Source organism: Photobacterium sanctipauli (assembly GCF_003026495.1).
GTDB classification, from domain to species: domain Bacteria; phylum Pseudomonadota; class Gammaproteobacteria; order Enterobacterales; family Vibrionaceae; genus Photobacterium; species Photobacterium sanctipauli.
Genome location: NZ_PYMA01000004.1, coordinates 1 through 57,671, shown reverse-complemented (window position 1 = coordinate 57,671; position 57,671 = coordinate 1). Strand labels below are relative to the sequence as shown.

At 44.3% G+C, this 57,671-nt stretch carries 51 protein-coding genes and 1 pseudogene (1 of these 52 running past the window's edge); 25 read left to right on the top strand and 27 right to left on the bottom strand.

Features of this window, described 5'->3' with window-relative positions; all coding sequences use genetic code 11:
* Positions 1-124 carry the final stretch of a YgiW/YdeI family stress tolerance OB fold protein gene (locus C9I98_RS08740; protein WP_036817430.1) on the top strand. Its footprint begins 245 nt before the window's first position, so only the last 124 of its 369 coding nucleotides appear in the window; the start codon falls outside the window, past its left edge; it ends in the stop codon at positions 122-124.
* Between the two features lie 270 nt (positions 125-394).
* Positions 395-1,198, top strand: coding sequence for an alpha/beta fold hydrolase (locus C9I98_RS08735; protein WP_107271868.1), 804 nt, complete (start codon positions 395-397; stop codon positions 1,196-1,198).
* Positions 1,199-1,284: 86 nt separating this feature from the next.
* Here C9I98_RS08735 and C9I98_RS08730 read toward each other — a convergent pair whose 3' ends face one another.
* The 8 genes from C9I98_RS08730 to C9I98_RS08695 form a co-directional block, all read right to left on the bottom strand.
* Positions 1,285-2,106 (bottom strand): alpha/beta fold hydrolase, encoded by an 822-nt coding sequence (locus tag C9I98_RS08730; RefSeq protein WP_107271867.1) that lies wholly within the window; start codon positions 2,104-2,106, stop codon positions 1,285-1,287.
* Positions 2,107-2,271: 165 nt separating this feature from the next.
* Positions 2,272-3,603 carry an MATE family efflux transporter gene (locus tag C9I98_RS08725; RefSeq protein ID WP_036830987.1) on the bottom strand — a complete coding sequence of 444 codons (1,332 nt, stop codon included), beginning with the start codon at positions 3,601-3,603 and terminating at the stop codon, positions 2,272-2,274.
* Between the two features lie 22 nt (positions 3,604-3,625).
* Complete coding sequence (locus tag C9I98_RS08720; protein WP_036830985.1) at positions 3,626-4,204, bottom strand: nucleoside triphosphate pyrophosphohydrolase family protein; 579 nt, start codon at positions 4,202-4,204, stop codon at positions 3,626-3,628.
* A gap of 133 nt (positions 4,205-4,337) precedes the next feature.
* Complete coding sequence (locus C9I98_RS08715) at positions 4,338-4,694, bottom strand: YibL family ribosome-associated protein (RefSeq protein ID WP_036830983.1); 357 nt, start codon at positions 4,692-4,694, stop codon at positions 4,338-4,340.
* Positions 4,695-4,922: 228 nt separating this feature from the next.
* Complete coding sequence (locus tag C9I98_RS08710) at positions 4,923-5,708, bottom strand: HAD-IIB family hydrolase (protein WP_036830981.1); 786 nt, start codon at positions 5,706-5,708, stop codon at positions 4,923-4,925.
* 93 nt (positions 5,709-5,801) lie between these two features.
* The gene (locus C9I98_RS08705; protein WP_036830979.1) at positions 5,802-7,085 is read right to left on the bottom strand and encodes a TRAP transporter large permease; all 1,284 of its coding nucleotides are present in this window, start codon (positions 7,083-7,085) and stop codon (positions 5,802-5,804) included.
* A 12-nt stretch (positions 7,086-7,097) separates the two neighbouring features.
* A complete protein-coding gene (locus C9I98_RS08700) occupies positions 7,098-7,559 on the bottom strand; it encodes a TRAP transporter small permease (protein ID WP_036830978.1) in 462 nt (153 codons plus the stop codon).
* A gap of 99 nt (positions 7,560-7,658) precedes the next feature.
* A complete protein-coding gene (locus C9I98_RS08695) occupies positions 7,659-8,675 on the bottom strand; it encodes a C4-dicarboxylate TRAP transporter substrate-binding protein (protein WP_036830977.1) in 1,017 nt (338 codons plus the stop codon).
* Between the two features lie 265 nt (positions 8,676-8,940).
* Here C9I98_RS08695 and C9I98_RS08690 point away from each other — a divergent pair, with 265 nt between their 5' ends.
* From C9I98_RS08690 to C9I98_RS08680, 3 genes are all read left to right on the top strand, one after another.
* Positions 8,941-9,648 carry a glycerophosphodiester phosphodiesterase family protein gene (locus C9I98_RS08690; RefSeq protein ID WP_036830976.1) on the top strand — a complete coding sequence of 236 codons (708 nt, stop codon included), beginning with the start codon at positions 8,941-8,943 and terminating at the stop codon, positions 9,646-9,648.
* A gap of 51 nt (positions 9,649-9,699) precedes the next feature.
* On the top strand, positions 9,700-10,443 hold the full coding sequence (locus C9I98_RS08685; protein ID WP_036830975.1) for a DeoR/GlpR family DNA-binding transcription regulator: 744 nt from the start codon (positions 9,700-9,702) through the stop codon (positions 10,441-10,443).
* Positions 10,444-10,592: 149 nt separating this feature from the next.
* The gene (locus tag C9I98_RS08680) at positions 10,593-11,885 is read left to right on the top strand and encodes a DEAD/DEAH box helicase (RefSeq protein WP_107271866.1); all 1,293 of its coding nucleotides are present in this window, start codon (positions 10,593-10,595) and stop codon (positions 11,883-11,885) included.
* A 75-nt stretch (positions 11,886-11,960) separates the two neighbouring features.
* Here the strand turns inward: C9I98_RS08680 and C9I98_RS08675 are convergent, their stop codons facing one another.
* Positions 11,961-12,785, bottom strand: coding sequence for a PfkB family carbohydrate kinase (locus C9I98_RS08675; protein ID WP_245907118.1), 825 nt, complete (start codon positions 12,783-12,785; stop codon positions 11,961-11,963).
* Between the two features lie 135 nt (positions 12,786-12,920).
* On the bottom strand, positions 12,921-14,777 hold the full coding sequence (locus C9I98_RS08670) for a beta-ketoacyl synthase (protein WP_036826432.1): 1,857 nt from the start codon (positions 14,775-14,777) through the stop codon (positions 12,921-12,923).
* Positions 14,778-14,927: 150 nt separating this feature from the next.
* Between C9I98_RS08670 and C9I98_RS08665 the strand changes: the two genes are divergently transcribed.
* Together C9I98_RS08665 and C9I98_RS08660 are read left to right on the top strand one after the other, a co-directional pair.
* On the top strand, positions 14,928-15,908 hold the full coding sequence (locus C9I98_RS08665) for a GlxA family transcriptional regulator (protein ID WP_036826433.1): 981 nt from the start codon (positions 14,928-14,930) through the stop codon (positions 15,906-15,908).
* 111 nt (positions 15,909-16,019) lie between these two features.
* Complete coding sequence (locus tag C9I98_RS08660; RefSeq protein ID WP_051902428.1) at positions 16,020-16,532, top strand: hypothetical protein; 513 nt, start codon at positions 16,020-16,022, stop codon at positions 16,530-16,532.
* Here the strand turns inward: C9I98_RS08660 and C9I98_RS08655 are convergent.
* Positions 16,529-16,840, bottom strand: a complete 312-nt coding sequence (locus tag C9I98_RS08655; RefSeq protein ID WP_107271865.1) for a hypothetical protein — start codon at positions 16,838-16,840, stop codon at positions 16,529-16,531. The genes C9I98_RS08660 and C9I98_RS08655 overlap by 4 nt on opposite strands.
* Positions 16,841-17,168: 328 nt before the next feature.
* Here C9I98_RS08655 and C9I98_RS08650 point away from each other — a divergent pair, with 328 nt between their 5' ends.
* Positions 17,169-19,046 carry a methyl-accepting chemotaxis protein gene (locus C9I98_RS08650; RefSeq protein WP_036819706.1) on the top strand — a complete coding sequence of 626 codons (1,878 nt, stop codon included), beginning with the start codon at positions 17,169-17,171 and terminating at the stop codon, positions 19,044-19,046.
* A gap of 96 nt (positions 19,047-19,142) precedes the next feature.
* Here the strand turns inward: C9I98_RS08650 and C9I98_RS08645 are convergent, their stop codons facing one another.
* The 3 genes from C9I98_RS08645 to C9I98_RS08635 all read right to left on the bottom strand — a co-directional run bounded on the left by C9I98_RS08645 (position 19,143) and on the right by C9I98_RS08635 (position 24,589).
* A complete protein-coding gene (locus C9I98_RS08645) occupies positions 19,143-19,394 on the bottom strand; it encodes a hypothetical protein (RefSeq protein WP_036819703.1) in 252 nt (83 codons plus the stop codon).
* Positions 19,395-19,549: 155 nt separating this feature from the next.
* The gene (gene pulA, locus C9I98_RS08640; RefSeq protein WP_107271864.1) at positions 19,550-23,161 is read right to left on the bottom strand and encodes a pullulanase-type alpha-1,6-glucosidase; all 3,612 of its coding nucleotides are present in this window, start codon (positions 23,159-23,161) and stop codon (positions 19,550-19,552) included.
* Positions 23,162-23,449: 288 nt separating this feature from the next.
* The gene (locus C9I98_RS08635) at positions 23,450-24,589 is read right to left on the bottom strand and encodes an autotransporter outer membrane beta-barrel domain-containing protein (RefSeq protein WP_051902380.1); all 1,140 of its coding nucleotides are present in this window, start codon (positions 24,587-24,589) and stop codon (positions 23,450-23,452) included.
* A gap of 361 nt (positions 24,590-24,950) precedes the next feature.
* On the opposite strand from C9I98_RS08635, the gene C9I98_RS08630 reads away from it, so the two are divergent.
* From C9I98_RS08630 to C9I98_RS26440, 4 genes are all read left to right on the top strand, one after another.
* Complete coding sequence (locus C9I98_RS08630; protein ID WP_107271863.1) at positions 24,951-26,294, top strand: winged helix-turn-helix domain-containing protein; 1,344 nt, start codon at positions 24,951-24,953, stop codon at positions 26,292-26,294.
* A gap of 42 nt (positions 26,295-26,336) precedes the next feature.
* Positions 26,337-27,514, top strand: a protein-coding gene (locus C9I98_RS08625) for an IS3 family transposase (protein ID WP_107271862.1) whose coding sequence is annotated in 2 segments (ribosomal slippage) — positions 26,337-26,595 and positions 26,595-27,514 — 1,179 coding nt in all. Because the reading frame shifts where the segments join, the coding sequence is not laid out codon by codon here.
* A gap of 120 nt (positions 27,515-27,634) precedes the next feature.
* A complete protein-coding gene (locus C9I98_RS08620) occupies positions 27,635-27,949 on the top strand; it encodes a hypothetical protein (RefSeq protein WP_051902628.1) in 315 nt (104 codons plus the stop codon).
* Between the two features lie 76 nt (positions 27,950-28,025).
* Positions 28,026-28,319 (top strand): hypothetical protein, encoded by a 294-nt coding sequence (locus C9I98_RS26440; RefSeq protein WP_146153867.1) that lies wholly within the window; start codon positions 28,026-28,028, stop codon positions 28,317-28,319.
* Positions 28,320-28,407: 88 nt separating this feature from the next.
* On the opposite strand, the gene ppiC is transcribed toward C9I98_RS26440, so the two are convergent.
* The gene (ppiC, locus tag C9I98_RS08615) at positions 28,408-28,689 is read right to left on the bottom strand and encodes a peptidylprolyl isomerase PpiC (protein ID WP_036830875.1); all 282 of its coding nucleotides are present in this window, start codon (positions 28,687-28,689) and stop codon (positions 28,408-28,410) included.
* A gap of 153 nt (positions 28,690-28,842) precedes the next feature.
* Positions 28,843-29,532, bottom strand: coding sequence for a VC0807 family protein (locus tag C9I98_RS08610; RefSeq protein ID WP_036830879.1), 690 nt, complete (start codon positions 29,530-29,532; stop codon positions 28,843-28,845).
* A 250-nt stretch (positions 29,533-29,782) separates the two neighbouring features.
* Between C9I98_RS08610 and C9I98_RS08605 the strand changes: the two genes are divergently transcribed.
* Both C9I98_RS08605 and C9I98_RS08600 read left to right on the top strand, forming a co-directional pair.
* The gene (locus tag C9I98_RS08605) at positions 29,783-31,327 is read left to right on the top strand and encodes a glutamate synthase-related protein (RefSeq protein ID WP_107271861.1); all 1,545 of its coding nucleotides are present in this window, start codon (positions 29,783-29,785) and stop codon (positions 31,325-31,327) included.
* A gap of 134 nt (positions 31,328-31,461) precedes the next feature.
* A complete protein-coding gene (locus C9I98_RS08600; protein ID WP_036820349.1) occupies positions 31,462-32,001 on the top strand; it encodes a hydrolase in 540 nt (179 codons plus the stop codon).
* A gap of 133 nt (positions 32,002-32,134) precedes the next feature.
* Here C9I98_RS08600 and C9I98_RS08595 read toward each other — a convergent pair whose 3' ends face one another.
* Both C9I98_RS08595 and C9I98_RS08590 read right to left on the bottom strand, forming a co-directional pair.
* On the bottom strand, positions 32,135-32,896 hold the full coding sequence (locus C9I98_RS08595) for a DmsC/YnfH family molybdoenzyme membrane anchor subunit (protein WP_036820346.1): 762 nt from the start codon (positions 32,894-32,896) through the stop codon (positions 32,135-32,137).
* 151 nt (positions 32,897-33,047) lie between these two features.
* Positions 33,048-34,463: an MDR family MFS transporter gene (locus C9I98_RS08590; protein ID WP_051902093.1), complete on the bottom strand. Its 1,416-nt coding sequence runs from the start codon at positions 34,461-34,463 to the stop codon at positions 33,048-33,050.
* A gap of 106 nt (positions 34,464-34,569) precedes the next feature.
* Between C9I98_RS08590 and C9I98_RS08585 the strand changes: the two genes are divergently transcribed.
* The 3 genes from C9I98_RS08585 to C9I98_RS08575 all read left to right on the top strand — a co-directional run bounded on the left by C9I98_RS08585 (position 34,570) and on the right by C9I98_RS08575 (position 37,765).
* On the top strand, positions 34,570-35,487 hold the full coding sequence (locus tag C9I98_RS08585; RefSeq protein WP_051902091.1) for a LysR family transcriptional regulator: 918 nt from the start codon (positions 34,570-34,572) through the stop codon (positions 35,485-35,487).
* A 113-nt stretch (positions 35,488-35,600) separates the two neighbouring features.
* Positions 35,601-36,725: an N-acetylglucosamine-6-phosphate deacetylase gene (gene nagA, locus C9I98_RS08580; protein WP_107271860.1), complete on the top strand. Its 1,125-nt coding sequence runs from the start codon at positions 35,601-35,603 to the stop codon at positions 36,723-36,725.
* Positions 36,726-36,889: 164 nt separating this feature from the next.
* Positions 36,890-37,765 (top strand): LysR family transcriptional regulator, encoded by an 876-nt coding sequence (locus C9I98_RS08575; protein WP_036825058.1) that lies wholly within the window; start codon positions 36,890-36,892, stop codon positions 37,763-37,765.
* On the opposite strand, the gene C9I98_RS08570 is transcribed toward C9I98_RS08575, so the two are convergent.
* On the bottom strand, positions 37,754-38,371 hold the full coding sequence (locus C9I98_RS08570) for a LysE family translocator (RefSeq protein ID WP_036825060.1): 618 nt from the start codon (positions 38,369-38,371) through the stop codon (positions 37,754-37,756). The two genes, C9I98_RS08575 and C9I98_RS08570, sit on opposite strands and share 12 nt — an antisense overlap.
* 589 nt (positions 38,372-38,960) lie before the next feature.
* On the opposite strand from C9I98_RS08570, the pseudogene C9I98_RS26815 reads away from it, so the two are divergent.
* Both C9I98_RS26815 and C9I98_RS26810 read left to right on the top strand, forming a co-directional pair.
* Positions 38,961-40,586: pseudogene (locus C9I98_RS26815) on the top strand (glycosyl hydrolase family 18 protein); the annotation flags it as partial.
* A gap of 24 nt (positions 40,587-40,610) precedes the next feature.
* Positions 40,611-41,576: a PKD domain-containing protein gene (locus tag C9I98_RS26810; RefSeq protein ID WP_342749925.1), complete on the top strand. Its 966-nt coding sequence runs from the start codon at positions 40,611-40,613 to the stop codon at positions 41,574-41,576.
* A gap of 158 nt (positions 41,577-41,734) precedes the next feature.
* Here C9I98_RS26810 and C9I98_RS08560 read toward each other — a convergent pair whose 3' ends face one another.
* A complete protein-coding gene (locus C9I98_RS08560; protein ID WP_036819875.1) occupies positions 41,735-42,037 on the bottom strand; it encodes a hypothetical protein in 303 nt (100 codons plus the stop codon).
* A 253-nt stretch (positions 42,038-42,290) separates the two neighbouring features.
* On the opposite strand from C9I98_RS08560, the gene ltaE reads away from it, so the two are divergent.
* Positions 42,291-43,298: a low-specificity L-threonine aldolase gene (gene ltaE / locus C9I98_RS08555; RefSeq protein WP_211318317.1), complete on the top strand. Its 1,008-nt coding sequence runs from the start codon at positions 42,291-42,293 to the stop codon at positions 43,296-43,298.
* A 78-nt stretch (positions 43,299-43,376) separates the two neighbouring features.
* Here ltaE and C9I98_RS08550 read toward each other — a convergent pair whose 3' ends face one another.
* Both C9I98_RS08550 and nhaD read right to left on the bottom strand, forming a co-directional pair.
* On the bottom strand, positions 43,377-45,305 hold the full coding sequence (locus tag C9I98_RS08550) for a diguanylate cyclase domain-containing protein (protein WP_107271859.1): 1,929 nt from the start codon (positions 45,303-45,305) through the stop codon (positions 43,377-43,379).
* Positions 45,306-45,473: 168 nt separating this feature from the next.
* Positions 45,474-46,895 carry a sodium:proton antiporter NhaD gene (gene nhaD / locus C9I98_RS08545; protein ID WP_420848116.1) on the bottom strand — a complete coding sequence of 474 codons (1,422 nt, stop codon included), beginning with the start codon at positions 46,893-46,895 and terminating at the stop codon, positions 45,474-45,476.
* Between the two features lie 475 nt (positions 46,896-47,370).
* Between nhaD and C9I98_RS08540 the strand changes: the two genes are divergently transcribed.
* The 4 genes from C9I98_RS08540 to C9I98_RS08525 all read left to right on the top strand — a co-directional run bounded on the left by C9I98_RS08540 (position 47,371) and on the right by C9I98_RS08525 (position 51,048).
* Positions 47,371-48,213 carry an ABC transporter ATP-binding protein gene (locus C9I98_RS08540; RefSeq protein ID WP_107271858.1) on the top strand — a complete coding sequence of 281 codons (843 nt, stop codon included), beginning with the start codon at positions 47,371-47,373 and terminating at the stop codon, positions 48,211-48,213.
* Positions 48,210-49,163 carry an ABC transporter ATP-binding protein gene (locus C9I98_RS08535; protein WP_036831150.1) on the top strand — a complete coding sequence of 318 codons (954 nt, stop codon included), beginning with the start codon at positions 48,210-48,212 and terminating at the stop codon, positions 49,161-49,163. Before C9I98_RS08540 ends, C9I98_RS08535 begins: the two co-directional genes overlap by 4 nt.
* Positions 49,160-49,651, top strand: coding sequence for a hypothetical protein (locus tag C9I98_RS08530; RefSeq protein WP_036831152.1), 492 nt, complete (start codon positions 49,160-49,162; stop codon positions 49,649-49,651). The genes C9I98_RS08535 and C9I98_RS08530 overlap by 4 nt, the downstream gene beginning before the upstream one ends.
* Before the next feature lie 188 nt (positions 49,652-49,839).
* A complete protein-coding gene (locus C9I98_RS08525; RefSeq protein WP_036831154.1) occupies positions 49,840-51,048 on the top strand; it encodes a serine hydrolase in 1,209 nt (402 codons plus the stop codon).
* Positions 51,049-51,103: 55 nt separating this feature from the next.
* On the opposite strand, the gene C9I98_RS27015 is transcribed toward C9I98_RS08525, so the two are convergent.
* The 4 genes from C9I98_RS27015 to C9I98_RS08510 all read right to left on the bottom strand — a co-directional run bounded on the left by C9I98_RS27015 (position 51,104) and on the right by C9I98_RS08510 (position 55,393).
* A complete protein-coding gene (locus C9I98_RS27015; RefSeq protein ID WP_275451448.1) occupies positions 51,104-51,226 on the bottom strand; it encodes a hypothetical protein in 123 nt (40 codons plus the stop codon).
* Between the two features lie 105 nt (positions 51,227-51,331).
* Positions 51,332-53,032: an HTH-type transcriptional regulator SgrR gene (sgrR, locus tag C9I98_RS08520; protein ID WP_036831156.1), complete on the bottom strand. Its 1,701-nt coding sequence runs from the start codon at positions 53,030-53,032 to the stop codon at positions 51,332-51,334.
* Between the two features lie 208 nt (positions 53,033-53,240).
* Complete coding sequence (locus tag C9I98_RS08515) at positions 53,241-53,615, bottom strand: hypothetical protein (RefSeq protein ID WP_036831158.1); 375 nt, start codon at positions 53,613-53,615, stop codon at positions 53,241-53,243.
* 395 nt (positions 53,616-54,010) lie between these two features.
* Complete coding sequence (locus C9I98_RS08510; RefSeq protein WP_036831161.1) at positions 54,011-55,393, bottom strand: histidine kinase sensor domain-containing protein; 1,383 nt, start codon at positions 55,391-55,393, stop codon at positions 54,011-54,013.
* A 291-nt stretch (positions 55,394-55,684) separates the two neighbouring features.
* On the opposite strand from C9I98_RS08510, the gene C9I98_RS08505 reads away from it, so the two are divergent.
* Positions 55,685-56,311 (top strand): hypothetical protein, encoded by a 627-nt coding sequence (locus C9I98_RS08505; protein ID WP_051902651.1) that lies wholly within the window; start codon positions 55,685-55,687, stop codon positions 56,309-56,311.
* A gap of 42 nt (positions 56,312-56,353) precedes the next feature.
* On the opposite strand, the gene C9I98_RS08500 is transcribed toward C9I98_RS08505, so the two are convergent.
* Positions 56,354-57,223 carry a L,D-transpeptidase family protein gene (locus C9I98_RS08500; protein ID WP_211318314.1) on the bottom strand — a complete coding sequence of 290 codons (870 nt, stop codon included), beginning with the start codon at positions 57,221-57,223 and terminating at the stop codon, positions 56,354-56,356.
* Positions 57,224-57,671: the final 448 nt, after the last annotated feature.

Here is a 57,671-nt window from a genome sequence, read left to right as displayed (position 1 = left end):
TGAAATCGACGACGACATCCGTATGCCGCAAACCATCAACGCCGATACAAAAGTGCGCTTGTTTGGTGAGTATGAAGGTGGAAATACACCTGAGATTGAAGTTGATCGCATCCAGCTAATCTAAAGCTCAGCCCAATCAAACTGGTGAAATTTAGACCAACAATCAAGCCCTGTACGCAGGGCTTTCTATCATTGATACAAAGTGTTGCTATACATTCGGCTACACTTATTAGTCATTAGCACCGCTATTAACAACTATATTAATGAGGCAGATCACACCTCGGAGGTGCAACATTTGCAAACATTTCACGGTCTGTTTTTATAAGTAAGCGTGTTAAACTCGTGTTCAGCTGACGAGTTTTAAGCTCGCACCAGCGCGAATATAGGGGCCACAATGTCAGATCTTTTGTTTCATAAAACTTACCTTCACCCTACCAGCAAAGAATGGGTTGTCTTTGTCCATGGTGCCGGAGGAAGTTCTTCGATTTGGTTTAAACAAATCAAAGCTTACAAACAGCACTTCAATCTACTGCTGTTGGATTTAAGAGGACATGGCCGCTCAAACAACATGTTTCAGGACATGATGAAGAACCCATACACCTTCAAATCAGTCACTACCGACATCGTCCAAGTACTGAACCACCTTAAAATTCAATCTGCCCATTTTGTTGGTATTTCGCTTGGTACCATCATTATCCGAAACCTGGCTGAACTCGCACCAGAGCGCGTTAAAACAATGGTATTAGGCGGTGCGGTCACTCGCCTGGATGCCCGTTCGCAATTTCTCGTCCAAGCCGGCAACCTTTGCAAGCACATCATCCCATACATGTGGCTTTACGGGTTATTTGCCTATGTCGTCATGCCGCAAAAGACGCAAAAGGAATCTCGCCTTCTGTTTATCAACGAAGCGAAAAAGCTCTGCCAGAAAGAGTTTAAGCGTTGGTTTAAGCTTGCGGCTGACGTAAACCCGTTGATGAAGTACTTCAAAGAAAGGGACTTGCCAATCCCTACCCTTTACTTAATGGGTGGCAATGATTACATGTTCATCAAGCCGGTAAAAGAAATGGTCAGTAAGCATAAGCACAGTTACCTGACTGAATTCGACAACTGCGGTCATGTATGTAACGTTGAAAGGCCAGACGACTTCAACCAGCACTCTATCGAGTTTATCCAACGCCACCAGCAGATGGCAGCCTAGATTAAGCGCAAGAGTTTGCAAAAAAAGAAAGCAGCCAACTGGCTGCTTTTTTATGGCTTGATTTAACTACGCTAGCTATATAAGAACTAGTTTGCAAGCAGTTGGCGAGATAGGAAATCCCTTAACTTTTCAGTCACTAACCATGGTTGTTCTAGGTTACTAATATGGCCCGCATTAGGAATAATGAAATATTCACTTCCCGTAATGCCATCATGCATCAGCTGCGACTCAAGTACAGGCCTCACCTTATCTTGAGCACCTACCATAATTAGCGTCGGTAATGCGAACATTTCAGCCATCTCGAAGGTATCACGACGACCAAATACCATGCGGCCAGCTTGGGCTATGCCTGCCGCTTTGTCTGCATCAACGTTCGCAAGTACATGCTTGAAGTTGGCCAATTGTAGTTGCTTTTCTTCTGACTCAGCTTGCGAAAACTGAAGCTCGGCAAAAAAGTCGATAAATTCAGGCGTCAGTGCCTTGGCATTATCTGCCTGCTCCATCATGTTAAAGTATTTGGTATGAACAACTTCAGGCTCTAAGCCAACAAAGCTATCCAGTAGAACCAGTGACTGAACACGGGAAGGCGCTTTGATCACCACCTCTGTGGCCCACATTCCGCCTGAAGATAAGCCGACCAATGAAAACTGCTCAATATTCAGTGCGTCGAGCAAAGAAAGCACATCGCTGGCGTAATCGGCCAAAGTACGCGTTGTTGTTGGCGCGTTATCAGACTGACCGTGCGCCCAGAAGTCAGGTACGATACAGCGAAAAGATTGGCTCAAACTCTCAAGTTGTGGTGCCCACATCTGGCTATCCCACAAATAGCTATGACCCAATACCACCACTGGTCCTTCGCCAATATCAAGGTAATGCATGGTCTGCGTGCCAACGTTATGTGTTGCCATTCGCTTTATATCCTTTTGAATACGACTCAATGCTCGCCATTGTACTGACTGCCAAAACGCAAGTCACTTGGATATAACATAAAAAAACACCTGCCAATATTGGCAGGTGTTTTTATGTACCATTCTATTAAAAGAACGTCTTAGAAGAGCGCCTAAGAAAAGCCGTTATTCGGCTAACGATTTTTCTTCAATGACTTTGACACCCTGTTGGTAAAATACCCACGCAGTCACACCGGCAAACACGTTACCGACCATGGCACCAATAAACAGCCCTTCCAAACCAGCCAAGTAAGCACCAAGCCAAATCATGGGTAAGAAGCAAACAAACAGACGCAGGGCCGAAATAAACAATGCACGCATTGGCATAGCCAATGCGTTACACACTGACACCATCAACATACATATACCTAATGGCCCAAGGCTGATTGGCACCCAAAATAAATGAAGAGCCAGCACATCTTGTACTGCTGTTTCGCTTGCAAGCAACCCGGTTAATACTGGGGTTAGAACAAACAAGATCACCGCGATAACACACTGCCACACCAACACAAATCGCACAGCAATCTGAATCAGAGCGCGAATATTCTGCACCTCACCTCGACCAAGCATTCGACCCACCATCGGCGGCATCGACATAGTCAGAGCAAGCACTATCACGATAGAGAAAAACTCCAATCGAGAACCAAGCACCCACCCAGCAACAGCTGCTGCACCAAAGCTAGCAACCAATTTCGTTGCCAGCATTGACGATAATGGCGGAAGTAGTTGGCTCAGCATAGCTGGTGCCATGGTATTCCAAAGCTCTTTGATTGACTGAGTGACATCAAGGCCGCTCCAATCAAAAGTGAGCCAATGACGCTGCACCACCTTCGGGAAGACCGCCAGCATACCAATGCCAAAAGCAATCACGGTAGCCCAAGCTGCGCCCACCAAGCCCATATCAAGGGTAAAGATGAAAAGTGGATCCAATACCATATTCAAGATGCTGGTCACCACCATCATGATACCCGGAAGCATCGTATTGCCATTGGCGCGGCACAAACTGTATGCAAAATACAGCATCGCCCCTGTCCAAGAGCTCAATAACCATGCTGGCCAGTAGTCATCAATAATCGGATACACATCAGCAGGCGCACTTAACAATGACAGAATGGCACCACGAGTGACCCAAATCAGCATACAGATCGCAAAGACGCTAACCGCCCCTGTCACGACAACCAAACCACCAAGCTGCTTAGCCCGCTGACAATCCCCTTGCCCCAAAACTCGCGAGATCAATGAGGTCGTGGCGATACCAAGGCCAACCTGTAAACCGATGATGACCATTTGCATTGGCAGCGTGAAGCCTTGCGCAGCAAGTGGGGACACCCCTAGCTGACCAATGAAGGCACTGTCTACCAACTGGAAGCTTAACAGTGACAACACACCAAACAACATAGGCCATGTCATTTGATAAAGTTGACGTCCGAGGCTCGGCGAACCGGAAGCTGCCTCCATTTAAACCACCTTAGTTTTGGGCTTAAACCGTTACTAGCTTAACTAGGTTAGCTGGACGGTAGTAAACCGACTTAAGAACTTTACCCTGACGAATTAGCTTACCGCCAAGGTCTACATCTTTTGCACACTTCGCAATGATGAACGCGCCTTTTTGGCTGCCTACAATCTCAACACCTTGCTCTGCATAGTGTGCTTTGGTTTCTTCAAACTCTTGCTCGTTGCGACATACTTTGCTCATGTTGCTTGAATGCACTTCATCCCAGCAAGTAACAAAGTCGATATTCAAGCGTTGTGCAATTTGAAGCAGAAGATCAATCAGGTAGCTGATACCGATATTTGCTTCAACGGTTTTATCACCTAGGTGCACCAAGCGCCCCATCAATACATAAACTGAATCGACGATAGCATCAGCTTGCTCAACCAAAGAATCTGCTTCTGCCAATTCCGTCATTTCTTCAACTGCTAATGACGTGTGCAATGCATCTGCCTGCTCGTTCAAGGTTGATGGCGACTCGATATCCAGGTCAAAAGTACTACGGAATTCATGGATATCACGGTATAGGTGGTCAAACAACGCTTGATCTAAAACAGCCAACTTCATGCAATGTTCCTTGTAAGAAAAGTATTACTCGCTTAGCGATAGATACGCTAAGACCGACAAAAAAAATCAGTATCAGTCAACGACAGATACTGATCCTCTATCAACCTATAGTGGCTGATATTTTAAAAAGCAATTAGAACGCCTTCGGTGCAAAGCCCGTTACTTCTTTAATGCCCATGCTGCGGCCAAGCGCCGTCATTGGGTGGACAACAACCAGACCTTTCACTGATTTCTTCAGTTTGCCCATGTCTGCTTGTTCTGCTTTTGTTAGCGCACGCTTGAAAGGAAGCGATGTAACATCAGCGCCCTTTTTGCCAAGATCACGCTTTTGCTTGGTTTTCAGGCCATGGATCTTCTTATTGATATCTTCAATTTCTTGTTTCGCCTGACCAGCAATGGCTTGATCGCCACGATCGAGTGCTCCAGCCAGTTTACGACGCAGTTTGTCCAAACGGTTATTTGCTAGCTGAAGCTCTTGGTTTAAATTCATGCTGTTACCTTAAAATCAATCTACAACACATTAGGCAAAGCACGCCTAAAATGATTGTTCAACGCGTCAGTATATATCAAGAGGATAACTTTTGTAGTAAGAATTCAAAAAAATTCAGATAACTAACCTACCTCTTGGAATAGCTTGGTGATATCCCTCGATTAGACCAAACAAAAAAGCCACAAGTATGAAAACACACTTGTGGCCCAGTCTAGCTAATGTGGGATTTTAATCTAATGCCAATAGCTTATTTGCAAACTCTGCAAAACCATAGCCCCCTGGGTTATCCATCACCACACTTGGGTGGAATGCTAGGCGTTCCCAGTAATTGCGGATATTGGCCACACCCACACTTTTTGGCAAAATTTCGAACATGTACTGGTCATTCATTGAATCACCTACATAGCAGGCATGACGAACAATTTCCTCGTCAGTCAGCCCTTTCTCTTTCAAAAAGGCCGTTGCTGTCGCTTTTTTCGAATGCTCACCATACCAAGCATTAATATGGATTGAACTTGCCGTTGCGTGTGCACCAAGGGCATGAATCTTAGCCACAATTTCTTCGATAATCGCATCATCGACTTTCGGGCGGTTCTGGCCGATATCTATCGCAACTTCACACAAGCGGTAGGCTTGATCCAAAGTCAGTGACAAATCAGGATAGTCAGCCAAAATCTCCAGCACTTGCGCTTTTAATTTTGCTTGGTTGTCACGGATGGCTTCTAGCGGTGTGTCAGAACGCAAGGTCAAAAAACCACCTTTTTTCTCCATGATAACCGCACCGTTTTCACCCAGTACCGCATCAACAGGCCAAAGTTGTGCAATATGATCACACCAACCAGCACATGCCCCGGTTACCGCCAAGACTTTCTTGCCTGCATCACGCAAGGTTTGCAATGCAACCAATGTCTCTGGAGGCAGCTGGCCGTGCCATGTCAATGTGTCATCGACATCCGTTAATACCCAATCGACTTCTTTCCAGTCGCTGTTCAATTCATTGGTGATTGAATTCATCGTAAACCTCTATATTACGTCGCACAGTTTATGCCCCCTTCTTGCTATAACTTACTTGCTATAAACAAGAGGCCTTACTCTATAAACTGCGTGTTAAAGCAAATTCGGTAAAAACATCACCAAACTTTCAGAAAATGTAAGTAGCATTAGCACTGAGAACAGGGCCAATAACAACGGCAGCACTTCTCTAACAAAGTCAACCATCCTTACCTTGAGTATCGAGCAGACCGTAAACATCATGGAACCAAACGGCGGCGTTACGCCACCAATCATGATGTTAACGATCACAATGATACCGAAATGAACCGGGTTAACCCCCAAGTTCAATACAGCAGGCAGTAGCAGCGGTGTCAGGATAATCATGGCTGCACCACCCTCAATGAACATACCGACCACGAGCAGCAGCACATTAATCAGCAATAACAGAAGTAGCTTATTATCGGTAAGCTCAATCAAGGCTGATGCAACGTTATGCGGGATCTGCTCAAGGGTCATGTAGTAACCAAAAACCATTGCACCGATAATGATGAACATAACACTACTTGTGCCTTGCACGGTTTCACGCATGATCATAGGTAGGTGGCGCAGCTCCAACTGACGGTAAACAAATACGCCAATAATGGTACACAGAAGTACCGCAATCGCACCGGCTTCGGTCGGAGTGAACAATCCAAAACGCATACCAAGAATGATCCCGAACGGAATAAGCAACGCAGGAATCGCCTTCAAGAAAGCAACCCAACGCTCGCCAGCAGATGCAGGTTCAGTACGCGATGGCTTGTAATTACGCTTACGGGCAATAAACGCAATGGTTATCATCAAAGACGCTGCCATCAAGAAGGCAGGTACATAACCGGCAATAAACATCTGATGTACAGATACGTTAGCCAGCAGAGCAAAAATAATCAGGTTAATGCCAGGAGGAATAACAGGGCTGATGCTCGACGATGCGGCGGTAACGGCTGCGGTAAACGGCAAGTCGTAACCACGCTTGGTCATTTCTGGTGCCAAGATCTTAGACTGCATAGCAGCATCCGCATTGGCCGAACCAGATATCCCGCCCATTAATGTACTCAGTGCCACGTTGACCTGAGCTAAACCACCGGTGCGATGGCCGATAATGGCATCAGCGAAAGCCAACAGGCTCCGGCTTATCCCCGCGTAGTTCATGACCGATCCAACCATGATAAAAAATGGGATGGCAAGTAACGGAAACGACTCAGCTGAACTGATGAAGCGTTGCATCACCAAGCTCACAGGGATCGAGTTATTCAAAAATAAGAAATACACCATTGAAGATGCAATCAAAGAAAAAGCGATAGGTATGTTCAGCAGGAACAGAACAAAAAGAATAATGATTGGTAGATAGCTTTCCATGAACACACCTAATTAATGTGGGCGCTTAAGCGCTGCGACGTCATCTGCAATGAACTTGACGGTGTGAATGGCCATCAGCACGAAGCATAAGAACAGCACACCATTAATGGTGAAATAAGACATCCCCATAACCGGAGTGACTTTGTTTGACAGCATCATGTATTGGTAGCTCAATACCGCCATCAGAATATTTAGCCCAAGAAGGAATACCGATACGGCCAATTTAAAAGGACGTTTGGCTTTCTTTGGCAACATGGCAACAACCACGTCGACGCCCATATGCAGCTTATGCTTATAGCAAGAACTGATGCCCAGGTACACTGCCCAAATAAAGCAGATCACCGACAGTTCTTCACTCCACGGCACAACAAAACCAAACCCGTAGCGCAGCACAACATTGACAATCACAACCAGCACAGTGATCGAGATAGCAATAGAGGCTAAGATTTCTTCAATATTCTTCAGAAAAAACACGTTATTTCTCCAATGAAATGCCTCCAGCACAGAGGTACTAGAGGCAATTCATGAAACTCTGGCCCAAACCGTGCAGTTAAAACCAGAAGTTAAAAGGTATTACTGAGCAGCACGAATGGTTTCTAGTTCATTCATGATAGTCGCGTGGATACCTTCGCTCCACGTTGGGAACTGGTTGTACACATCAGCAGTTAGCTTGTTGAATTCTTCAGCGTTCACTTCATTAAACGTCACACCTAGCTCTTCAAGCTTCTGGGTGTATTCCGCATCTAGCTTAACAAGCTCAGAAGTATTTGATTCAACGCCCGCCTCAAGCTCTTCGTTGATGATCTGCTGTTGCTCAGGAGTGAACTTATCCCACACACTTGGTGAAATGTAGATACCTACCGAGCCTAGGAAGTGCTTGGTTAGCGACATGTTCTTCGCCACTTCGTAGATCTTGGTTGAGTACATAGTCAGGATAGAACCCTCAAGACCATCTACGACACCCTGCTGAACACCGGCATAAGTTTCTGGGAATGGTAGCGATGCAGGTGCCGCACCCATGGCTGATAGTGTACTGATAAATAGCTGGCTTTGAGGAACGCGGATGCGCATGCCTTTCATGTCTTCAGAGTTCACGATCTCTTTGTTTGTGATCATGTGGCGGAAACCAAACATGTAGTCAGCATTCAGTACTTTGATGCCCTTCTCTTCAGCTTGGTCTTTCAAGCCCGCAACGAACTCAGTGTCCATCATTGCTAGGTATTCGTCATAGGTGTTGTAAAGCATCGGGCCAGCAAGTGCAGCGAAGTCTGGCACGTAATCGCCTAGGTAAGTCAAATCTTCGACTGCAATCCAGTTGGCACCGTTAACAACCTGCTCTAGATTGTCTTTGTAAACAGGTAGCTGGCCACCAGGGAAAACTTTAATGTTCACACCACCGTCGGTACGCTCACGGATCTTGTCCGTGACCTTTATCAGCTCTTGAGTTAGCAACTCATTCTGAGTGAAGACTAAACTCATATTAATATCGATGGGCTCAACCGCCGCAGCCTCTGAGGTGCCCTTATCAGCTTCACCACAACCCACAAGCAGCGCAGTCGCTGTAAGTACCGTACCTAGTAGCTTTTTCATATCAAATCACCTTAAATTCATTTTCATTGGTGGTATTAAGATGGCGAGCAGTATGTCGCCGAAATATGACACTCATATGAACATTACAAACAACAAAGTGAAAATACCTATATTTTTTGCTCGCTTTTGTGATGATCCACCTAATTTTAGCAAGCAGTTGTTATTTTCGCTTATACAATATAAAGATGACTTTGGTGTAATACTTCTGTAATACACTGGTATTAACGTTACTCACACTTTCAAATGAACATAGACGAGAATATTTATGCTTACTGGTCACCGCGGTGCCGCGCTATTAGCCCCTGAAAATACCCTTGCAGGCATTGAAGCTGCTGCGAAAGCGGGAGTGAACTGGGTTGAAATTGATACTCAGCTGAGCGCGGATAAAGTGCCAGTTGTTATTCACGACAAGACCGTCAACCGCACATCAAACGGCAAAGGTAAGGTTGGTGAGATGTCAGTTGAAGAGTTGAAGGCTGTCGACGTGGGCAGCTGGTTCAGCGAAGACTTCGCCGGTGAGACAATCCCAACCTTGGCCGAAGCGCTAGAAACCTGCCTTCGCCTGGACCTCACTCTAAACCTAGAGCTCAAAATCCATAACGATGTGGAAGCGATTCCCTTGGTGGAACATGTTGTTAAGCTTATCAAAACGACCCAGTTTCCAATCGATAAGCTATTACTTTCAAGCTTCAATAAAAACGCCCTACTGCACTGCCAAACGCTAATACCAGAAGTACGACGCGGTTTTATTTGTGAAGTTTGGAATGATTTCAGCCTTGATTCTCTAGTCGCGCTGGAGCTTTTCAGTGTTCATATGGACCACAACATCCTAACGCCAGAGATTGCACAGAGCATTAAGCAAGAAGAGCTAACGTTGATGATTTGGACGTTGAACCAGCCTGAAAAAGCACAACACTTCAAAGAAATGGGTGTCGACAATATCATCACCGATAACCCAGATTCGTTTGACTAAATCTACTGAGTGTTTTATTTACAGCGCCACTAGAATGAAAACGGATACCCCATGGAACTGAACCACCGTCAAAAGCAGATCCTCGCCACGCTAAAAGCCAATGAGGATGTACAAATTGATCATCTTGCTGAATTGTTTTCTGTTACAACCCAAACCATTCGACGAGATGTTAATCAGCTTTGCGAGCAAGGATTAGCTCGCCGTGTTCATGGTGGCGTCAGCTTACCTGCAACATTAACCAATACCAGCTACCTATTCCGCTCTGAAGTCGAATCGACAGCAAAAACAACCATTGCCGAGGCTGTCGCGCACAGTATCCCAGATGGATCCACCATAATGATGGGAATTGGTACCACAGTGACCAAAATTGCCCAGCACCTACTGGGGAAAACGTCACTTCGTGTTATCACCAACAACCTGCAAGTTGCTAAGATCTTAGAGGCTAACAAGCATATCGAAGTGTATCTGGCAGGTGGCCTTATGCGCCGTGAACACCAGGATATCATGGGCAGTAGCGCCATTGATTACCTTGGCGGGTTTGAAGCCGATATCGGCATTTGTGGCTGCGGCTCTGTTACCGAAAGCCATCACGCGATGGAGCATGAGTCGCTTGAAGCGGATCTGTCGCAAGCCATTATCGCAAATTCACGCCAAACTTGGTTGGTTGCCGATGCCAGCAAGTGGTCCAGGTTTGCAGCAGTGAAAGTCGCCCCTCTCGCAAGCTTTGATCGGATCTACACCAACAAATGCAGTCTACCGGGCGATTTGAACATCCATTTGCTGCAAGATGAATAACTTACCAAGGAGTTACTTGGAAAATACGTGCTAATTCGTACGAAAATTATACGATTATTCTAAAATAGTCCACACATCTTAAGCTTATTGCACTATAATCACCGACCGTAATTTTGGTCAGGCTAAGCCGTCTGCTTTAGGAAATAAGAATGTCATTTGCATCACAAAACTTTTCTCAAGAAATTGTGCGCGCACTCGATGAGTGTGGCTACGAGAAATTAACGCCAATTCAGCAACAAGCGATCCCACACGCGCGTCGCGGAAACGATATTCTTGCCAATGCCCAGACAGGTACGGGTAAAACCGCGGCTTTCTCTTTGCCGATTATCCAGCAGATACTTGATAAGCCAAAAGCCGCGAGCCGTTTTAATATTCGCGCGCTTATCCTTGCACCAACACGCGAACTGGCCGCGCAGATTGCCAAGAACATCGAAGACTACACCAAGTACACTGATATCAAAGTGGCTGCGATTTATGGCGGCACCAAGATGGGTACCCAAGAGAAGAAGCTAGAACAGGGTCTTGATATTCTTGTTGCGACACCTGGACGTCTGCTTGAGCACATGGAACTAAGCAACGTATCACTCGCTAACCTTGAGTTTCTCGTTTTCGATGAAGCTGACCGTATGCTTGATATGGGCTTCATTTCTGATATCCGCCTGATCATGGGTGATGTGCGTAGCCAGCCGCAAACCATGCTGTTCTCGGCCACGACATCAAGCCAAATGAATAAGCTAGCAAGCGAAATCCTACGCAAGCCTAAGCGCATTTCTGCAAGCACTGAAAACGCAACGGCAGATACGGTTGCTCACGTGGTGTACCCTGTTGATGAAGATCGCAAACGCGAGTTACTCTCTGAACTGATCGGTAAGAAAAACTGGCAACAAGTGCTGGTGTTTGTGAATTACAAAGAAACTGCTAACGAGCTGGTAAAAGAGCTAAAACTTGACGGTATCAAGGCTGTGCTTTGCCACGGTGACAAAGCGCAAAGTGCCCGCCGTCGTGCCCTTGATGAGTTCAAAGAAGGCAAGGCGCGTGTAATGGTCGCTACCGAAGTTGCCGCACGTGGCCTAGACATTCAAGGACTGCCGCACGTTGTTAACTACGATATGCCGTTCCTAGCAGAAGACTATGTACACCGTATTGGTCGTACCGGCCGTGCAGGTATGCAAGGCCACGCGGTGTCTTTCGTTAGCCGCGAAGAAGAGCTAACACTTGTGCAGATTGAAAAGCTTATCAAGCAGCGTATTCGCCGAATTCAGCTTGCAGGCTATGAGCCAAAGAGCCGCGATGCCCTACTTGAGAAAATGCACTCGAAACCTGCATTCAAAGACCGCCGTGGTCGCACTAACAACCCAACGGCTCAATCAGATGCGGAACGCCGTGCACGACTACGCCGCGCGGTACTGAACAAGTCTCGTATCACTAAGCTGAAGAAATAATTTTCAGCTAACTTGTTAATAACAAAAAGGGAAGCAGCCGCTTCCCTTTTTTATATCTCATATAATTCATAACCGTTAAGACAAATAGTGTTTCAGTGCCTTGCCCGGTATTGAGCTTTCAGTCTCAACGGCAAACGATGCCCACTTTGCGCCATCTGCCATTGCTTGCTCAATCGTTTTGTTATTGAGTAGGCCATTGATTAGGCCAGATGCAAATGCATCCCCGGCGCCGGTTGTATCAACAACATTGGCCGCACAGGCAGGTACAAAAGATTCACCATCGGCGCAATAAGCCGTCGCCCCCTTCTCGCCATCCGTCACAATGAAATACTGTAGGTTTGAGCCAGCGATGCTTTGTGCATACTGCCAAGGTAATTGGCTTGTTCTGCCCGCTAAGTCCGACGATGAGGTTATCAATACATGGCAAGGTCTAGCGCAATCTGTTTTTGGTAGTTGAGCCACGACCAGCGAATGCCGGATAGCGACTTCCGACCATGTTGAAATACCGTCAGCAGAAGAATTAACGTAGAGTGCATCCCATTTAGAAAAGTCTGGGCATTCACCCAGCACGAAATCCGGACGTGCCGGACGAATAATGGTTCGTTCGCCATCAGGCGTCATCAACAACATCAGCTCCGGTGTCGCAATATCGTTACGTTGTAACAAACTACAATTTAGCCCCTGAAGACTCGCTTCGGCCAGTAACCAATCTGCAGTTTCATCACGCCCTATTTGGCTGACTAATGCAACATTATGCCCAGCCCATACCAGCCCGAGCCCTGTGTTTGCTCCACCACCGCCAAGGCGACGCCCTTTGTCTTGATAATGGTGTCGACCACCAGCTTCGAGTAACTCTTCTAGTTGCAATACGCGATCACAATTGAGATTCGCAAGTAGCATGATGTTGGCCAATGGCTTTCTCCCTTCTATGCCTTTTAGAAACAAAAAGGCTATAACTCATTCAAGTTATAGCCTTTCTATTTGTAAAATACTACCAAGATAAAGACCGGCTTTATACTCGGTAGTATTTCATCATTATTGATAGTCTTTAAATGGGTTCTCTTGAACCAGCGGGATCTGCTTAGCAAACTCCGAAAGGGATACCGCATCTTGTGAAATCGCTACAGATGTCTCATCCATCATGCTCTCACCAAAGTGGTAGCGAATATGCTCCTCGCCAGAACACGCTGCTTTATCATTCGCATCAGCCACTTTCTGCACCTGATCGTTACGCGCCTGATAAGCAGAAATGGCTTCTGTACCATATTTATTGGTAAGCATCGCCATGGTTTGCTGAGGCGAAAGTACTAAGCCCGAGGCATTGTTACCACCGAAGCCTTTCGCGTTTAGAATAACCGCTTTGTAAGCTTCACCCTTTTCACCAGCAAAAGCATGCTCAGTCAAAATGTTCAAATTAGATTGGTGTACGTCATCGGCAATATGGTCAATCGTTTGTATACCCGGGATCCAACCGTACTTCCACACGCCTAGCGATGCAATCAGCTGATCACCTGGGGCAGTACTCATTGAGTGACCGAGGTAAGATTTCACCGCTGTAACCGGCCAGTTCTCGATATCGAATGTTTTCGCAACTTCATTCAGAATATGGCTCTCAGTCACTCGGTTTTGTGGTGTACCCGTACCGTGCGCTTGAACATAAGTCTGCTTGACGCCATCTTTACCAAGAATCGCTTGTGCCAGTGCTGTTGCTTTAGCCACCGTGACATAGTTACCAACACCAGGTGCAGAAATCGACTTTTTGTTGGCATCGGCATTAATGAATACATCAGCAACCGAACCATAAACCGTTGCACCCAATTCTAGTGCCAACTCATCATCCATTAGCACCACAAATTGTGCCGATTCCGCCATGGTAAAGCCGGCATTTGACGAGAAAGGACGACATGCACGGCGGTTGTCGACAACATCACTGCCATCAAGCGCTTTTAGTTGCTCATCTTCCGCCAAGGCACCCATCACCCGGAAACCTTCCATAATTTCAGAAACAACCGGGGCTTCAGCATTACCAATAATGGCAACTTTGGAGTGACCTTGCTGGATATCGTTCATACCCTGACGCAGGTTGTAAAGGAACGTAGCACACGCGCCCATATTGGTGCCCGTGGTACCAATGCTATTAATAACATAACCATTGATGAAGTCAGCTGGCATTTCAGCCAATGACAGTGCCATCATCTTTGTGCTTACTCGCCCACCGGTTAACGGTGCAGCCAGCATACCCGAAAGCGATTGGTCATCAACTTGAGCCAGTGCACTGCCCGCGTAAACAGAAACTTGATCCGGCTCGATATGGTTTAAGACTTCGTCCCAATCAAGACCCATTGAGTTAAGTGCATCAGATGCACCGTACACGGTCATTTTCAATCCACGTGGGTGGAAACGTGAATTATAAAGTTTACCTGGATCGAAGCCACGAGGGATATTACCGCCACTGGTTACAGGAAATGCAACACGATCTTCGAGCAACGCATTGAGTTCGCCAGTCACCGTAATCTTGACCTTGCTACCCTGCTCTTCAACCTGCCAGTTTTCAGGGATACGCGTAGGTAGCTTGGATTTACGTAGCGAGAATGAGATCTGCTCTTGTTCACTCTCGCTCTTTAGTGTTGCTTTGTATTGATATAGCAATTGATCAGGATTGAATGATTCAATACGACGAACCAGCGTACCCGCTTTAATCGCTTCGATAACTTCGGCATCCACGGCTAAGCCATCTGACAGCCCCATACGCTGAGCGAGATCCTGCCATGTTGACTGCATGTCTGCTTCAGGCAGTACATCGGACACCATACGCTTATAGCTGTGAAAGCCAGAACTACGACCAGCAGCATTAATTCCACCAAAGCCGACAATTAAAGGTAACTTTGTCATCCTAAACCTACATCAATACTTTTGAGACGGTTAGGTTAACAATTTACACTGTTCAATCACTATGTATTTGTGCCATTATCACTGCCATATATGCCAATTCATCGTAATCATTATCATTTTGGTGATAATTCGTACAACAGGAACTAACGAATGAACGTCGGATTTCTTCTTTATGATCGGGCACTTATCACAGGCGTCTCATTAGCAGCAGAAATGTTGAGTAGCGCCGCTAGCCTTCGTCCTCGCCAGGAGCAAAGGGAATCCCCATTCGACATTAAGTTGATCGCCCCAACGCTGGCACCTACAAAAGTGACGGCGGGGATCAAGATCCAACCTGATATGACTTACGATGATGACGAACCGGCCTTTGACATCCTCATCTTACCGCCAATGTGGGGAAACCCGTTGCAATCAGTCCGCCGTTCAACGTTTATCGTGCCATGGCTAAAAGCACAATATCAGAAAGGGGCTAAATTGATGGCAACAGGGACTGGGGTAATATGGCTGGCAGAAACAGGCTTACTCGATCACCAAGTTGCAACCACACATTGGTATTACTTCGATAACTTCAGTAGCCGCTACCCTAATGTGCAGCTAAATCGTCAAGCTTCTATCACTGCCGCGAACGATATTTACTGTACCACCAGTATTAACTCGCAATCTGAAATGGTGCTTTACCTGATCGCGGAGTACTTTGGCCAGAAGACAGCCAACACGATTGAGACCCATTTTGGTCATGAGATCTCGAAGTCTAACCAACAGCCCTTCTATCAAATTGGTGGGCAACTGCAATTCGACGAATCTATTGCACTTGCTCAAGATTGGATGAAACGAAACTTATCGCAGCCAATTACAGCACAAGCTGTCGCGGATCACTGTGAATTACCACTTCGTACCTTCAACCGTAAATTCAAAGATCAAGTTGGTGAAACCCCGCATCAGTTCTTGCAGCGATTACGGATGGACACCGCACAACAGCTACTCCGCGATTTTGGTATGTCGATACAAGATGTGGCAGAGCAAGTGGGTTATAAAGATGCCCATCACTTTTCCACCCGTTTTCAGAAACAGTTGAATGTTAGCCCTACTGAGTACCGACGGATGGTAAAAACAAAAATCTACAATCCTTAACAGTGCCGCTCGCAATGATGGACACTAAAATCTTTTTGTTGCTGTAATGATACAGTTCTCACTTATGCTGTCGCACTATGCTTACTGTATCTAAGTTAACGGAACAGCAGTATGTGTCGTTTGGGCTTATTCGGCATTTTTTTCATTCTTGGCGCTTTACCTCAATTCACACAAGCAGAAATACTGCCGACCAGCAGTACATCTTTAACTGCTGATACCTGTCGGTTAGATATCTATCACCTTGTTAAGAACGAACATCAAAAGTTTGTAGCAAACCTGCAAGTAGCCCTTATTACGAACAATACCCTTCGCCAACGCTATGTTGCGGTAAAAGCGGATATCAGCCACCCAATTGGCTTTGAAAATATCGGCTACTATCGTTCGGGCTATCCAGTGGAAGTATTCACCGCTAATTGGCGGAATAATGGCACCAAACATACAGTGACACGATTAGTGATCTTAGGAGGAACAAGCCAGAAACAGGCTTTTGATGTGTTTACCCGCCTAGTTAGCCAAGACTATGGCCATTTTGAACTGCGGGGGTATGACGAGAATTATCGCTTCAATGCTGACAGTAATGACATCAGCCAATTTACCAACTGCGTCAGTGAGCATCACCGCTAAATTGCGAGATCCAGCTCGCTTTCCTGTGCTTTATACCCATCACTACGAATCTTATCAGCAATGATATTGGCAGACGCTTTCAAAGTGACCGATGAAGAAGGCAGTGCGCCAAAATTATGTCGCAAAATCAGCAAGATGTCTTTCTCATACTGGCTTGATTCAGTATCTCCTTCGCTCAATTGCAAAATTTCATTCAGCAAATATGACAGCTGTTGTTGAACATCTTCAGCTGCTTTTTGTGTTTTTTGGGCATCTTGTAAATATAACAAGACATCTTTAATTTCAGCTATAGTTTGCGGACGAACCATATTAATAAACAATGAGATACAGTCGGTTAAAATTGAAAATAATCATCAATATATACACTGAACAACAGCTGAATAGCATCAAATAAAGATAAAATAAAAGTTAAATCAGGTATAGAAAACGTGAATACATATTCAAAGAATTAATCGTTTACGACCAAAAAACGAAAACACTAAATAAGAAGTGTCAAAAAAGTCAAAAATGTGACGAAAGTCAAAATAATTACATTCATTAGTACCAAAACCACAAGTAAACTTCACGCTTCAAATTTTTATGCAAAGCCCTGATCATTGATCAAAAGAAACACAACGCTTGTAAAGGAAGTGCAGTTTGAACCTTTCGATAAAGAATAAACTTTGTCTGACATTCGCAGTCATTATACTGCTTATATCAGCCATCCAAACTTGGTTAACCAGTGAACGCCTGAACGCTGATGCCAACCGCTCTACACAGCAACTCGCTTCTTCATTAAGTCAGTCGACTGTTAGTTCGATCAATCAATGGCTATCGAATAAAGCATTAATAACCAAATCGGCAGTCAACGGATTTAATCAGTCACCCACTCCCATTGCTGAACTTCAGCAAGCGATGAATGCTGGTGGCTTTGATCTTGTCTATGCTGGCAAGCAAAACGGTGACATCGTGTTTAGTCGTGATATCACCATTCCTGATGGTTTCGACTTACGCCATCGTCCTTGGTATAAAGCAGCGATGGCAAGTAACAGCACCATCGTTACTATGCCTTACGTAGATGCATCGAGCGGTGAGCTAGTCGTGACACTTGCAGAGCAATTTCAAGCTGAGCATGGTCAAGGCGTCATTGCTGCAGATACATCCATTACCGGTCTGATCAATGAAATCTTATCCATAAACCAAAATGGCATGTACGCAATGCTATTGAGTGGTGATGGTAAGGTTATTGCCCATCCTGACTCGTCATTAACCCTTCAAGATGCCACACGCGTTAGCCCTGAGTTAAACCAAACTTTCATCAAGCAGTTGAGCAACAAGCCAGAGCTAACCGAAATGATGATGGGCGGCCAGTCTGGCCTTGTTAACATTCAGCAAATTCCGAATACGGATTGGTACTTTACGTTAGTACTTGATGCTGATGTGGCATTTGCTCACATTGACGATGCATTATTCAACTCTCTAATCACTACTTTGGTACAGCTCATTGTCGTCATCGGCGCTGCCCTAGTACTTATTGGTCGTGCGTTAAAGCCACTTGATCACCTTGCTGATGCGATGAAAGATTTGTCACAGGGCAATGGCGATCTTACTCACCGACTTGATTTTGATAACAATGATGAGATTGGTCGCCTAGGCACCTACGTCAACGCATTCATAGAAAAACTACATAAGTCTGTTACTGGCATTTCTGGTTCGACCGAACACCTGTCTGAACAAGCGAAAACTAGCCACGATGTATCAGTTAAGACCAGTGCGGCTCTAGAGCAGCAAGTCGGTGAAATTGCCCAAATCGCTACGGCAATTCATGAAATGTCTGCCACCGCACAAGAAGTTGCCAGTCATGCTGAACAGACAGCTGGCGCAGCGGTTGCTTCACATAAGAGCTGCAACGACGGTAAAGAAGTGATCAGCCGCAACCAACAGTCAATCACTTACCTTGCAAACCATGTTCAAGATGCCGCAAGCATCATCAAGGAACTAGAAAATAACGCACAAGGTATCAACGCGATTCTTTCTACTATTCAAGGTATTGCTGAGCAGACTAACCTCTTGGCGCTGAATGCTGCTATTGAGGCTGCACGAGCTGGCGAGCAAGGCAGAGGTTTTGCCGTGGTTGCAGACGAAGTGCGTGTTCTGTCACAGCGCACACACAGTTCGACAGAAGAAATCCGCGGCATGATTGAAACGCTACAGCGTAACACTCACAATGCCGTTGAAACTATGCAGCAGAGTCAAGACTTAGCCACAGGCAGTGTCGAGGAAGCTAACAATGCGACCCTAGCCCTTGAAGCGATCACGGCATCTATTCAGCATATTTCTGATATGGCGACCCAAATTTCAAGTGCCGCTGAAGAGCAACGTGCTGTTGCTGAAGAGATTAGCCGAAACACCCAAGCGGTTAATGATGTTTCTGATCAGCTTTCTTTCGAAGCCAAAGAGTCTCAGCAATTATCACAAGAGCTTAACGATATTGCTGAACACTTGGGCAATGAAGTGAATAAGTTCAAAATCTAAAAACGTTCACCACCGCCATCGTCGTTGGTAACTGGCAATGAAAAAGCGGCAGTCACAAGACTGCCGCTTTTCTTTTGAATTTCATTTCCACCGACTTTACGCCATTGTTTGGCTCGAACGTGATGACGTTTGTGGCGTCACTTCTTCAAACTCACCTTCGATAGTCGTACCATTTTGCTGATAAGCCTGCTGTTTTGCTGCCTCTTCGTACGCGGTTTTGATTTTTTTCTTCACGAATGGCTTAGCAATCAGTGCTGCAATTCCAATAAATAGCCCCACCACGGCTGCAAACATCACTGTAAAGAAGCCAATCACAAGAGCGACAACACTAGTAATGACGTTTTTCATCGTATTCTTTTCTCTCTCTTAATTACTTGGCTTCAATGTACACCAGTGAAAATGAACAAGTCATGAACGCTATATTAATAATGGCATTTCCCTTAGAGCAGCTGAACGAAAAAAGCCCTCTTGCGAGGGCTTAATCAGGTAAGGGTCAATGACCGTTATTTCTTGATATTCACAGGAATACCGTTACCACGATCACCATCGCGATTGATAACAAATACAGCCGGTGTCCATGCCGGCACTTCCATCTTGCCGTCAACAACCTCGGCACCAGTTGCTAAATCTGACGTATGTACAGAGCTCAACACAAGCGCCGCATTATTCGGTGCAGGAATAGTCATCTCACTTGGTGTCGCGTTAATCACAACCACAACAGCGTCAACACTTGGGTCAATGTCAGCTGCTACCGTGCTACCGTTATCAACCGACATCACTATCAAGCCCGGAATCTGATTTATACCCGTGTTATGAAAATCAACACGGTCTTTCACATCTTCCCCGGTTGGTAGTGCCAGTAATGGGTAGGTTTTACGCAATTGTGCTAGCTCTTTATAGAAGCCAACCATCTGAGTCATTTCAGTATTGCCAACTTCAGCCTCTGAACCTGCACCTGCGATCACGTCTTCGATAATCGGGTAGTTATCGCCATCCTTATCTTTACGCGGCAGGCCTTTATCCCAGTTATTGTCATTCAGCGTAAAATCAACAAGGTTGTACCAATCACCAGAGTCGTATGAGTCACGCTGCATTGATTTTGAACGTAGCAACTCAGATCCCATATGAGTAAATGGCATACCCTGCCCTAGCATTGCAGTAGCAAGTGACACCGCTTGGATGCGTACGCGATCTTCTACTGTCACATCATAAGCAGTCTTATATTGGCTATTATCCCACAACGTCTGATTATCATGCTTCGACACGTAGTTTTGCACTTCGAAAGGATCCACCGCGTATCCAGCAGGCACCCCGTTGTAGTCCACTTCATCACCACGAACAGCTTTGCCCTTCGAGTCAATCATCATGAAGTCTTTCAAGTTACCCGCCATACCAAGGCGAGTTAGGTCAGCGTAGTGAAGCGCAAGCTGTTTCGTCTCGTCATTCGCTGTAGCAAGGTCATTGGTCTTAACATAAATACCATTACCAAAGCCTTGTGTTCTTCGGATACCCTCGCCGCTGTCAAACGGACTACCACCACGTACGGCATCGCGTAAACGGTCAGAGAAACTACCGATACCAGTGCCCCCTAGGTTTGGCTGAGTCGCCTGAGTAAACAGCGCATTGCCCGCAACTTCACCAAAGTCCCAACCTTCGCCATAGAAGTACGTGTTCGGATCCACTTTCTTCACGGCCTGTAATGAACGCTCCATTTGATCCAATGGGTGGTGACCCATCAAGTCAAATCGGAATGAGTCGATTTTATAATCTTGTGACCATACCACCAGCGAATCGGTGATCATCTTCTCGAACATCGCACGTTCTGGTGCCGTGTTAGAACAACAAGTCGAAGTTTCAACACCACCGGTTACCGGATTTAAGCGCTGGTAGTACCAAGGTACAACTTTATCCAATACCGAGGTACGAGCATGCGGGCCCGCCGAATTGGTATGGTTATACACCACATCCATTACCACATTCATGCCAATATATTGCTTGATTGACATTACCGCTTCGCGAAGTTCTTTAATACGAACGGTGCCCTCGGCATCAGTCGCGTAGGATCCTTCTGGCACTGTGTAATGGAATGGGTCATACCCCCAGTTGAAGCTGTCGGTACTTGCTACATAGCTATTAAGCTCTTGTACTACCGGATTTTCTGCAGAATCTTCCGCTTTGATTTCTGTAAACACTTCAGAAATCAATGAGTCACTCTCACAATGAGCTTTAAATTTCGACTCTTTAACGCTTGGGTTAACGTCACAAAGCTTACTGAAAGGCTCATCTATGTTGGCTACTTCATCTGGGTTTTCATTAATGGTGGCAATATCAAAGATCGGCAGTAAATGCAGATGCGTGACACCGCTTGCGCTCAGTGATTTAAGGTGATCAACCGGTACAGTGTCAGGCTGCGTAAATGCGGTAAACTTACCGCGGTGAGCTTCGTTTGTAGACTCATCCAGTGCCGAGAAATCACGCACATGCGCCTCGTAAATGACGAACTGACCAGGGTTGGTTTGATCAATTGGACGCTGTAGAGCATCCCATTCATCCGGCTTCAAACGAGGATCGTTTAAATCAACAACCTGGCTGAACTCAGAGTTCATTGACAGACTCAACGAATATGGGTCAGTGACTTCGTACTCCATCACTTCTTGGCTCACAGGGTGGTAAACTTTAATCAGGTAGCGGAAGTAATCACCAAATTCAAACTCATCACTGCTTATGCGCCAAGCACCGCTTAGCTCATTAAAAGTCATTGGCAGCGAAGCTTGCTTCACTTTTTCACTGTTGTACTTCACTACAGAAACAGACTGTGCTGTTGGTGCCCAAAGCGTGAAGTCCACTTTATTATCATCAGTGATGATTGCACCGTAAGACTGGGCTTCAGCACTACCACCATCTCCGGTGTAGATAGCATCTAGCACGCCAGCTGGCTGCACTTGTGTAATCAGTTCAGGTGCACCTTGGCTATCATAAGCAACAGCTATTAACTGCCCTTTCAGCAAATTCTTGACGTCAAGCCCTTCTAAATCTAGCTCCCAGCTTTCCAGGTTTGCCAAGTGAGGGAACGAACCTACCCAAGACTGGTTATCGGTTTTCTCACCAGAAATCACAGTATCAACATTTTTAAATGCTTTAGATCCGCTGTCATATTCAATGCCAGCCTCTTTCGCATACAGCAGTTCAACAGTACTTGCACCAGCCGGTAATGCCATAACATCAGGTGTCAGCCAATGAGCTGATGCCCCGCTCATAACGGCACTAGGCAATGATGTCATAGGGGTATAATAAACCGTTGAGCTCCCCTCAAAAGTAAAAGCAACATTGCCAATACTGGCTGCTGCTTCTAAATCAAGCTGAGTATTTTCTACCAACGGCTTCTCTTCACCACGATGAGGGATAAAGTTAATACACTTCTTGCTTCCCTCTTTTGTCGCAATGTCCCAATACCCACCATATGTTTCACTAGTACCTGTTATCGGTAAACCTGCATCCCAAGAGGTATCATTGCCAGCAAAGCTATCACAAGTAGCATCATTCCAAACATGCAATGTCATGCCCGAAATATCATCATCTTCCATATTCAGGTACACACGTGCCGTATTGGCTGGTAGCGGCGGGATGTATTCAGGGAAAACAGCAGCGATACCTTCACGAGTAAACACGTAGTTACCTTCGTCGTGCACCTGCTCCAAGTCAAGCTTGGCGTCGTAATCACCTAGTGGTTTATTATTATCCGCATCACGGGGAATAAAGTTAACGCACTGTGAGTCGCTTTTGTTCAGGTCTATCACCCAATAAGCGCCAAGTTCTTCATCGACACCATCGGCTGGTAAGCCTGTATCCCAACTCACATCGTCGCCATTGTAACTAGCGCATTGGTCATCATTCCAGACGTAGAGTGAATAGCCATCGTAGTTAGCACCCGTACTTTTGGCTTGGGTTGGATCTTTCTTAAAGTAGATAGCAGCTTGCGTATCACTAATTGGTACGAATTTACCGCCATTGTCAGTCGAATCATCACTGGATGAAGAACTATTACAACCGACAAGAATTACAGCTGAACACAGAGGAATAACGGCTTTGGCAACCGCAGATAAATTAAAGTTCACGATGTTTCCTTTAGACTCATAATTTTATTAGGGGAAGTAATAAATTTGAGTTTATTTTTATGGCTGGAAACATACTGAACCTAATGCACTACATACTGTGACCTAATGCACTTAATTTGTAATCATACGGCCATTAAGCTATTGTTTTGGCTGTATATCACTATTTGTATACCTGAGTATTTGACCCTACCTTCTTTACAATTTAATGCTTTGATCACACTTGGTGGTTAATTATGCGGTGATTTCTATACATAATATAAGTGCTCAAAAGTCATAGCCGTTGTGTTATTAATCTAAGGCCATACTTAAGCCAACCGACAAGGTATATGCTGATAAATCATCATGCTCAACCAATTGGCTAGCTTCGGCGTACCCATACCAGTCTTGATTGAATGCACCCGATATGCCTAAATGAATACGGCCATACAGGTTGTCATCGGATTCAACCACAATCGGTAAAATACTCCCGGAATGATTTGATTTTAACTGGGAGATTATCCGCTCATTACCACTAGCAATATCGTAATGGATATAGCCTCTTGCATATGGCTGGAACACCCCAAATGGTGTGCGCAATGGGTGAGAGATGCTTAAGCCAGTGATCAGCATGGTTGATTCAAGCGCATCAACATTATCAACTTTGGAAATCACATAGTTTGAATTTGATACCGAGGAACGTTCAGAATAGCGGTCGGTGTCTGAAAGTGTGTATTGCAGGCTACTTTCCAATGCAATATTTAAATAGTTATAGTTAAACACGTAACCGCTACCGACAGAAAACACCCATATATCAGAATCTGCTTCATTGGCATTGTTAATGACAGTATCACTGTATAGCGTTACCTGTCTTTCAATATCCGTATCCATCACCGCATAGCTCGCAGTAAAGTCAACATACCAAGCATCATGAAAGTAACTGAAATAGCCTGACGCAATCATGCCGTCAATTTCATTTTCAGAGCCTTCCGTTAGCGGCTTATAAAAAGGTAAACCGAGCGTTAAGCCAAAAAGGTAATGCTCATCATAAAGGTAATCGCCGCCGAGTGTGAGTGAGTAGCCATACTGCTCTTGCTCACTTCCCTTATGAAACGAAGCATTGTCATTGATAGCGTTGCTATCCATTCGGATAAACGTATCTAGCCTTGCTGGTTCGCTATCGTAATAGAATGCAGTATCGCTAAGCTTGGCAGGCTGACTGGTTAAAAACGAGCTTGTTTTGTTCGACGCCCGATAACTTGCACTTCGCTCATTGATAGCAATGGAGCGCAGTGAGTTTGGTTGTTTGCCTTTTAATTTCTCGTAGTGCTTCCTGTCGATTTTATCCCCTCGAACCATATTGGCCATGACCATTAAGTCAGACACTGCTGCATAAACTTCATTTGAAATTTTACTAGAAATCGAGCCTTTCGAGTCTGGATTATTAGCCATTACACCTTGGCTGAATAACAAAAGCACACAAGCAGAACCATGACACACATAATTAAATGGCTGTCGCATAACGCCCCCAAATTTCAACACTTTCTTCTAATAATCAAAATATGAAAGTGGTATTGCTTAATCTGGGTTTAAGTATAGAAAGGCAGGCAAGCCCCTCTTGTCGCAAAATTAATCATCAGCACTTATTTTTGTTAACAAACCAATCATTAACTGAAACAAGTGTGAGCTTTATTTCGCCAGTAGTCGCTACTGATATAGTACAATCCCTTAATATATGGCAAAATTAGCAGCTAAAATTAATGTAATTAAATAGCTGAACTGGCTAAATAAGTAGTGATTTTCGAGCACGTATATGACGGAAAATACCCCCGAAGGAAACATCGTTAAAATTGGTGAGAGTCACTTCTTTGACTTGGAGAACAAGTCCCTTTTCACGCTAAAACAGCATATCGAACTCAACCGTGCTGAACGAGAGGTACTGAACGCCCTCGTTGTCGCATCACCCAGCATGGTACCCAAAGAAGAGCTACTTAAAGCAGGTTGGGCTCGCAAGGAAGTTGCGACGACGTCTCTGTTTCAAACTATTCGCACTCTAAGAATCAAACTCCAAGAACAGGAGACAGGCGAGTTTATCGAACTAATCCCTAAGCTGGGTTATAAAGTTAACACCTGCGGATACATTACCAGTCAAGATGTCAAAGATCTTACTGCTGAAACCGAAGAAGCCATTTCCGATAGCAAACGACGCCCCTTTGATTTGGCGGCCCTGCTCTTAATCCTTATTGGTGTAATAACAGTAAGCTATTTCTATTTTAATCAAGATACATCATACAATTATCATATTGAGCATGATGATGAAAACAATACCATCGTATTATTATCCCAGTTTGAAGATGACATAAAATATTTAGTCAATTATACCGATACGTATATTAAGCCAACCAAGATAAGCGACAAGTTGCTCTTTGTGGCAAAATCAAATGAGTATTATTCCGTTGCTATTTGTAATAAAGGAGAGAATGGTTGTATACCTAACACCTCCCACGCGATCAGCTTTAAACACCATGACATCAATAGCTTTTGGCCTTTACTGGATAAAGAGCTGCAAAACTTAGGTTCGATGCAAGTTTTACATGCCGATACTCAGACTAAACCCGGTGCAAAGTCGTACAATCACTTTTTGGATGACGGGGTCTTCTCTAAAAATCTCACCCAGCATTTTGTCCATCAAAAAAAGGACGGTAGTTGGACTTTCACTAGTATCGCTTACCGCCTAAACAATACCGGTACCAAATTTATCACCTCCTCTTTCAGAGGCGGTCAGATAGAGCTAAATGACAATAAGCAAGATCCGTTCATCACCTCTTTAACCACGACGCCTGAATATTTTTATTGGGTCATTAGTGAAGAAGAGCAATCTCGCCTAGGCGTCAACCCGCCGGGGGAGATTGAGCTTTATACGGTTGATTTATATAGAGAAGAAACACCGTATGATAACTATTTACTTTATGCTGAACCGGAACTAATGCTTTGGTTCTCAGAAGATTATGGGTTCATCTGGTACCAAAAATACACCAGTAAAGGCGCTAGCTTTCAAAAGCTATTTGGCCAGTCTTTCCTATGCCCTAAACTGTTAATCGGTATCAATCCAGACTGCGAGGAAGGCTGTAGTGGCATAGTTAATTTGGCCACCTGATTAGAGGTGATATTATCAACTCAGAAGCAAACAGGTGACAATATGACAAAACGTAGCAGAAAAACATTTAGTCCCGAGTTTAAGCTAGAAGCTGCACAGCTAGTTCTAGACCAAGGGTACTCCGTTGTGGAAGCCGCCAAAGCAATGAATGTTGGTAACTCCACTATGGATAGGTGGGTACGACAGCGAAAAGAAGAGCGACAAGGCTCCTCACCAAAGGCTTCTCCGATGACACTAGAACAAATTGAAATTCGTGAGTTAAAAAAGAAGCTAGCTCGCCTCGAAGAGCACAACGAAATATTAAAAAAAGCTACAGCTCTGTTGATGTCGGACTCTCTGAACAATTCTCGATAATTGAGAAACTCAGACAGAGCTACAGTGTAAAAACACTGTGTGAAGTGTTCAGCGTCCATCGAAGTAGTTATAAATATTGGCGTAAAAGACCGAAGGTCATTGCACCAGAAGGTGTTCAATTACACTGTTTAATCAAAGAGGCACACGCTGCCAGCAATAATTCTGCGGGAGCCAGAAGTATTGCTGATATGGTCACAACTCAGGGTATTAAGTTGTCTCGCTATCGAGCAAGTAAACTGATGAAGGCTATGGGGTTAGTAAGCTGTCAATCACCAAAGCATAAGTACCAGAAAGCGACAAAGGAACACATTGAAATCCCCAATCACCTTTCTCGGCAATTTGCTGTTGCGTCGCCTAATGAGGTTTGGGTTGGTGATGTGACTTACGTGTGGACGGGAAAAAGCTGGATGTATTTAGCTGTTGTTATAGACCTATTTGCCCGCAAGCCAATCGGCTGGGCGATGTCTTTATCACCAGATAGCAAGCTCACAGCAAAGGCTCTTTCGATGGCTTATGAGTCACGAGGGAAACCTAAAGGTGTTCTGTTCCACAGCGATCAAGGCAGTCATTATACGAGTCGCTATTATCGCCGGATTTTATGGCGTTATCAGATAAAACAAAGTTTATCGAGACGCGGGAATTGTTGGGACAATAGCCCAATGGAGCGTTTTTTCAGAAGCTTGAAAACAGAATGGATTCCAGAAACGGGCTACAAGAGTTTTGCTGAAGCTCGGCAAGAAGTCATTCGATATATTATCGGCTATTACAGCCAGCTTAGGCCGCATCACTATAATGGTGGGCTGACACCCAATGAATCAGAGCGACGGTTCTGGTTAAACTCTAAAACTGTGGCCAGTTTTACTTGACCACTACAGGCGCGACAACAGCCCCTTAAGCAGATAGCAAGCAACGGTATATACTAAGTGTACATACCGTCAATCATGGTACACAAAATGAGGCTACTAATTTCCTTATTAGGTACAACGATGTTTAGTCTATCTGTCGTAGCTGCAGATGATACTGTTCAAGCAGCGGCCGATGTATGCCACTGCCTGGCTGAACCCTACCAGCATGCTGATACTGTCATAGCTGCGCTTTCTGAAGCACAAAGCTCCGGTGATTTAAGTACGGTAACCGAGGCACAAGACAAACTCATGAGTGTGATTAACAGTGCTCAGCTTTGCATGGAGAAGCTTCAAGAAAAGTACCCACACATTAACCGAGATCAGCAACTTCAAGCAGAGGTTATGAAGCTTGCTGAAGAGCAGTGCCCAAACCCTTTAGGTAATTACGCACAGTAAATTGCCAACCCCCCTTTAATCTTCTCTGATGCGATGTTACGTTATTGTTAATAACCGATGAGATTAAGGAGTGTCTATGAGCTCGAAGGTATACAAAGCTCTCAAAAGCGTCATATTCCAAATGTTCTTTCACTTTCGAAGCTTCTTTTCTATTACCTACCCATACCTCGTCGCCCTATGCTTTGGCGCGATAGCACTTGCCATCCTCTTACTTACAACTTCAACTACACCATTAGGTGGAATGTGGATGCTTGTTATCGCCACCGCATGCTGTGCATGGTTGTATCTTATTCAACGACAATACTCAGCAATCCTGGCTTGGTCTGATCCCCGCCAATCCCGTTCGAATGTTTACCCGTTGTCTCGTTAAAGTTTTACGCGTTATATATACACAAAGCAGATAAACAAAGAGCACCAGCAGGCGCTCTTTGTCGATTGGAACTAACTTCATCACGTTGCTATGTACGATACAGTACCTTGATGATGTGGTAGCCGAACTTGGTCTTTACCGGACCTAAAGGCTCAAGTACCTTTCCTGAAAAAACAGCCTTGTCGAAAGCAGGAACCATTGCACCTTTACGGAACTCACCCAAGTCACCGCCACACTTGCCAGACGGACAAGTCGAATACTTCTTCGCAAGTGTTTGGAATTTAGCACCCTTCTTAAGTTGCTTGAGGATGTCATCTGCTTGTTCTTTATGCTTCACTAGAATGTGAAGCGCTGCTGCTGTAGAAGCCATAGTGTTACCTTGATACTAACTTTGGGCACATTATAACGGAGCTTTGGTCAGATTCGTATCCGTTAGTGACAGGTTATTGAAACAAAAAAACCAGCACTTAGGCTGGTTTTTGGCATATTTAGTAGTTATACCCAATTTACTTGGGTGTAACGCTTAACCTTCAGTTTTTAAGATCTGAGCGGTTTCCAAATCGGTCATCTGGCGGATTTGACGCCACATGTAATAGAAGATACCCATCATCATGATCATCGATGGAATCGCAATCATCGGATAACTGACCAAAGTCAGGCGACCGAGTTCTTCATTGAATGCTTGAGTACCAGATGGACTGGTCACGATCACTTTCGCCAACACGTAGTTCATGATTGAGGAGAACAAGAACGTACTCGCAAACAGGTAATTAGCAACCACCAAGCTACGCTCGAATTGAGGTCGCTTCTGGCGTTCACTTAACTTCTCATGAATCAGTGACATATTCAGCACTGTGTCGTTAATCAGAAGCTTGCTCACTACCGGAAACTTAGTGAAGGTTGAAATAAACACACCAACACCGATCAAACCTGGGATTAAGGCTTCCTTCACTGCTAACCATTTCGGGTCAAGCTCAAGAAGACCAATGCCCCCTGTCAGCAGTACACTGACAAAACCTAACAAAGAGATAAAGTTAAATTTCTTGTATTTGATTAGCTCATAGCCACCAAATACAACAGGAAAGGCCAAAGCGACAACTAACGCACCAACTGAACCCAAGTACTCATCGCCGCTAAGCTTCATCAGTACGATAGAGGGAACAATGACGTTAAAAATCAGGTCATTAAACGGGCTCGCTTTTTTTTCTGTCATAATCTCTTCAACGTTTTCTAACTGTGACACAGCCGCATTGTTCATGGAAAAACGCTCGCTGTAAAGTGGTTGACCGTTACAAAGCATTAAAATAACGTGCCAGTCACTGTCTACCAATGAATACTATCAGTGTAATTGACACCTCTATCCTCTTTCAAATTTATCTTGATACCAATCTGTTAGCGGAAAAACTGACCGATATCTTCCATACTCTAGCAATACCTTTTCGGTAGCAGACTAGGAGTGAGTCATGGCTAAACCCGTTGTTGCTAATAACAGACCAATGAAAGTGGCGTTAGAAAAAGGAAATGAATACTACTTTTGCACATGCGGTCGCTCTAACAAACAACCCTTTTGCGATGGCTCACACCAAGGTACCGGATTATCCCCTCTCCCATTTAAGGCAGATAACGATGAAGAAGCCTACCTCTGTGCCTGCAAACATACAGCAAACGCACCTTTTTGCGATGGTACCCACAAGAAGTTTGACGAAAAAGCCATAGGGAAAGAAGGTCCCGGCATTATTCAAACTGCGGAAGCAATGCCAATCGCTGAACCTACCCATGAAGAACCAACGGTTGCCTTTATCCACCAGCTGGCCAGAGAAGGGTTAAGCAAATTAGGCCATCATGGCCCTATGACCGCGATGGGGGTACCCCGTTACCAGCTACCTGATTGGGACGACATTCAAATTATGGTCGCACAGATGGCAACAAAGCCCCTATTGGAATCGGAACACGTTGGCACTGAGCTGGTGATTGGTCCTAAAGCAAAAAAACCGCTGGTGCTTGATATTCCCTTGTTTGTTTCTGACATGAGTTTTGGTGCTTTATCTGAAGAAGCAAAAACAGCGTTGGCCATGGGTGCAGAGCTAGCGGGTACGGGGATTTGTTCCGGTGAAGGCGGTATGCTGGCCGAAGAGCAACAAGCCAATAGCCGATACTTCTATGAGCTTGCCAGCGCGAAGTTTGGATACCATGAAGGGCTACTACAGAAAGTACAAGCCTTTCATTTTAAAGGGGGCCAAGGCGCGAAAACGGGAACAGGCGGCCATCTGCCAGCAGCCAAGAATGTCGGTAAGATAGCCAAAACCCGGTGTTTAACTGAGGGTGTCGATGCAATATCCCCTCCAACATTCGACGATCTCAAGACCACACGCGACTTTGCTGCTTTTGCCGATAATGTAAGAGCCATTACTGGCGGCATCCCTATCGGCTTTAAATTAAGTGCCAACCACATAGAGCGGGATATTGGCTTTGCACTTGAAGCCGGTGCCGACTATGTCATTTTAGATGGTCGCGGTGGTGGTACGGGGGCAGCTCCTCAACTATTTCGTGATCATATCAGTGTGCCAACTATCCCCGCTCTGGCGAGAGCTCGATATTTTTTGGATAAACAAGGCGTTTCTAACGATGTCACATTAATCATTACTGGCGGCCTCAGAACACCCAGTGATTTTGTGAAGGCACTCGCACTTGGTGCCGATGGGATTGCAGTAGCAAACAGTGCAATGCAATCCATTGGCTGTGTTGCCGCAAGGATTTGCAATACCAATAACTGCCCGGCGGGTATTGCTACGCAAAAGAAAGATTTACGACAAAAACTCACCCCTGAAAAAGCTGCCAAGCAGTTACATAACTTCTTTATGGCCTCAACAGAACTCATGCAAGTCATGGCACGAGCCTGTGGACACCATCACCTGAACCAATTCAATAAAGAAGACTTAGCCACTTGGCACCACGATATGGCAAGGCTAGCAGGTATTGAGTACTCTGGATTTAAGCAACGAGATTAAGCTTTGTTGCCCTTTTGCGGATAAATTTTTGTCTTCGGAATGTTGAGTTCGATAACACTATGCAACTGAATACCTTGTGTAGTAGTGAATAAATCTTTTACAGTTGAAAGACTTATTATAAGAAGGGCTCAACAATGCTAAATGCCAATAACACAGCACTCGTGATTGTCGATGTACAAGGTAAACTTGCGCAAATCATGGATAATCGCGATGAACTATTTCACAGCCTAGAGACCATGGTGAAAGGGGCAAAGATCCTTGATTTGCCTATTGTCTGGGTGGAACAAATTCCTGAGAAGCTCGGCGCGACCATTCCTCAAATAGCAGATCACCTCCATGATCACCAACCAATCGCAAAAAACAGCTTTAGCTGTTACCGAGAGCCAAAATTCTTAGAAGCATTAGAGCAAACCAACTGCCAAAACGTGCTTATCGTCGGTATTGAAGCGCACATTTGTGTCTATCAGACGGTACGCCAGCTGCTTGACGCAAACTACCACGTCGAAGTCGTTACCGATGCGGTGTCTTCTAGAAAAGCGCAAAACAAACAAGTGGCTTTAAATAAACTAGAACAAGTCGGTGCTTCGTTAACCTGTACCGAAATGGCGTTATTTGAATTACAAGAAGTGGCTGAAGGCGAACGATTCAAGCAAATCCTCTCCATTGTTAAATAACCCTATAAGCTGCCAAATAACACCCTATAAGCTAATAAATATGCCGCGATAAACGCGAGAGAAAAAAAAGCCGTGATGACCTATCACGGCTTTTTTGTGCAGTCTAAGACTAGACAGTCACTTCATTGGTACGTTAATAACCCACACCAGCAAAGTATGAAGAAAAGAACATCATCACCATCGCAAATGACATCACATTAAAAACAGGCTTGCTCTTGGTCAATGTCGGCATAAACCATACCCCTACCGCAGCAATCAATAACCCTAAACTGATCACTTGGGCAACAAATGGCGCCGCTTCATTATGCTGCTCTGCCATATAGATCAAATCAACCATCTGAGGCAGGCCTGTCACCAAACAGATCACAGCGATCACTGCCCCAACTTTAGGCAACCAACCATTTAGCTCTTCCACCTTGTGCTGCGCTCGAATTAGCATCGAATGCGCCAACAGTGCACCTCCGCAAAGTGTTGTCGCAAGAAAGTGAGATGCAACCAACCATTGCTCACTTCTAACCAACAGACCATTGGCAAGATATAGCACGCCAAGGGCAATAACAGCCATCAACAAGCCCTTGCGAACTGTGTCGCTCGCAAACAGTGCTTTTTCAGCAAACCAATACAGCAGCGCTGATACAAAAAAGCCTGCCGTCATAAAGGCTTCATGGCTAAATTGATAGGCAGCCTCTGAGCTTGACAGCATCATGCTGCCTTCGCGCAACAGCAACGCCACTGCGAATAAAAGCCAAAGCGCCTGCATGGTTTTATGAAGCCGATCGAGTTGGCCGAAACACAGCTTACCGCTGAGAATAACGAAGCCTAAAACAATAAATGCACCAACCGCTAACTGTGAGAAAACGTTTGAAAGAATAAATGGCCACTCATACCAAGCCATAACTCACCTCTTTCATCTGAACTAAACGCTACTGTTTGACCAGATAAGACAATGTAATAGAAAGCCGCGTATTTTGCCTGAACAAGGAAAATAGTGCTACAAAAAGCCCAGCATAAGCTGGGCTAAAGACAAAATAACGAGCTCAATACGCTTACTTTGCAATCTTGGGCGCTGTCACTCTTGTTTCTGGCTTCTTAACGCTGCTAGAAAGTTCTCGTGCTTTCAGCGCAGTAACACCCACCACCAATGCAAACACTGCAATGACCGCCATCCCTGCATAGGTTAGCGCAAACCCCTCTCCAAGCTGAACCGGGTCGAAGCTTGCCAAGCCATCAACACTGCCTTCGCCGACAGCAACAGGTACTTTGGTATGGAATATAGCCGCACAGATCGCCACCCCCATAGCACCGCCAAGCTCACGGCCATAGCCAAACATCGAAAGCCCAATGCCTCGGTCTGACGCCGGGAGTACATCTTGGGCAACAACAGTCAGCGGCGGCAGGGTAAGACCAATTCCCACCCCTGCGAGCGCGAGGGCTAATGAGGTCATTTCACCGAAGTACAGCATCCCTAGCGAAAAAGAGGACAAGGTAAAACCAATCACCACCAGTGACTTGTAATAGCCTGATTTGGCAATTCGCTTACCGCCGAAATAAGCCCCTGCGGTGATGCTCATCATAAATACCATCATAAACAGACCACTCATCGATGCTGTCATTCCCTTTTGCCATTGCATTTGAAGTGGAAGGTATACCAACACCGCAAACATGAGCAATTGAGAGCACATGATTAACACAACACTGACTAAGTAGCCCGGTAGCTTGACCAAGCGGGCTGGTAAAATCGGATCTTCTGCCTTTCTTTCAACAACAACGAGTAAACCAAGTACGAATACGAGCGCTGCAATCAACATCGCTTCACTAATAAAGGCTTCAGGCGAGAGCAATAGCAACAGTAGCGTGGTTACCACCATTAATAGCCCAGCTCCCAACCAGTCAAACTTACTTGCTCGACCTTGGTTTAAGTGTTTCAAGTTGGTATTGATTAAATACAATGCCAAACCACCTAGCGGGATATTAATCCAAAACACCCAGCGCCAACTTAGCTGCTCAGCAAAAAAACCGCCCAATAGTGGGCCCGCAATACTCGAGGCAGCATAAACGGCGGAAATATAGCCTTGGTACTTACCAACCTCGCGGGCTGGTATGGTGTCTGCAATGACAGTAAAAGCCAATGCAATCAGCCCACCGCCACCTATCCCCTGTAGAACGCGTGAAGCAACCAAAGTGGTCAAGTCTTGTGATAGCGCACAGGCAACCGATCCGATCACGAACAAAATGACACTGGTGTTCAGCATTTTCACGCGACCAAAAATATCACTGAGTTTACCGTAAACAGGAAGGACCGCAGTCGCGGCTAAAAGATAGGCGGTAATCACCCAAGTTAGCGCCTGCCCAGCACCAAGGTCGTCACCTATCATAGGCAAGGGAGTGGTAACAATACTTTTTTCTAACGAGCCAAGGGCAATAACCAGCGCCACACTGGCAAAAATCGTTTTTGGTGACATATTTTCTCCTTCGTTAACCCTTTAATGATAATGGATGCGCCACCTTTCGAAAACAGGATATAATGAAGGCCAAGATTCCAAATATGGGACAAAGGAGGTCTAAACCATGAAGCTTGATGATCTTGAGCTATTTCTCAACGTAGTAAAGTCAGGCAGTTTTGCAGCGGCAGCAAGAAAGAAGAATATCCCAACCAGTACCCTCAGCAGACGTATTCAACAACTTGAGTCTGACACAGGGCGTAAGTTGCTGGTTCGCCACGCCAAAGAAATGCAGCTCACCAAAGATGGTCGTTTATTCGTCAATCAGTTCGCAGCCATTTTTGATGAGCTTGAAACACGGGTGGTAAGTCTGGACGGTGAAAAAGAGCAACTCTCTGGCTTAATTGTGATTAATGCGCCTATCAACCCTATCCAACACCAAATTGGTCAATTGGCACTGGAGTTCGCTGAAAAGCATAAGAATATTCAATTGCAGTTTCAGTTGGGTAACCAATCCGACTACTACTTGCGGGGCGATATCGATATTGCGCTTCGTTTCGGCTCACAGCCATCCTCTGATTGGGTAGCTCGGAGAATGGCCCATAATACAGCGCTGCTATGTGCTAGCCCTAAATACCTAAAGCAATACCCCCCTATTACCCATCCATCGCACTTGCAACACCATAGCCTCTTAACATCTAACCCAGAGCAGAAATGGCAACTGCATCATCAAAGTGGTGAGTATTACACCCTACAACATAATGGTCGGATCCGATCAGATGAGCTGGAATGTATCCACTATACCGCTATCGCCGGTTACGGGGTGGCTCGCTTGCCTGAATGGTATGCAAAAGAGTGGATAAAGCGCGGAGAGTTGCAGCAAGTACTGCCAGATTGGCAATTAGAAGGATCCGATGTGGTTATGCTTCACCCACAGCGCAAGCAGTTGCCCGAGCGCACCCAAGCGCTTATCGATTTCATCCACGAACGTTGGACAGGCAACGGTACCACACAATTCCTACATCGCATTTATAATAATAACTAACTGAAACTATCTCTTTATCGCATAAAGTGCTGCAGTGATGTTGACAAATTTTCCGTAACGAATTAACTTATTTAAAGACTAAAAATAAGTTAATTTCTAAAAGTAGGTTGCCTATGTTCGCCATCACCAACGTTAATGTCTTCACAGGAAAAGAAACCCTTTATAATCAAGCCATTATTATCGAAGGCGACAGCATTCAAGATATCCTGCCAATGGACGAAGCTCAACTGCCTGAAATCACACACGATGGTAAGGGCCTGACGGCCACTGCAGGGTTTATAGACCTACAACTGAACGGTTGTGGCGGTGTGTTACTCAATACGGATATCCAAAAACGCACTTTGGACATTATGAACAGCACCAACCTTGCTAATGGTACAACGCAGTACTTACCTACTTTTATAACCAGTGATAACAACAGTATGCGTGATGTTATCAGCTTAGTCGCCAGCATTGAAAACAAGCAAGATGAAGGTATTCTTGGTCTGCATTTAGAAGGACCATTCATTAGCAAAGAAAAAAAAGGGGCTCATAACATCAACCATATCCGCGAGCTTGATGAGTTAACCGCCTACTACCTTGCTGATAACAAAGACAACATCGCTGTTGTCACGCTAGCACCAGAGAACACGCCGCAGAGTGTCATTGATATTCTAAAACAGGCAGGGATTACGGTATCGCTTGGCCATACCAATGCCACTTATCAAGACCTAGCAGAAAAGAACCACCTTGAAATGGCGACCCATCTTTATAATGCCATGACACCGCTTGGCTCACGCGATCCTGGTACTGTGGGCTACATTTTTGATAAGAAACCGCACGCGGGAATCATTGTCGACGGTATTCACTCCGACTTTGCATCAGTGCGTATTGCTCACCAGTTGTTGGGCGAGAAGCTGTTTATGGTTACCGATGCCGTTACACCAGCGGGAACCGACATGACGGAATACGATATGGCAGGTACGCCCGCTTTTGTCACTAATGGCAAGTGCCATTACGCTGATGGCACGATTGCAGGGGCTGCAATTACGATGATTGAGGGTGTGCGCAACCTCGTGAACCATGTTGGTATTAGTCTTGAAGAGGCATTCAGAATGGCTAGCTTATACCCAGCCAAAGCGATTGGCATCGATAAAGAATATGGCCAGCTTATGAAGGGCTATAAAGCCAACATTAGCCTAATTGATGATCAACTTAACGTGTCGAGTGTTTACCAGATGGGACACAAGCGCTTCTAACATATCGCATTGCAACTTAGCCTTAAACTATCGACATAGGTCGGTGGTTTAGGGTTTCCCTGCCTGTAAGCTTACCAATTCTCGCTAAACCTGCACCTAGAAGTAACTTGGGTATATAATCTCTTATCGAAATTAAAGAAATTAATAACGTTAGGTTATCGTATATGCTTAATACCCAATGGCTAAACACGTTTCTTGTCCTTGTCGAAACGGGGCACTTTACCCATACCGCTGAAAAACTGTTCATGACCCAGCCAGGGGTAAGCCAGCATATTAAGAAACTCGAAGCTCAAACGGGGACACTGCTGCTAAAGCGGATAGGAAAGCGCTTTGAACTGACGCCTGCCGGAGAAAGCCTTTACCGTTATGGCGTACAACGCCAAAGTGATGATATGCAATTGCTTAAAAGTCTGGTAGAGGATGAACCCTATCGGGGCGAGTGCTATATTGCCTGCTCAGGCTCACTCGCTATGTTTCTTTACCCGCTTTTTTTAGCACACCAAAAAGAACACAATGAGTTGAGCATTCATTTAGAGGCCGCCCCCAACCGGGTTGTAATCGAAAACCTTAAATCCAACCAAACCGAGCTTGGTATCGTGACCCAGCCAGTATCGGATCCTAATATTGACCAAGAAGAAATTGGTGTCGAGTCTCTTTGTTTAGTGGTGCCATCCACCTACCCCTCGGATACTTTCTCGATGGAGGCGCTATATCAGTTTGGCTTTATTAGCCATCCTGATGGAAAACACTACTTGCAGCAGATCCATCAGGCCAATACTGATGACGCCTTTGATTTCAATAAAGTCACCATTAATGGCTATATTAACCAGCTCAGCCAGATATTGCTCCCTGTCTCACAAGGACTAGGGTTTACTGTTTTACCGGAAAAAGCCGTTACTAGCTTCCCCTCGCCTTCAGAGATAAAAACCATTCCGCTACCGACACCGGTCACTCAAAAACTGTTCTTGATTAAGAAAAAGCATCGAAAACTGGGCAAACGCTATCAGTTCTTCATCAGTAAAATTAGATCAACGTTGTAAGCCAGCTGCGGTCACCCCGGCTCCCACAATCAAGGAGCCGCCAACACGGTTTATCCATTTCTGGACGCTTGGGCTTCTTATCTTATGCCTTGCCAAGGATGCGCTAATGCCATAAGCACTCAGTGCTAACAATGCCAAACAAAGGAATGTGACCACCTGCACGATCATCTGAGGTACAAGTGGCTGGGTTGTATCTAAAAACTGTGGGAAGAACGCAACAAAAAACACAATACTTTTTGGGTTTAGCAGCGTCACTATGTATGCATGGCGAAAGATATGCAGACGATTTGCCACTTTTTCTTGCTGCCCTTCTTCCTGCTCAATAGGCGAGCAGTATAACTTCACACCAAGATAAACAAGGTATATCGCTCCCATCCATTTCACGATAGAGAACAGTTCAGCAGATGAAGATAATATCGCCCCTAAACCTAAAAGAGAGGCAAGCATTGCGGTTAAGTCACCAAGGACTACCCCCGAAACTAGAGCAATAGCTGCACTTCTCCCATGCGTTAACGCATATGAAATCGTCAATAGTATCGTTGGACCAGGAATCGCAACAAATACGGCTGATGCCGCTATAAAAGCTAACCAATTTTCAAACGGCAAATCTAACCTCCAAACCTTAACCTATCAATATATTCACAACAGATATACATAATGCATTTTTAAACAACAAGTACTAGTTATTGCACTAACTACATTTCTATACCGCTTTCCACTAGCAAACATCAAAGCCTAGAAAACAAGACAGAAAACCATCGAAAATGCCGTGTAATTATAGAAACCTAGAATCAAAGCCCAACTAATCATACACAAGAGCAATGAGCGATAGATTGCATATTTATTGCATCAGTATTGCACATGTAAATAAAAACCTGAACTAATCTCACAGCACCAAAACTTTATTCCTGTACAGAATTAATTTCAACGACTTTTTTTTGACGACAAATAATTGGTTTGTTATTTGTTTTAATGATAAGCGCTGGCAACCATATATTGTTCTTTGCTTTATATGACTTCGATATATAACAAGTAATATATGCCACTTAATAAAAAATAACGCGCTTATCTATTTCATACAAAAAGACCTTTAACTATTTACCAACCAAATACCAAATCCACAAAAACTGTCCCTGGGCTAGGTGACACTCAGGTAGGTTAAGTTAATTAAGGTCTCCATATCTAATAATGACTAATGGAGCTAACCGTGAAAAAGTACCCATTAAGCCTTTTGGCTACCAGTATAATGCTCTCGACGACGGCCTATGCAGCTGCACCGGGGGCACCAACGATTGACTGGGGTGAACATACTTATGCCCTCGTCGAGCTAGATAGAGATAAGCCCGCTTATAACCAAATTGTTGTCGGTATTCATGACGAAGTATCAGTTGAATTAGGATGGACTGTTTGGAGCGGCGATCCAGCAGAAACATCTAATGTGCTCATTGATGGAGAAACCGTTTGGACAGGCAGTGGTTCAGCCACCAACGCCGCTTTCGGCATGAGCAAAGGCGGCGTTTATGATATGGCTGTTCAACTCTGTAATAGTGATGGCTGTAGCACCAGTAATAGCGTTGAGCTAACCATTGCTGATACCGATGGTAGCCACCTTGAGCCACTCGTACCGCCGCTACTTGAGAACAACAAACCCTATACCAATACCACAGGCAGTGTTGTTGGAACATATTTTGTCGAATGGGGAGTCTATGACCGTAATTTTCCAGTCAATAAGATCCCAGCACAAAACATCACCCACATCATATATGGCTTTACGCCAATTTGTGGCGGCGACGGCCTTAACGATAGCTTGAAGCAGATTCCGGGCAGTTTTGAGTCTTTGCAAAAATCCTGTGCCGGCCGTGCTGATTTCAAAGTGGGTATTCATGACCCATGGGCCGCAATTCAGAAAGGCCAGCAAGGTGTTAATGATTGGAAAGACCCATACCGTGGTAACTTTGGCCAGTTAATGGCACTGAAACAAGCCTACCCTGATCTGAAAATCCTTCCTTCTATTGGCGGTTGGACGTTATCAGACCCATTCTATTTCATGCATGATGAGCAAAACCGTCGCACCTTCGTTAACTCAGTGAAAGAATTTCTGCAAACCTGGAAATTCTTCGACGGCGTAGATATTGATTGGGAATATCCTGGCGGCGGTGGTGCCAACCCTGATCTTGGTGACAAGGAACGTGATGGCGAGCTTTATGTCACTATCATGAAAGAACTGCGTGAAATGCTTGATGATCTCTCAGCTGAAACTGGTCGTACATATGAACTTACTTCAGCCATTGGCGTTGCAGAGCAAAAGATCGAAGTTGTTGACTATAGCCAAGCTCAGCAGTACATGGATTACATCTTCTTGATGAACTATGACATGTTTGGGGCTTTTGACTTGAATACTCTGGGCCACCAATCTGGCCTATACGATGCAAGTCATAACCCAGCGGTTAAATTCACTACAGACCGTGGCGTAAAAGCGCTACTAGCTTAAGGGCTAGATCCTGAAAAGTTAGTGATTGGTGTCCCTAAATATGGCCGAGGCTGGTCGGGTGTTCATAGCTACACTGGCGATAACCCAATGACAGGTAAAGCTACTGGCCCAATTGCCGGCACTTGGGAGCCAGGTGTAGTCGACTACCGTGAAATTGTTAACAAGCATTCTGGCAATGGCTGGGAGAATCGTTACGATGAGCAAGCTGAAGCATCATACCAATGGAACCCTCAAACTAAAGAGTTGATCACGTTCGATAATGAACGTGCCATTAAAGCCAAAGGGAAGTATGTTCGTGAGCATGGCTTTGCCGGCTTATTCTCCTGGGAAGTGGATGCCGATAATAGCGATGTCATGAATGCAATGCACGAAGCACTTGGTCACGGCGATGACGATGGTGGTAACCCACCTGAAAACAAGCCACCTGTAGCAAACGCTGGCGTTGATAAAACAGTTAGTGGCCCTGCAGAGATCATTCTAGATGGCTCCAATTCTTATGACCCGGGACAAGACACTCTCGATTATCAGTGGAAGCAAACTTCGGGTGACGTTGTTTATATCGAAAACCCGACCAATGCTAAAGCTTCAATCAGTGTGCCAAGTGTAGAAAAAGAAACCTCTTACACATTCACCCTAACCGTCACTGAAAGTGAAGGACTGACAGACAGTGACAATGTCACTATCACAAACCAACCAGAGCAAGAAAACCAGCCCCCTACAGTTAGTCTGCCTGAGAGCCTAATTGTTGATTCAGAGGCTGTTTTCAAAGTAACCGCCAAGGCTGAGGATCCAGACAATGATCCTCTCACCTACGCATGGACGACGCCGGATAACTTTGAAGTAATTGCTGGTGAAGGTACTAGTGCAATAACCCTGAAAGCCCCTAGCGTTGAAGAACAAGAGCAAGCAGATGTTTCAATTCTTGTTTCTGATGGCTCATTGGATGCTACCGCAACAACAATGATAACGGTAAACCCTGTTGATGACGGTGGTGAATGTGATATGACCGATCCCGATGCCGACAACTACCCTGCATGGCAAATGAATACGGTCTATAACACTGGCGACAAGGTTAGCCACGATCAATTGGTATGGTCTGCCAAATACTGGACTCAAAATGTTGCCCCATCTTTGGGTGCAGAAGAATGGTCATTAATCAGTGATGTAGAGGCCGGGTGGAATGCAAGTGTTGCATACAACGGTGGTGATGAAGTCAACCATGATGGTTCACGCTGGCGTGCGAAATGGTGGACACAAGGTGATGAGCCAAGCATGTCATCAAGTGTCTGGGAACATATTGGTGACGCAACCTGCCCATAATGGTTAATTTGCTCACCTTTCAAACCCGCTAAAATATAGAACCACCTAAATAACGAAAAGCCACCTAATTGTATTAGGTGGCTTGAGTAGCGGCATTAAGCCCTGAAAAGGCGCTGAATAAAACTTGTTCTACTTGTTGTTACACCTTCCACTGGCCGTTATAAATCCCGCATTAGAATTTCATATTCTTCTTCTGCCATTTCTATCAATTTCGCGAGTTCCCTAGCATCATCATTGGCTAAATGAACATGCCATTGAATGTTTTCTGGGACCAGTTGATCTTTGCACACCAACTCTGTTCGCTTACCGTCTGAATAGAAGTACAGTTGATTAAAGTCGCCTTGCATACTGCTATTTTTTTCAAGAATCGTTACTTTTAGTTCCCCCGTCGGTACCACAGTGATATCTGCATGTAACCCCGACTCATCTGGCAGAGTGAAAAGTCTATTTTCAGCTAACATTTTCCAGCCTCCTATTGGAATTCATCCATATCAGTGCTTTGCCATGATTTAGCTAAGTGCCAAGCCAATGTTAAGTTTAGTCAACCCAGCCACAACCCAATAAAAATTCACTAAAACGACACAATAATTCGCCATACAGTTTGCATAACCCCTATATCTTTGACCTACTCACAATACAAGGAGAGATATTCTCGTTTCCCGCGATGAAATCAAAATGATATATTGGAAAAAAACACCAAGGATGCCCCAGATGATAGATTTCCGTTCAGATACCGTCACTCGCCCAACCTCAGCCATGCGCCATGCTATGTCGGTAGCAGATGTCGGTGATGATGTTTACGGTGATGACCCTACCGTTAACGAACTAGAGCAATGGGCGGCAAAAAGACACGGATTCGAAAGTGCATTGTTTTGCAGTTCAGGCACGCAAGCAAACCTACTTTCGTTAATGGCCCACTGCGAACGTGGTGACGAATACCTTTGTGGCCAACAAGCCCACAACTATAAATTCGAAGGTGGCGGTGCTGCCGTGCTAGGCTCGATTCAACCTCAACCAATTGAGAACGAAAAAGATGGCACCATTTGCTTCAACAAACTTGCAGCCGCGATCAAACCTGATGATTTTCACTTTGCACGTACTCGCCTGTTAAGCCTTGAAAACACCATCAATGGCAAAGTACTGCCATTGGCATACCTAGCAAAGGCTAGAGAGTTTGCTGATAAACATGATCTAAAATTACACCTTGATGGTGCGCGTGTTTATAACGCAGCAGCAGCGCTTGATGTTGATATTACGGAAATTAGCCAACACTTTGATTCTATGACAATTTGCTTGTCTAAAGGTCTTGGTGCGCCAATTGGTTCTTTGGTCTTAGGCGATAAGGCCTTTATCGAAAAAACACGCCGCTGGCGTAAAGTCTTAGGTGGTGGCATGCGCCAGGCAGGCATTCTTGCCGCGGCAGCAAAAATTGCGCTTACCGAACATACGAAACGCCTTAGCGACGATCATGATAATGCTAAATACCTTGCCGAGCAGCTCAATCAAATCGACGGGTTTAGCGTCAACATCCAGCATGTTGAAACAAATATGCTCTTCGCTAAAGTTGAGGAGAAAATTAACCAAGACCAATTAGTCAAGTCATTAAAAGAACAAGGTATCCTGCTAACAGGTGGCCAGCCTATGCGCCTTGTTACTCACCTTGATATCACACGTCAAGATATCGATACCTTTATCAAAGCGCTTAAGCTTGCTATTGCTTGATGCCATAACAAATAACCAATTAAAAACGCCCCAACTAATTACTGGGGCGTCTTTCTTCACTACTCAGCCAGCAACAAATTAATCGGTATAATAAATACCTTTATTGTTTGTTTTCTTAGCTTTGTACATAGCACTATCCGCCTTCGCTAACACCGATTCTATAGTCGTGTTCTTGTCACTTTTCACCATGCTAAAGCCTATACTGGCCCCCAAACGCAGTTCATAGCCCTCAAAGTAAATAGATTCAGAAATCACTTCTTTTATACGGCTTGCAATCGTATAGCCTACTTCGTAACTTGTGATGGGATTTAGAACGATGACAAATTCATCACCAGCTAATCGCGATACAAAATCACTATCACGCACTACTCTTTGAAACCGTAGCGCAATTTGCTGTAAAACATAATCACCAACATGGTGGCCATAAGTATCATTGACTGGCTTAAACCCATCTAAATCAATATAAAGTAAAGCAAAGTTATATTCTGAGTTTTGAGGAGTACTCAACATACCCTCTAAAACTGTGTACAGCTTTGTACGATTTGCTAACCCGGTTAACTCATCATGGTGGGCTAAATAATCTAAGCGTTCAATTTCCTTATCGCCCGATAAATCCGAGATATTAATCACTACTCTCGAGTCGGATCCAGTTCCAATCAAGTTGGCATGTACAGCCATAGGTAACGGTATACCGTCGGCAGTAACCTCTATAATCTCACCGTTCCAATAGCGTCTCTGTTCAAACAGAATTGAGTTTATTGATGTAATTTGAATAGATGAAAATAGTTTTGTGACAGGTTCATTTATCACACTATCAGCTTGTCTGTTTAACAAGCGACATAATGTCGGGTTTATCATTACTATCTGGTTATTATTATCAATAACTGCAATACCATCAGTGCTTTGCTCAAAAATACGAGAAGCAAGCTGTTGCTGCTGAGTGGCCAAGTGCTTATCTGTAATATCTTCTAATACTAATAATAGTTCTTCGCCATTGTTTAACCTGCAACCAGTAATAAAATAAAATCGTTCACTATTATGATACTTAACACTTTCAATAATGGCTTCGAATTTGGTCTCATTGTGCATCTTTGATAGCCAAGACTCACAAGTATTCCAAATTTCATCACAGGTACTCTTATTGAAACTTTGGCCGATCATTTGATCTTTCGAATTTGGGAATAAACTATAGTAAGTGCTATTTGCCATCTTAACTTTTCCATCACGGCTAAGTACAACCAAGCCATGATTAATCGTTGAGATGACATCATCAGCAAATGTGACTTCATTGGCTAATTGCTCTAGGGTTTTCTGTATATAGCTATCTCTGGCCTCTAAGCTTCCCATCATTTCATTAAAACACTTCACTAGGCTGCCAATTTCATCACTTGACTGAACATCCAGGCGTTTAGTGGTATTATGGTTATTGACAGTTATACGCATAGCTCTATTTAACTGGAGTATCGGCCCGACGACCCAAGATTCCAACTGCTGAACAAGTACTAAGCAACACATAATCATTGGTAACAACAGCACAATAAAAAAGTTAAAGACTTCTTCCTTTACTTTCTCTATTGAATCTAATGAAGCTTTTATCAGCATGTTCCCGTATAAATCAGAATTAATATATATAGGAAAGCTTACTCTCAAGAAATTATCACTAAAAGAGTAATCATGAACATTCGCATTAAAAGAGCTATAATTTTCTATTACAATATTAGAGCTAGAACTTATTGAATTATCATACTCAGCAAAAACGTTTCCTTTCTCATTTATTACAATAACATCAATAACCCAAGGTTCTACTTTAAACACATCGAGTATTTCTCTAGCACTTAGCTCATCATCATGAATCACCGCCTTCTTCAAATTTATGGCTACGCCTTCAGACAAAACATTTGTTCTTGTTAACAAATTCTCTTTTCTTGTTTCTACAACTGTTATATAGCTATATGCAATATTTATTACAAAAAGAAGGAAGAAAGTAATTATCACCGGAATAACCATTTTCCTTCGTAAAGATCGCTATTTTAGCATTATGACATTATCCAGGCGGTACTAATACATATTAAAAACAAAAATACATCACTTATCAAAGAGGACTATAAATAGTCCTCTTTGATATCATTAATAAATACAGTAATGTCTAAACTTAACGTCCTTTGGCCTAGCTCATTAAAATAGATTATTGTTCAATAACAGGTGGCATATAATGCTGGCGATATACCCCAAGGCAATTACAGGCATCCATTTCAAATGACCAAAGAAAGTATATTTACCATGTGCTGCTCCCATTAGCGCAACACCGGCTGCGGATCCTATCGACAACATGCTACCACCTACCCCTGCAGTAAGTGTTACCAATAACCAATTTCCAAGTGTAAGGTCAGGTTGCATAGTCAGTACTGCAAACATCACTGGAATATTATCGACAATAGCAGAGAGTATCCCTACCATTACATTGGCCCAGACAGGGTTCCACTGGCTATACATAACTTCAGACACCATGCCAAGATAGCCTAACAAGCTAAGGCCGCCGACACACATCACGACACCGTAGAAAAATAGCAGAGTATCCCATTCCGCATGAGAGACACGCTTGAAGACATCGAAAGGCACAACTGAGCCAATTCGTTTTAATGCTTCTTCGTCACGATTAGCCAAAGCAATGGCTTTTTTTCGTTCCAGCGAGCGTGGTAATGTTTTGCGTAAATAGAATCCAAAAAACTGCAAGTAAGCTAAACCCATCATCATCCCAATAACAGGCGGGAAATGCACCACCGCATGGAAGGCTACCGCCGTTGCAATAGTTAGGATGAAGAGTGCCACAATGCGTTTTGCCCCACGCTTCAGCTCAACATATTCGCTTGTTGTATTCGGCTGTGTTTTCGGAACAAAGAATGACATGATGACGGCAGGAATAATATAGTTCACAACAGAAGGTATAAACAAATCACTGAATTGCATAAAACTAACTAGACCCGCTTGCCACACCATCAAAGTGGTAATATCGCCAAAAGGACTGAATGCTCCCCCGGCATTGGCGGCCACGACAATATTGATACAAGCAATATTAATAAAGCGTAAGTTGCTTCCTCCTACCTTGAGTACCACCGCACACATCAACAACGCAGTCGTTAAGTTATCAGCGATAGGTGAAATGATGAATGATAGTATCCCTGTTAGCCAAAATAGGCTTCTGAAGTTAAATCCTTTACTCACCATCCAAGCTTGTAAGGCATCAAACAAACGCCGCTCTTCCATTGCGCTAATATACGTCATCGCAACGAGGAGGAATAACAATAGCTCTGCATACTCCAGTAAATTATGCTCTAACGCCTGTTTCGCTAACTCAATTTGTCCATGCTGTTGATAAACATAGCCAATCATCAGCCAGATAATACCTGCAGCTAACAATACTGGCTTGGATTTGCGTAACTGTAAATACTCCTCGCCCATCACCAAGCAATAAGCGATACCAAAGACAATAAGTGAAGCATAACCAATGGTTGAACTGGTTAAATCAAGTCCGTTTGTCGCTGATAAAGCGGGTGATGCGGCAGATAAGCCTATTAAAGTAGCAAGCAAATAACGCATTTTCATTATCTTCTCAACTCCATGAGATTCAATCAATGGTGCTTAGTCTACACTTTCCTGAACAACAATTACGTGAAGCAAACCAATAAGATAACAATTATTGCAACACCTTTTTAACAGAGGCATCTTTGCTTATTACCAATTCATAGCAGGATTTAACCAAGTTGGCTTTATCAATCATCAATTTCATACGCAACTGACAAAATAGTCTATATCGGTACGTAACGTTAAATTAAGCAACTTGAAATAAAGTTTTTAGCGAAATGCACATAGCGCTCTACCTTCAATAATTTGAGGGCTGAATTATTCGAATTAATCCCCTCCTGTCACATTAAGGATTCGCGATTCATGGCTGCAACAATGAAACAAAAACAATCAAATTGTTAACCTAGTCAACATTCAATGTTTTCACCTTTACATTAAACACAAATGATAATAATTTTCATTACAGAAGTTAATTTTTTGCGAGAAAAAAATGTCAAATGCATATCATTCTAACCCCTTGGTTAAAGTCAGGGATCTTGAGGTCACCTATATTACTGATCACGGTGATTTTAAAGCCGTAAAACGAGTGAGTTTTGATATTGGTAAGGGCGAAATTTTTGGCCTAGCCGGAGAGTCCGGCTGCGGTAAAAGTACGATCGCCTTTGCTATCAATAGACTGCATAAGCCACCAGCCCTTATCACCCATGGACAAGTTCATTTTGAAGATAATGATTTACTCAAGTTAACAGAACAAGCCATGGGAGCAATTCGCTGGAGCGAAATAGCCATGGTTTTCCAAAGTGCGATGAATGCCCTTAACCCCGTCCTACCTCTTAAAGAACAGTTTGCTGATGTCATGCGCCACCACTTAGGATATTCAAATGCGCAAGCTGAAGAGCGAGCGCTTAAACTACTTGATTTAGTTAATATTCCACGTGAGCGCCTTAATGATTATCCTCACCAATTCAGTGGCGGTATGCGTCAGCGTTTGGTCATCGCCATTGCACTTAGCCTAAACCCTAAACTGATCATTATGGATGAACCAACGACGGCACTTGATGTTGTAGTACAGCGTGAAATTCTCCAACAGATCTTCCAGCTACAGAAAGAATTTAATTTCTCAGTGTTATTCATCACTCATGACTTAGCGCTCATGACCCAACTTTGTAACCGCATAGCGATTATGCGGCATGGTGAAATAGTTGAAGTGAACAGCTCAATAGAAATTCGTAACAATCCGCAGCATCCATATACCCAACAGTTATGGGCTTCGTTCCCTAATATTCATGAAAATAGCCAGCATATCGCGATCACAGAGGAAGACACTGTATGAATACATCAACCACTCCTGAGCCAATCATAGAACTGAAAGATGTAGTCAAGGAGTTTTCAACCGGTGGCGGCTTCGGCAAACAAGATACCTTCAAAGCCCTAAATAGCATTAGTTTTAGCCTGCATAAAGGGCGCACTCTCGCGCTTGTCGGTGAATCTGGCTGTGGCAAAAGTACCTGTGCAAGATTGATCACGAAAGTTCATGCCCCGACTTCAGGTGAGATTCACTATCGTGGCAAAAACCTTAATGAAATTAAAAACCGCAAAGAAACACTAGACTACCGCAGTAAGGTTCAAATGGTATTTCAAGATCCTTTTGGTTCTTTAAATCCTACTCATACCATTGAACATCACCTAACACGCCCATTATTGATTCATAAACAAGTGTCGAACAAACAACAGCTAAGAGAAAAGCTTGAAGAGTTAATGGGGTTGGTTGAGCTTCCTGTTCAAGATTTAGAAAAGTACCCTCATCAACTCAGCGGTGGTCAACGGCAACGTATAAATCTGGCCCGTGCGATAGCCGTTGGTGCAGAAGTCATCCTTGCAGATGAGCCAACATCAATGCTTGATGTCTCCATCCGCCTAGGCGTGCTGAATCTAATGAAAGAAATGAAAGAGAAAATGGGTATCGGATTTTTGTATATCACCCATGATCTTGCCACAGCCCACTACATAGCTGAAGAAACTGCCGTGATGTACAAAGGCAGAATTGTGGAATGGGGCGACACTCAGGCCATACTAAAAAACCCTACCCACCCATATACTCGATTATTGATATCAGCTGTACCAGATCCCGATTTACCATTTCGCGATTTAGTTGAATCTGAACCAAACTACTCTTTAAGTGCAGACAAAATTCGTTCCGAAAGCATGAAACCCAGTACGGGAATGAAACAAGTCGGCTTTAATCACTTTGTGTTGAACTGGGAGGAGGGAGTGGCTGCGTGAATGAAATACAGGTTTGGTTAGATCAAGTCAAAGTATGGTATTTTGCTACGAGCACCAATGGTGTTAGTGGCATTCGAGATGACACTATTTTAGTAGAAGCCATCAACAACACACCTACTGGTATGTTTGTTTCAGTTGATTCGCATTTACACAGCGAAGCTATCGCCTATTGGCTTGATGCATGTCTTCAGCTCAGCAACACTTACCAACACCAAGGGAAGATTGATCTAGCCTTTAGCTACTTGCAATTTGCTTACAGCAAGGTTCAAGAAATGGCCACCACACAAGATCAGGATCCTGACATGAAACGATGGTGTCTAAAAAAACTAGACACCATGATTGTTGGGTTAATGGAATTTTGTCAGCGCCAACATGAGGATAAATGGCATCAGCAAAGTATTGAACTTGTAAATTTCCATGTGTTATTCATGGAGGGCCAGTATCATCAAAACCTTGCTTACCCATCAAATAACGGCATTGGTTTCTAATCTCTATACCCAAGCTGCTTGGGTATAGACAATACAAATTTTCGTTTTCAAGACAAAACCAACGTCAAATAAATCATACCAACTCAATTTTTTACTAAGCTAATAACAACATTGATACGTTTTCCAGTAGCGCGAAGACCGCCCACTGTTATCAATATAAGCCCTTAGCGATTGAGGATGATTTAGCAATGATGTTAAGACACACCTTAAAGCAACTATTCTCCATCACCGCGTTATCCATCTCTCTAGCCGCACCAAGCTTCGCTGAACAACAGCTTCCCTCCCCCCCAGAGGTAGCAGCAAAAGGCTGGGTGTTAATGAGTTATGAGTCAGGTCATGTCATCGCTAGCAGCAACCAGCACAAACAATTAGCCCCTGCAAGTTTAGCCAAAATTATGACCAGTTATGTCGTCGGCCTAGAACTTAAAGCGGGTCATATAGCCGAAGACGATCTCGTCATCATCAGTGAAAATGCCTGGGGTAAAAAGTTTCCTGGTTCATCAAAAATGTTCCTGAATGTCGGAGACCAAGTCACGGTTGATGACCTCAATCGCGGTGTCATCGTATCTTCGGGCAATGATGCGACCGTTGCCCTAGCAGAGCATGTAGCAGGCCATGAATCAGCTTTCATCGAAATGATGAACAGACATGCAGAAAGACTGGGAATGTTAGATAGCTATTTTGCCAATCCTCACGGCTTAGATGCCGACCAACAACATACAACACCGTATGATATGGCGCTACTCACCCGTGCTTTCATTAAGGATGTACCTGACATCTACCCAATGTTTAAGGAAAAGTCTTTTACTTTCGGCAAAATAAAGCAAGGCAATCGTAATGCATTGCTATGGGATACCACCTTAAATGTCGATGGGGTAAAAACTGGCTACACCAAGCAAGCTGGCTATAGCCTAGTATCATCAGCAGAGCAAAATGGGCAGCGACTCATTGCCGTCGTGATGGGGACCAAAAGCGCGACGACACGGCGAACCGAAAGTAAAAAGCTCTTAACCTGGGGCTTTCGCTTCTATCAAGACATCACCCCAGATTTTGGTGATAAGGAGCTCACACCATTAAAAGTTTGGTATGGTTCACCATCTTCTATCAACCTTGAAGTTGCAGACGGTGGCACCGTCACCATACCCAGGCGCCAACGCAAGCAGATCGATTATAAAGTCCACTATAATCACAACTTGGAAGCCCCCGTTGAAGTTGGGCAAGAAGTAGGTAAGGTCGCTTGGTACTTAAATGATCAAGTCATTGCAGAGCAAGCTTTGTTAGCGAAAGAAGCCTCGGTAGAAGCACCCTGGTATAAGTCGATGATAGATGTGGTATGGCGACCTATTAATCAATGGTTTGCGACTCAAGATTGGGAGCCGGAAACAACGACGAAATAGCATTAATCAATTTTCCATACGAGAAGGCAGGCCTGATGGCCTGCTTTCCTTGTTATTATTGATAGTCATCATCATGGCCTTCGGACTCAAACCAATCATCATACTCAATCTCTGACTGGCTCTCATCCCAAAGCACATCTTCAATGTAATCCATATCTTCGGGTTCAAAATCGTACATGATCACTCTCCATTTGCTGCCATCGGTCTCTATATGCTGCTCTATCTTTTTAAAAGCAAAACATGTCAACTTCATGAACAAACAATGTCAGAGGTATGATCTCATTTATTGAGTATGATCTGGCCTCATCCACACTGATTTAAAATCAAACCACCCCATCGAGTTCGACTGCATTCCCTGCACAGCTCCAGTATCATCCACACCTAACCAGTTATGGAATAAAGGTAGGATCTGCCCATACTCAACGAGCTTCGCGCCAATTTGCTGGCATGGCGACTCTTGGCCTGGGTGACTACGCCACATGTCGACTTCATGCTCAAGTAACTGAAATTCATCGTCAGGCATCGCGCGAGCGATATGGTCGAAATTAAAGAACCAAGATAACAATGCATCATCTCGGTAATTCATCAAGCTCATGCCCCCTAACCACATGTCAATACGGCTAGCGTGTTTGCCAAGGGCTATCTCGGTTGTCGTCAGCTCAAGCATCTTTAATTTAATGCCATCTTTCTCAAGCAACGACGCTATCGCTTCAGCGATATGTGGATAAACAGGATGCTGGCAAGCAAAAGCAATGGTAACCGTTCGTTTAGACGGTGGTGGCGTCACTTGGCTGTGCAAGGGCACATGCGCCCAACCCGGTAAGATGCCGTAAGCATTGGTGAGACGAAAATCGCCTATTTGATTCTTATCCAACTGCTGAAGAATATTGAGCGCGGTTAAACGCCCTTGAAAGTACACCAGCCAATCTTTATCTGAAGTAAGGCCAGAAACTCGGTTAAACAAAAGGAAGTTGCAGCCTTCATCAAGTTTCAGCCTTGTAGAAACACTCACTCCCCCCAGTTGGGTAACATCTGTGGCAGGTTGTAAATAACAGGATGCCACTTGAGAGAGCATCCAAATATCAACAATGTCGATCAACGCACGAAAGCCAAAGTATTGGTCAAAGGCTTCCAGCTTAAACCTAGAACTGTCGTTTTGAATCACTTTATAAGGGCCGGTACCAATGGGAAAAAGCTCATTTTGTTTTGAGTGGTCAGCTTCAGCTGGCTGGATAACAGCAACTAAATTAGCCAACAAATCAGGAAGTCGGTGGTCGCTGCTGCTTAGGATGAAATCAATGGTGTTATTGTGAGGGGCTTCTACGCGTTCGATATGCCTGAACAAACGATGGGTTTTAACGGTATCAAATGTCGCAATAATATCTTGGCTATTGAGCAATCGCCCATCATGAAATCTCACCGACGGACGCAAGTAAAAGCGCCAATGTCGAGAGGTGATAGCCTCCCAGTGATGGGCCAAATCACCCTCCACTTCCTCTTTTTCCTCATTTATTCTTGTCAGGCCATTAAAGATTTGCCTTACTAAATGCTGCTCAGAACGCCTTAGTGGCTGAAGGGGGTTGAGGTTGGTAAATGCGCGGTAATAAGGTAATCGAACGATTTGCTTACCATGTGCCGTTGTATGTCCTAACTGCTCTTGAATAATCTGCGCAAGCATATCAGCGTTATTGCCCAAGGCTTCTAAAGCGGGCTCCAACTTACCGTCGGCAACAAGCTTCCGGGCATGATTTAGCTGTAACTCATTATCTGTACTATGAAAAGTTAAGCGAGACTGTTTTCCTCGACCAACAGCAGGCTCCCATTCAATCCACCCCTGGTCAACCATCTTGTTTATAACCATGCGAACATTACGACGGGTACAGAACAGTACCTCAGCAATATCCTGGAGGTTGGTATCACTATCCTGACCGGAAAAGTGCTGATATAAACGCTTAAACTGGGTCTTGAGCCTTTGACCACTCATAAAAGAGGAACCTATATTTCTTATTTCTTCTGTTTTAGGGTTCCTATTTTAGCGTAAAAATAGCGCTGTACCCAAGCGGTATAGGTGGCATCGTCAGAAGTTAAGGTTTTACCCCCACCTTGTGCTCCGAGTGAGGCTATGCCACCTTCTTTCTGCACAAAAAAACGAGCCAGTTGGCTCGTTTTCTTAAAGTCTTTATTAGGTTTTTTTAAGCAGTTTCTGCTACTAGCTCCACTTGCTGCGCCGATTGTGCCAACTGGTACTCGCGCAGTTTAAAGTAGCCGTATGTTGCCACTAGCGAGAAGAATAAGTAAGACAATGAGAAAATAAATGGCGAGCTAATCAAGTTCGCTTCAAGCCCCCACATAACACCAGTAATCGTCACTGCAATTTTTGCGAAAACGCCAAGTAGCAGCATCAATACAGCTAACTGTGGATAGCGAGTTGAACAACGGAAAGATAGCCAATAACCGGCACCAACAGCAAGAGAAGCAACACCAAACCCAACCATGAAAGAATGGAAATGCTCACCTGAAAGAACACCAGCAATTGCAGAAAGAATAATAATCAGACCGAATTTCATAAACACCTCGACAGTTGAGTAGGAAAAGCATCCCTTCAATATGAATTTCTTTAACGGCATTATTCTCCCATCATTTGCCTAAAATCCATACAACCTTTTCATCCAGCCAACTGATGTTTTGGTTGCTTTTCATAATTTTACACTTTGCAACACTTTAACTTATTATCACACAAGAAAATTATAGCAAAAGGTTAAAAAAATGTTAATCACAGCAAAATGTAACAAATGTTTACAAGGTGAGCCTTGGTGAGGATTTTCACTAGAATAGGCTATGCTTCTACATATCCAGCAGAACCTATCTCTACCAAAAGAGATAGGCCGATATTAAATATGGAATTCAACAGCCCGCAGATCTGATGTTTTATTAACAAGGCAAATAGCAGTTCGTATGCTAATTACTGAGCTTGATAGAACCAAAGTGACACTTGAAAGCCACCCGCATCTAGGTTTTTAGCTGTCGCTTCACCACGCATAACGAGCATGGCTTCTCTTACGATGGCTAAGCCAAGCCCTGACCCTCCTGTACGCTTCTCCCTTGACGACTCTAGTCGAGTAAATGGGTCAAAAACACTTTGTAGATGTTGTTGTTTTATACCTTGTCCATCATCTTCAACATTAATCAATACACCGTGACCAGTATCTTTCACTTCGACACATATACAGGCCTGCTCACCAGCATATTTAACCGCATTCCCTACAAGATTCTTAACTGCACGCAAAACCAGTCGATGATCGGCTAGCGCATAGGTATCTACGTTATTACCAATAAAAGATAATGTTTGCCCCGGCTTGAGCATATCTTGTAACTCTAGTACTTGGTAACGGCACAAACTCACTAAATCAACAGGCTGCAAGTTAGCGTCGTAGCTCGCATTTTCTAATCGGCTAAACTCGAGAATTTCTGAAACCAGTTCGTTCATCTCATCCGACTCACGTTCAAGCTTCGCCAACAATGGCTGGCTTTCCTCAGGTAATTTCTTCCTTAGAAGATGCAATGCCAAATCATGCCGCGCTAAGGGGGTCTTTAATTCATGCGAAACATCCCTAATTAAGCGGCGTTGCTTCTCTGCTAAATCCTCTATTCGTTGTGTCATATGGTCAAAGCTACAAGCCAGACTTGAAAACTCCGTCACCGTGTTACCCACAGCATGACTGACCCTCACACTGAAATCGCCTTCTGCTAGCTGATGGCTGGCTTGTTGAAGCTTATCTAGCGGGGTCTTGAGGTACCTTGCTAATAAAACCGAGAAAACAGCCAGAATAAGAACGGCAATCACAAACTTAATGACCAGAAAGTAATAGGCAAAATTCTTCGCTGGGTGGTATTGATAAGGAAACTGAATGACCAAATGATGACCAGTAGTTAACGGTATACCGATAATAGGTTGGCTGACGCGATTATCAAAAATAGTATCAATACTTCTAGTAAAGCTCAGCTTAAACTCAAAGTGCGGGTGCATTGTTCGCCCACTGATAGCTGTATTGGTATCTGTAATAACATGCAAGGAATACTTCTGCCCCCGCTCCCAATCAGCCAACTCATCCATGTCACCTTCATTAATCATCACTTCTGCTTGATACGCGAGATCCAGCATCTCAGTTTGTATCCTTTCAGGAATACGCAACAGAGCCCGAACCATTGCCGCCTCAGCAATATTTTGCAGTATCAAGATAAGAAATAGGCTCACAGCAAAATAGGAAAAGAGCTTAAATGCCAAGCCCCCTCTGTCATCTAACCCAAAGTGCGCCCTTAATTGACGAAAGCGAATGATAGCCATTGTTATTACTAGTTAAAAATTTTGCTTAGGTTATCACAGTTCAAAACCGATGATCCTGATTAAAACCATTGAAAACCCTACCAGTTACGTTGCGATCGAGTAATTTTTTGAAGCTAGCATTAATTTTTAACGCTTAGTGCTATTACAAATACACTTTGTAGCATATATTTAAGCAATTCTTCGCACGACAAGGGTAATATCATTTTATCGTTATCTTTGGCATATCTGGTGCGAGGTAATGGAAAAGAATGGAAAAATTAGCTCAGCTAACACTTAAGCAAGGATGTATCTATGAGGCAATTCGTTCTTATCGTTGCCCTATTTATTATTACAGGATGTAGTTCCGGGGTTGATGCTCTAGTACCCGATTCTTATCAATCGAATGAAACCAATACTGGCTATCTAACGGGCAGTCTCGGTGTGACCACTTCTTGGCCTTCAACGGGTGAGGGGCTCAAAACAACAATCTTTATCCGAAAAGTCGGTAAAGATGATGCCATTGTTCTAAACAGCAGTACTTCTGCATCACACTACCAAACAGAGTGGGAAAAAGGCCACATATTTTCATTGCCACTTCCAGAAGGTGAGTATGAGTTATATTGCATCGCTTTTACTGGCAATAATGGGATCAATAAGGTCTATTCAAAAACCAGTGATGACCTCGGACTTAGGTTCAATATTGCAGCTAACGAAGTGACTTACATCGGCCAGTTCTTGACCTCTAGCCTTGTAGCCAAAAGCCAGCTCTGGAATACCAATTATCCGAGCGGATTTGGAATGGTGCAGCACGACTATGCCAATATGCGAGATCGAATGCTTCAAAACGAACACTACCCGGATCTGAAGCCGCTTCCTTTTATCCCCACAACTCTGAAGGGGCTCAACGACAGTAGAATCGTTGCTAGCAATATCGAATAAAAAACGGCAGCCATTGGCTGCCGTCTTTATCATGACTATCTGCTACTTTAACTGAACAGGAATACCCGTTTGTAGCAACAATGCCGCGCTCAATTTAGTTTCAGCCACTTCATCACCTGATACCATACTTAGTAGTTCATCATTCGCTTTCACTACTTTGGTTTCGCCAGCTTGCGCTTCAGTGCGAGACAATGGTTCATGTACTTCTACATAATGAGAGCCGTCAGGTTCTACTGATTGCTTCAGCGGCTGATTAATTATCTTAACCTTGGTGCCATGGGGCGTATTCTGGAATAGCCATTCGATATCCCAAGGGTTCATACGAATACAGCCCGAGCTTACTCGCATACCAATACCGAAGTCTTTATTAGTACCATGGATCAAGTATTGACCACTACCATAAGCAAGGCGCATTGCGTAATCACCTAGCGGGTTTTCTGGCCCTGCAGGTACAACCGCAGGCAACTCTATATCATGCTTTTCACGGTATTCTCTACGAATATTAGCTGTAGGCGTCCAGGTCGGGTTTTCAATTTTTTGGCTCACCTTCGTTGTCATACGAGGAGTCTCTCGACCTATCCGCCCTATCCCAATCGGGAACACATACACTTTTTCTGCATTGTCTGCAGGAAAATAATACAGTCGCAATTCAGCGAGGTTAATGATGATCCCTTCATGCTTCACCGGTGGCAAAATCAATTGCATCGGGATAGTCAGCAATGAACCGGGTGTCGGCAAAAATGGATCAACACCGCGATTTGCTTCCATTAATGACAGCAAACCAATGTCATACTTATTCGCAATATCCAGCAGGCTATCGCCTTTGTTTACTTGGTAGTACTCCATCACCCCGACAATATTACTACCAGGCTCTGGACGGTTATACTCAACGGCTTGCGCCGAAAATGTCATGACACTAGCTAATATAAGGAGCAAAAAACGACTCACGATACTGCCTCCATCTTTATATCCCCTAAATTATGGCAAACTCTACAACGGTACATTCCATGTACTCTTCTATTCTCTATTTTGAGACACATTTCTTCGGCTACTCAGCCAAATATCACCGTAACGACACGTTACTTCAGATACCTTGCTTCAGTATGCCTTAATGGAGATTGTATGGGGAAGGCAAAAAAGTTACGTCATAAAAACGTCAAAGTTACCAGTGAAACTGTCATGAGGGGCACCTATAGATGGCGTTAAAACCACATAGGGTATTGATTTACACAAAAAGTAGGGTGAGGCGTTACCGCCTCATCCCTCTTACAGAACCGTACGTACGGACCTCGTATACGGCTCATGCACGTTTCCATTCAGCGTAATTGCTGAACACATACCCTGTCTTTACATGTTCAAG

Bases quoted from the DNA above. Each gene is read 5' to 3' on its own strand.
- C9I98_RS08675 (WP_245907118.1), bottom strand. From the start codon at position 12,785: ATGCTACTTGCGAATCTCAATTGTGATCGCGTATTGCAACTAGAAGAG.
- C9I98_RS26810 (WP_342749925.1), top strand. From the start codon at position 40,611: ATGAATGCAATGCACGAAGCACTTGGTCACGGCGATGACGATGGTGGT.
- C9I98_RS08715 (WP_036830983.1), bottom strand. From the start codon at position 4,694: ATGAATTTAAACCAAGAGCTTCAGCTAGCAAATAACCGTTTGGACAAA.
- C9I98_RS08610 (WP_036830879.1), bottom strand. From the start codon at position 29,532: ATGACAGAAAAAAAAGCGAGCCCGTTTAATGACCTGATTTTTAACGTC.
- C9I98_RS26440 (WP_146153867.1), top strand. From the start codon at position 28,026: ATGAGCTCGAAGGTATACAAAGCTCTCAAAAGCGTCATATTCCAAATG.
- C9I98_RS08705 (WP_036830979.1), bottom strand. From the start codon at position 7,085: ATGGAAAGCTATCTACCAATCATTATTCTTTTTGTTCTGTTCCTGCTG.
- C9I98_RS08585 (WP_051902091.1), top strand. From the start codon at position 34,570: ATGAAGCTTGATGATCTTGAGCTATTTCTCAACGTAGTAAAGTCAGGC.
- C9I98_RS08505 (WP_051902651.1), top strand. From the start codon at position 55,685: ATGAGGCAATTCGTTCTTATCGTTGCCCTATTTATTATTACAGGATGT.
- C9I98_RS08680 (WP_107271866.1), top strand. From the start codon at position 10,593: ATGTCATTTGCATCACAAAACTTTTCTCAAGAAATTGTGCGCGCACTC.
- C9I98_RS08600 (WP_036820349.1), top strand. From the start codon at position 31,462: ATGCTAAATGCCAATAACACAGCACTCGTGATTGTCGATGTACAAGGT.
- C9I98_RS08540 (WP_107271858.1), top strand. From the start codon at position 47,371: ATGTCAAATGCATATCATTCTAACCCCTTGGTTAAAGTCAGGGATCTT.
- C9I98_RS08660 (WP_051902428.1), top strand. From the start codon at position 16,020: ATGTGTCGTTTGGGCTTATTCGGCATTTTTTTCATTCTTGGCGCTTTA.
- nagA (WP_107271860.1), top strand. From the start codon at position 35,601: ATGTTCGCCATCACCAACGTTAATGTCTTCACAGGAAAAGAAACCCTT.
- C9I98_RS08595 (WP_036820346.1), bottom strand. From the start codon at position 32,896: ATGGCTTGGTATGAGTGGCCATTTATTCTTTCAAACGTTTTCTCACAG.
- C9I98_RS08720 (WP_036830985.1), bottom strand. From the start codon at position 4,204: ATGAAGTTGGCTGTTTTAGATCAAGCGTTGTTTGACCACCTATACCGT.
- C9I98_RS08550 (WP_107271859.1), bottom strand. From the start codon at position 45,305: ATGGTTATTCCGGTGATAATTACTTTCTTCCTTCTTTTTGTAATAAAT.
- sgrR (WP_036831156.1), bottom strand. From the start codon at position 53,032: ATGAGTGGTCAAAGGCTCAAGACCCAGTTTAAGCGTTTATATCAGCAC.
- ppiC (WP_036830875.1), bottom strand. From the start codon at position 28,689: ATGGCTTCTACAGCAGCAGCGCTTCACATTCTAGTGAAGCATAAAGAA.
- C9I98_RS08725 (WP_036830987.1), bottom strand. From the start codon at position 3,603: ATGGAGGCAGCTTCCGGTTCGCCGAGCCTCGGACGTCAACTTTATCAA.
- C9I98_RS08560 (WP_036819875.1), bottom strand. From the start codon at position 42,037: ATGTTAGCTGAAAATAGACTTTTCACTCTGCCAGATGAGTCGGGGTTA.
- C9I98_RS08645 (WP_036819703.1), bottom strand. From the start codon at position 19,394: ATGAAAAACGTCATTACTAGTGTTGTCGCTCTTGTGATTGGCTTCTTT.
- nhaD (WP_420848116.1), bottom strand. From the start codon at position 46,895: ATGCGTTATTTGCTTGCTACTTTAATAGGCTTATCTGCCGCATCACCC.
- C9I98_RS27015 (WP_275451448.1), bottom strand. From the start codon at position 51,226: ATGTACGATTTTGAACCCGAAGATATGGATTACATTGAAGATGTGCTT.
- C9I98_RS08690 (WP_036830976.1), top strand. From the start codon at position 8,941: ATGCTTACTGGTCACCGCGGTGCCGCGCTATTAGCCCCTGAAAATACC.
- C9I98_RS08510 (WP_036831161.1), bottom strand. From the start codon at position 55,393: ATGGCTATCATTCGCTTTCGTCAATTAAGGGCGCACTTTGGGTTAGAT.
- C9I98_RS08665 (WP_036826433.1), top strand. From the start codon at position 14,928: ATGAACGTCGGATTTCTTCTTTATGATCGGGCACTTATCACAGGCGTC.
- C9I98_RS08695 (WP_036830977.1), bottom strand. From the start codon at position 8,675: ATGAAAAAGCTACTAGGTACGGTACTTACAGCGACTGCGCTGCTTGTG.
- C9I98_RS08525 (WP_036831154.1), top strand. From the start codon at position 49,840: ATGATGTTAAGACACACCTTAAAGCAACTATTCTCCATCACCGCGTTA.
- C9I98_RS08500 (WP_211318314.1), bottom strand. From the start codon at position 57,223: ATGACATTTTCGGCGCAAGCCGTTGAGTATAACCGTCCAGAGCCTGGT.
- C9I98_RS08735 (WP_107271868.1), top strand. From the start codon at position 395: ATGTCAGATCTTTTGTTTCATAAAACTTACCTTCACCCTACCAGCAAA.
- C9I98_RS08535 (WP_036831150.1), top strand. From the start codon at position 48,210: ATGAATACATCAACCACTCCTGAGCCAATCATAGAACTGAAAGATGTA.
- C9I98_RS08620 (WP_051902628.1), top strand. From the start codon at position 27,635: ATGTTTAGTCTATCTGTCGTAGCTGCAGATGATACTGTTCAAGCAGCG.
- C9I98_RS08575 (WP_036825058.1), top strand. From the start codon at position 36,890: ATGCTTAATACCCAATGGCTAAACACGTTTCTTGTCCTTGTCGAAACG.
- C9I98_RS08630 (WP_107271863.1), top strand. From the start codon at position 24,951: ATGACGGAAAATACCCCCGAAGGAAACATCGTTAAAATTGGTGAGAGT.
- C9I98_RS08655 (WP_107271865.1), bottom strand. From the start codon at position 16,840: ATGGTTCGTCCGCAAACTATAGCTGAAATTAAAGATGTCTTGTTATAT.
- C9I98_RS08730 (WP_107271867.1), bottom strand. From the start codon at position 2,106: ATGGCAACACATAACGTTGGCACGCAGACCATGCATTACCTTGATATT.
- C9I98_RS08635 (WP_051902380.1), bottom strand. From the start codon at position 24,589: ATGGCTAATAATCCAGACTCGAAAGGCTCGATTTCTAGTAAAATTTCA.
- C9I98_RS08605 (WP_107271861.1), top strand. From the start codon at position 29,783: ATGGCTAAACCCGTTGTTGCTAATAACAGACCAATGAAAGTGGCGTTA.
- C9I98_RS08710 (WP_036830981.1), bottom strand. From the start codon at position 5,708: ATGAATTCAATCACCAATGAATTGAACAGCGACTGGAAAGAAGTCGAT.
- C9I98_RS08590 (WP_051902093.1), bottom strand. From the start codon at position 34,463: ATGTCACCAAAAACGATTTTTGCCAGTGTGGCGCTGGTTATTGCCCTT.
- C9I98_RS08515 (WP_036831158.1), bottom strand. From the start codon at position 53,615: ATGAAATTCGGTCTGATTATTATTCTTTCTGCAATTGCTGGTGTTCTT.
- C9I98_RS08670 (WP_036826432.1), bottom strand. From the start codon at position 14,777: ATGACAAAGTTACCTTTAATTGTCGGCTTTGGTGGAATTAATGCTGCT.
- C9I98_RS08685 (WP_036830975.1), top strand. From the start codon at position 9,700: ATGGAACTGAACCACCGTCAAAAGCAGATCCTCGCCACGCTAAAAGCC.